The 56,828-nt window shown below is 32.3% G+C and carries 63 protein-coding genes (2 of these 63 running past the window's edge); 36 read left to right on the forward strand and 27 right to left on the reverse strand.

Annotated features, from left to right (window positions below; translation table 11 throughout):
- The 21 genes from ACE01P_RS07970 to ACE01P_RS08070 all read left to right on the forward strand — a co-directional run.
- Positions 1-103 carry the final stretch of a hypothetical protein gene (locus ACE01P_RS07970; RefSeq protein WP_379696014.1) on the forward strand. The gene continues 878 nt to the left of window position 1, outside the view, so 103 of the gene's 981 nt are visible here — the last part of the coding sequence; its start codon lies beyond the left edge, outside the window; it ends in the stop codon at positions 101-103.
- Positions 104-244: 141 nt separating this feature from the next.
- Entirely contained in the window at positions 245-1,132 is an 888-nt protein-coding gene (locus tag ACE01P_RS07975) for a hypothetical protein (protein WP_379696016.1), read from the forward strand.
- A 121-nt stretch (positions 1,133-1,253) separates the two neighbouring features.
- Positions 1,254-2,054, forward strand: a complete 801-nt coding sequence (locus tag ACE01P_RS07980; protein ID WP_379696018.1) for a hypothetical protein — start codon at positions 1,254-1,256, stop codon at positions 2,052-2,054.
- A gap of 235 nt (positions 2,055-2,289) precedes the next feature.
- Entirely contained in the window at positions 2,290-3,459 is a 1,170-nt protein-coding gene (locus tag ACE01P_RS07985; RefSeq protein WP_379696020.1) for a hypothetical protein, read from the forward strand.
- Positions 3,460-3,482: 23 nt separating this feature from the next.
- Positions 3,483-3,995: a type VI secretion system TssO gene (tssO, locus tag ACE01P_RS07990; RefSeq protein ID WP_379696022.1), complete on the forward strand. Its 513-nt coding sequence runs from the start codon at positions 3,483-3,485 to the stop codon at positions 3,993-3,995.
- A 55-nt stretch (positions 3,996-4,050) separates the two neighbouring features.
- The gene (locus tag ACE01P_RS07995; protein WP_379696024.1) at positions 4,051-4,500 is read left to right on the forward strand and encodes a hypothetical protein; all 450 of its coding nucleotides are present in this window, start codon (positions 4,051-4,053) and stop codon (positions 4,498-4,500) included.
- A 21-nt stretch (positions 4,501-4,521) separates the two neighbouring features.
- Positions 4,522-5,892: a DUF5458 family protein gene (locus ACE01P_RS08000; RefSeq protein WP_379696026.1), complete on the forward strand. Its 1,371-nt coding sequence runs from the start codon at positions 4,522-4,524 to the stop codon at positions 5,890-5,892.
- A 98-nt stretch (positions 5,893-5,990) separates the two neighbouring features.
- Complete coding sequence (locus tag ACE01P_RS08005) at positions 5,991-6,518, forward strand: hypothetical protein (protein WP_379696028.1); 528 nt, start codon at positions 5,991-5,993, stop codon at positions 6,516-6,518.
- A 58-nt stretch (positions 6,519-6,576) separates the two neighbouring features.
- A complete protein-coding gene (locus ACE01P_RS08010; RefSeq protein WP_379696030.1) occupies positions 6,577-7,290 on the forward strand; it encodes a hypothetical protein in 714 nt (237 codons plus the stop codon).
- Between the two features lie 11 nt (positions 7,291-7,301).
- The gene (locus ACE01P_RS08015) at positions 7,302-7,733 is read left to right on the forward strand and encodes a GPW/gp25 family protein (RefSeq protein WP_379696032.1); all 432 of its coding nucleotides are present in this window, start codon (positions 7,302-7,304) and stop codon (positions 7,731-7,733) included.
- Between the two features lie 182 nt (positions 7,734-7,915).
- The gene (tssD, locus tag ACE01P_RS08020; RefSeq protein WP_379696034.1) at positions 7,916-8,302 is read left to right on the forward strand and encodes a type VI secretion system tube protein TssD; all 387 of its coding nucleotides are present in this window, start codon (positions 7,916-7,918) and stop codon (positions 8,300-8,302) included.
- Between the two features lie 146 nt (positions 8,303-8,448).
- Positions 8,449-8,844 carry a type VI secretion system tube protein TssD gene (gene tssD, locus ACE01P_RS08025; protein ID WP_379696036.1) on the forward strand — a complete coding sequence of 132 codons (396 nt, stop codon included), beginning with the start codon at positions 8,449-8,451 and terminating at the stop codon, positions 8,842-8,844.
- A gap of 38 nt (positions 8,845-8,882) precedes the next feature.
- Positions 8,883-10,685 (forward strand): type VI secretion system Vgr family protein, encoded by a 1,803-nt coding sequence (locus ACE01P_RS08030; protein ID WP_379696038.1) that lies wholly within the window; start codon positions 8,883-8,885, stop codon positions 10,683-10,685.
- A 3-nt stretch (positions 10,686-10,688) separates the two neighbouring features.
- On the forward strand, positions 10,689-11,960 hold the full coding sequence (locus ACE01P_RS08035) for a hypothetical protein (protein ID WP_379696040.1): 1,272 nt from the start codon (positions 10,689-10,691) through the stop codon (positions 11,958-11,960).
- A 6-nt stretch (positions 11,961-11,966) separates the two neighbouring features.
- Positions 11,967-12,422, forward strand: a complete 456-nt coding sequence (locus tag ACE01P_RS08040; protein ID WP_379696042.1) for a hypothetical protein — start codon at positions 11,967-11,969, stop codon at positions 12,420-12,422.
- Between the two features lie 247 nt (positions 12,423-12,669).
- Complete coding sequence (locus ACE01P_RS08045) at positions 12,670-12,840, forward strand: hypothetical protein (protein WP_379696044.1); 171 nt, start codon at positions 12,670-12,672, stop codon at positions 12,838-12,840.
- Positions 12,841-12,928: 88 nt separating this feature from the next.
- Positions 12,929-13,351 (forward strand): hypothetical protein, encoded by a 423-nt coding sequence (locus ACE01P_RS08050; RefSeq protein WP_379696046.1) that lies wholly within the window; start codon positions 12,929-12,931, stop codon positions 13,349-13,351.
- 159 nt (positions 13,352-13,510) lie between these two features.
- Positions 13,511-15,007, forward strand: a complete 1,497-nt coding sequence (locus tag ACE01P_RS08055; protein WP_379696048.1) for a hypothetical protein — start codon at positions 13,511-13,513, stop codon at positions 15,005-15,007.
- A 2-nt stretch (positions 15,008-15,009) separates the two neighbouring features.
- Complete coding sequence (locus tag ACE01P_RS08060) at positions 15,010-15,585, forward strand: hypothetical protein (RefSeq protein ID WP_379696050.1); 576 nt, start codon at positions 15,010-15,012, stop codon at positions 15,583-15,585.
- A gap of 15 nt (positions 15,586-15,600) precedes the next feature.
- Positions 15,601-16,191 carry a CHAP domain-containing protein gene (locus tag ACE01P_RS08065; protein WP_379696052.1) on the forward strand — a complete coding sequence of 197 codons (591 nt, stop codon included), beginning with the start codon at positions 15,601-15,603 and terminating at the stop codon, positions 16,189-16,191.
- A gap of 93 nt (positions 16,192-16,284) precedes the next feature.
- Positions 16,285-18,123: a hypothetical protein gene (locus ACE01P_RS08070; RefSeq protein ID WP_379696054.1), complete on the forward strand. Its 1,839-nt coding sequence runs from the start codon at positions 16,285-16,287 to the stop codon at positions 18,121-18,123.
- A 66-nt stretch (positions 18,124-18,189) separates the two neighbouring features.
- Here ACE01P_RS08070 and ACE01P_RS08075 read toward each other — a convergent pair whose 3' ends face one another.
- The 11 genes from ACE01P_RS08075 to murQ form a co-directional block, all read right to left on the reverse strand.
- Entirely contained in the window at positions 18,190-19,980 is a 1,791-nt protein-coding gene (locus tag ACE01P_RS08075) for a cytochrome-c peroxidase (protein ID WP_379696056.1), read from the reverse strand.
- Positions 19,981-20,044: 64 nt separating this feature from the next.
- Positions 20,045-21,529 carry a hypothetical protein gene (locus ACE01P_RS08080; protein WP_379696058.1) on the reverse strand — a complete coding sequence of 495 codons (1,485 nt, stop codon included), beginning with the start codon at positions 21,527-21,529 and terminating at the stop codon, positions 20,045-20,047.
- Positions 21,530-21,686: 157 nt separating this feature from the next.
- Positions 21,687-22,319 carry a PolC-type DNA polymerase III gene (locus ACE01P_RS08085; protein ID WP_379696060.1) on the reverse strand — a complete coding sequence of 211 codons (633 nt, stop codon included), beginning with the start codon at positions 22,317-22,319 and terminating at the stop codon, positions 21,687-21,689.
- Positions 22,319-24,241, reverse strand: coding sequence for a DUF294 nucleotidyltransferase-like domain-containing protein (locus ACE01P_RS08090; protein WP_379696062.1), 1,923 nt, complete (start codon positions 24,239-24,241; stop codon positions 22,319-22,321). Before ACE01P_RS08090 ends, ACE01P_RS08085 begins: the two co-directional genes overlap by 1 nt.
- A gap of 237 nt (positions 24,242-24,478) precedes the next feature.
- Positions 24,479-24,850, reverse strand: coding sequence for a DNA topoisomerase IV (locus ACE01P_RS08095; RefSeq protein WP_379696064.1), 372 nt, complete (start codon positions 24,848-24,850; stop codon positions 24,479-24,481).
- A 281-nt stretch (positions 24,851-25,131) separates the two neighbouring features.
- Positions 25,132-25,707 carry a DUF1572 family protein gene (locus tag ACE01P_RS08100; RefSeq protein ID WP_379696066.1) on the reverse strand — a complete coding sequence of 192 codons (576 nt, stop codon included), beginning with the start codon at positions 25,705-25,707 and terminating at the stop codon, positions 25,132-25,134.
- Positions 25,708-25,709: 2 nt separating this feature from the next.
- Positions 25,710-26,282 (reverse strand): pentapeptide repeat-containing protein, encoded by a 573-nt coding sequence (locus ACE01P_RS08105; RefSeq protein WP_379696068.1) that lies wholly within the window; start codon positions 26,280-26,282, stop codon positions 25,710-25,712.
- Complete coding sequence (locus tag ACE01P_RS08110; protein ID WP_379696070.1) at positions 26,270-26,584, reverse strand: type II toxin-antitoxin system RelE/ParE family toxin; 315 nt, start codon at positions 26,582-26,584, stop codon at positions 26,270-26,272. Before ACE01P_RS08110 ends, ACE01P_RS08105 begins: the two co-directional genes overlap by 13 nt.
- A complete protein-coding gene (locus ACE01P_RS08115; protein WP_035648636.1) occupies positions 26,569-26,799 on the reverse strand; it encodes a hypothetical protein in 231 nt (76 codons plus the stop codon). The genes ACE01P_RS08110 and ACE01P_RS08115 overlap by 16 nt, the downstream gene beginning before the upstream one ends.
- Before the next feature lie 27 nt (positions 26,800-26,826).
- Positions 26,827-27,048, reverse strand: a complete 222-nt coding sequence (locus ACE01P_RS08120) for a DUF6095 family protein (RefSeq protein WP_379696073.1) — start codon at positions 27,046-27,048, stop codon at positions 26,827-26,829.
- Positions 27,049-27,237: 189 nt separating this feature from the next.
- Positions 27,238-28,050, reverse strand: a complete 813-nt coding sequence (murQ, locus tag ACE01P_RS08125) for an N-acetylmuramic acid 6-phosphate etherase (RefSeq protein ID WP_379696075.1) — start codon at positions 28,048-28,050, stop codon at positions 27,238-27,240.
- Between the two features lie 168 nt (positions 28,051-28,218).
- Here murQ and ACE01P_RS08130 point away from each other — a divergent pair, with 168 nt between their 5' ends.
- Both ACE01P_RS08130 and ACE01P_RS08135 read left to right on the forward strand, forming a co-directional pair.
- Positions 28,219-29,352: a helix-turn-helix domain-containing protein gene (locus tag ACE01P_RS08130; protein ID WP_379696077.1), complete on the forward strand. Its 1,134-nt coding sequence runs from the start codon at positions 28,219-28,221 to the stop codon at positions 29,350-29,352.
- Positions 29,353-29,508: 156 nt separating this feature from the next.
- Positions 29,509-31,887, forward strand: coding sequence for a TonB-dependent receptor domain-containing protein (locus tag ACE01P_RS08135; protein WP_379696079.1), 2,379 nt, complete (start codon positions 29,509-29,511; stop codon positions 31,885-31,887).
- Between the two features lie 60 nt (positions 31,888-31,947).
- On the opposite strand, the gene ACE01P_RS08140 is transcribed toward ACE01P_RS08135, so the two are convergent.
- Both ACE01P_RS08140 and ACE01P_RS08145 read right to left on the reverse strand, forming a co-directional pair.
- Positions 31,948-32,616, reverse strand: a complete 669-nt coding sequence (locus ACE01P_RS08140; protein WP_379696081.1) for a ZIP family metal transporter — start codon at positions 32,614-32,616, stop codon at positions 31,948-31,950.
- Positions 32,617-32,708: 92 nt separating this feature from the next.
- Complete coding sequence (locus tag ACE01P_RS08145; protein WP_286967661.1) at positions 32,709-33,473, reverse strand: bifunctional 2-polyprenyl-6-hydroxyphenol methylase/3-demethylubiquinol 3-O-methyltransferase UbiG; 765 nt, start codon at positions 33,471-33,473, stop codon at positions 32,709-32,711.
- A 137-nt stretch (positions 33,474-33,610) separates the two neighbouring features.
- Here ACE01P_RS08145 and ACE01P_RS08150 point away from each other — a divergent pair, with 137 nt between their 5' ends.
- From ACE01P_RS08150 to ACE01P_RS08160, 3 genes are all read left to right on the forward strand, one after another.
- Positions 33,611-34,768 (forward strand): class I SAM-dependent RNA methyltransferase, encoded by a 1,158-nt coding sequence (locus tag ACE01P_RS08150; RefSeq protein ID WP_379696084.1) that lies wholly within the window; start codon positions 33,611-33,613, stop codon positions 34,766-34,768.
- 167 nt (positions 34,769-34,935) lie between these two features.
- Positions 34,936-35,172 carry a hypothetical protein gene (locus ACE01P_RS08155; protein ID WP_379696086.1) on the forward strand — a complete coding sequence of 79 codons (237 nt, stop codon included), beginning with the start codon at positions 34,936-34,938 and terminating at the stop codon, positions 35,170-35,172.
- Between the two features lie 14 nt (positions 35,173-35,186).
- Positions 35,187-35,891 (forward strand): aspartate/glutamate racemase family protein, encoded by a 705-nt coding sequence (locus tag ACE01P_RS08160; RefSeq protein WP_379696088.1) that lies wholly within the window; start codon positions 35,187-35,189, stop codon positions 35,889-35,891.
- Between the two features lie 134 nt (positions 35,892-36,025).
- Here the strand turns inward: ACE01P_RS08160 and ACE01P_RS08165 are convergent, their stop codons facing one another.
- The 3 genes from ACE01P_RS08165 to rlmD are packed head-to-tail and all read right to left on the reverse strand — an operon-like array spanning position 36,026 to position 38,796.
- Positions 36,026-36,868, reverse strand: coding sequence for a DUF6048 family protein (locus ACE01P_RS08165; RefSeq protein ID WP_379696090.1), 843 nt, complete (start codon positions 36,866-36,868; stop codon positions 36,026-36,028).
- Complete coding sequence (locus ACE01P_RS08170) at positions 36,840-37,376, reverse strand: DUF6452 family protein (RefSeq protein WP_379696092.1); 537 nt, start codon at positions 37,374-37,376, stop codon at positions 36,840-36,842. Before ACE01P_RS08170 ends, ACE01P_RS08165 begins: the two co-directional genes overlap by 29 nt.
- A gap of 7 nt (positions 37,377-37,383) precedes the next feature.
- The gene (rlmD, locus tag ACE01P_RS08175; RefSeq protein ID WP_379696094.1) at positions 37,384-38,796 is read right to left on the reverse strand and encodes a 23S rRNA (uracil(1939)-C(5))-methyltransferase RlmD; all 1,413 of its coding nucleotides are present in this window, start codon (positions 38,794-38,796) and stop codon (positions 37,384-37,386) included.
- Positions 38,797-38,952: 156 nt separating this feature from the next.
- Between rlmD and ACE01P_RS08180 the strand changes: the two genes are divergently transcribed.
- Positions 38,953-39,999 (forward strand): sensor histidine kinase, encoded by a 1,047-nt coding sequence (locus ACE01P_RS08180; RefSeq protein ID WP_379696096.1) that lies wholly within the window; start codon positions 38,953-38,955, stop codon positions 39,997-39,999.
- 52 nt (positions 40,000-40,051) lie between these two features.
- On the opposite strand, the gene ACE01P_RS08185 is transcribed toward ACE01P_RS08180, so the two are convergent.
- The 4 genes from ACE01P_RS08185 to epsC form a co-directional block, all read right to left on the reverse strand.
- Positions 40,052-40,456 (reverse strand): hypothetical protein, encoded by a 405-nt coding sequence (locus ACE01P_RS08185; protein ID WP_379696098.1) that lies wholly within the window; start codon positions 40,454-40,456, stop codon positions 40,052-40,054.
- Positions 40,457-40,609: 153 nt separating this feature from the next.
- On the reverse strand, positions 40,610-41,596 hold the full coding sequence (locus tag ACE01P_RS08190) for an aldo/keto reductase (protein WP_379696100.1): 987 nt from the start codon (positions 41,594-41,596) through the stop codon (positions 40,610-40,612).
- Positions 41,597-41,702: 106 nt separating this feature from the next.
- The gene (gene cysM / locus ACE01P_RS08195) at positions 41,703-42,590 is read right to left on the reverse strand and encodes a cysteine synthase CysM (protein ID WP_379696102.1); all 888 of its coding nucleotides are present in this window, start codon (positions 42,588-42,590) and stop codon (positions 41,703-41,705) included.
- 1 nt (position 42,591) lies between these two features.
- Positions 42,592-43,383 carry a serine O-acetyltransferase EpsC gene (gene epsC, locus ACE01P_RS08200; protein ID WP_379696159.1) on the reverse strand — a complete coding sequence of 264 codons (792 nt, stop codon included), beginning with the start codon at positions 43,381-43,383 and terminating at the stop codon, positions 42,592-42,594.
- A 190-nt stretch (positions 43,384-43,573) separates the two neighbouring features.
- Here epsC and ACE01P_RS08205 point away from each other — a divergent pair, with 190 nt between their 5' ends.
- Positions 43,574-44,275 (forward strand): DUF1003 domain-containing protein, encoded by a 702-nt coding sequence (locus tag ACE01P_RS08205; protein ID WP_379696104.1) that lies wholly within the window; start codon positions 43,574-43,576, stop codon positions 44,273-44,275.
- A 51-nt stretch (positions 44,276-44,326) separates the two neighbouring features.
- Here ACE01P_RS08205 and ACE01P_RS08210 read toward each other — a convergent pair whose 3' ends face one another.
- A complete protein-coding gene (locus ACE01P_RS08210) occupies positions 44,327-44,611 on the reverse strand; it encodes a DUF2752 domain-containing protein (RefSeq protein ID WP_379696105.1) in 285 nt (94 codons plus the stop codon).
- Between the two features lie 107 nt (positions 44,612-44,718).
- Between ACE01P_RS08210 and ACE01P_RS08215 the strand changes: the two genes are divergently transcribed.
- Positions 44,719-44,892 carry a hypothetical protein gene (locus ACE01P_RS08215; protein WP_198857127.1) on the forward strand — a complete coding sequence of 58 codons (174 nt, stop codon included), beginning with the start codon at positions 44,719-44,721 and terminating at the stop codon, positions 44,890-44,892.
- A 1-nt stretch (position 44,893) separates the two neighbouring features.
- Entirely contained in the window at positions 44,894-45,445 is a 552-nt protein-coding gene (locus ACE01P_RS08220; protein ID WP_379696107.1) for a Smr/MutS family protein, read from the forward strand.
- Positions 45,446-45,581: 136 nt separating this feature from the next.
- Here ACE01P_RS08220 and ACE01P_RS08225 read toward each other — a convergent pair whose 3' ends face one another.
- A complete protein-coding gene (locus ACE01P_RS08225) occupies positions 45,582-46,592 on the reverse strand; it encodes a hypothetical protein (protein ID WP_379696109.1) in 1,011 nt (336 codons plus the stop codon).
- A gap of 87 nt (positions 46,593-46,679) precedes the next feature.
- Between ACE01P_RS08225 and ACE01P_RS08230 the strand changes: the two genes are divergently transcribed.
- The gene (locus ACE01P_RS08230; RefSeq protein ID WP_379696111.1) at positions 46,680-47,804 is read left to right on the forward strand and encodes a cysteine desulfurase family protein; all 1,125 of its coding nucleotides are present in this window, start codon (positions 46,680-46,682) and stop codon (positions 47,802-47,804) included.
- Positions 47,805-47,859: 55 nt separating this feature from the next.
- On the opposite strand, the gene ACE01P_RS08235 is transcribed toward ACE01P_RS08230, so the two are convergent.
- A complete protein-coding gene (locus ACE01P_RS08235; RefSeq protein ID WP_379696113.1) occupies positions 47,860-48,420 on the reverse strand; it encodes an L-threonylcarbamoyladenylate synthase in 561 nt (186 codons plus the stop codon).
- 98 nt (positions 48,421-48,518) lie between these two features.
- On the reverse strand, positions 48,519-49,478 hold the full coding sequence (locus tag ACE01P_RS08240) for a hypothetical protein (RefSeq protein ID WP_379696115.1): 960 nt from the start codon (positions 49,476-49,478) through the stop codon (positions 48,519-48,521).
- A gap of 60 nt (positions 49,479-49,538) precedes the next feature.
- Here ACE01P_RS08240 and ACE01P_RS08245 point away from each other — a divergent pair, with 60 nt between their 5' ends.
- Positions 49,539-50,303 (forward strand): lipopolysaccharide kinase InaA family protein, encoded by a 765-nt coding sequence (locus tag ACE01P_RS08245; protein WP_379696117.1) that lies wholly within the window; start codon positions 49,539-49,541, stop codon positions 50,301-50,303.
- Here ACE01P_RS08245 and ACE01P_RS08250 read toward each other — a convergent pair.
- Both ACE01P_RS08250 and ACE01P_RS08255 read right to left on the reverse strand, forming a co-directional pair.
- A complete protein-coding gene (locus tag ACE01P_RS08250; RefSeq protein ID WP_379696119.1) occupies positions 50,284-51,054 on the reverse strand; it encodes a glycosyltransferase family 2 protein in 771 nt (256 codons plus the stop codon). The genes ACE01P_RS08245 and ACE01P_RS08250 overlap by 20 nt on opposite strands.
- A 19-nt stretch (positions 51,055-51,073) precedes the next feature.
- Positions 51,074-52,138 carry a glycosyltransferase family 9 protein gene (locus tag ACE01P_RS08255; protein WP_379696121.1) on the reverse strand — a complete coding sequence of 355 codons (1,065 nt, stop codon included), beginning with the start codon at positions 52,136-52,138 and terminating at the stop codon, positions 51,074-51,076.
- A 126-nt stretch (positions 52,139-52,264) separates the two neighbouring features.
- Here ACE01P_RS08255 and ACE01P_RS08260 point away from each other — a divergent pair, with 126 nt between their 5' ends.
- Positions 52,265-53,014, forward strand: coding sequence for a glycosyltransferase family 2 protein (locus ACE01P_RS08260; protein WP_379696161.1), 750 nt, complete (start codon positions 52,265-52,267; stop codon positions 53,012-53,014).
- An 83-nt stretch (positions 53,015-53,097) separates the two neighbouring features.
- Here ACE01P_RS08260 and ACE01P_RS08265 read toward each other — a convergent pair whose 3' ends face one another.
- The gene (locus tag ACE01P_RS08265) at positions 53,098-53,913 is read right to left on the reverse strand and encodes a 2,3,4,5-tetrahydropyridine-2,6-dicarboxylate N-succinyltransferase (RefSeq protein WP_379696123.1); all 816 of its coding nucleotides are present in this window, start codon (positions 53,911-53,913) and stop codon (positions 53,098-53,100) included.
- Positions 53,914-54,176: 263 nt separating this feature from the next.
- Here ACE01P_RS08265 and ACE01P_RS08270 point away from each other — a divergent pair, with 263 nt between their 5' ends.
- The 3 genes from ACE01P_RS08270 to ACE01P_RS08280 all read left to right on the forward strand — a co-directional run.
- Positions 54,177-54,809, forward strand: a complete 633-nt coding sequence (locus tag ACE01P_RS08270) for a PAS domain-containing protein (protein WP_379696125.1) — start codon at positions 54,177-54,179, stop codon at positions 54,807-54,809.
- Between the two features lie 148 nt (positions 54,810-54,957).
- Positions 54,958-55,371, forward strand: coding sequence for a Holliday junction resolvase RuvX (gene ruvX / locus ACE01P_RS08275; protein WP_379696127.1), 414 nt, complete (start codon positions 54,958-54,960; stop codon positions 55,369-55,371).
- 126 nt (positions 55,372-55,497) lie between these two features.
- Positions 55,498-56,828 carry the 5' portion of a malate:quinone oxidoreductase gene (locus ACE01P_RS08280; protein WP_379696129.1) on the forward strand. 163 nt of this gene lie beyond the right edge of the window, so only the first 1,331 of its 1,494 coding nucleotides appear in the window; it begins with the start codon at positions 55,498-55,500; the stop codon falls past the right edge of the window.

The raw sequence follows: 56,828 nt of genomic DNA on the forward strand, positions 1-56,828 counted from the left end.
TGACGAGAATATTCCAAGTAAAAAATGGTTTAAAAAAGATTTTGGTATTGTAAAACTAGAAAATGTTAGCCCAACATTTTTAGAAAATCTACAAAGTAAGTAATCTTGAAAGAGATTATAGGCTAAAAGTTTAAATCAAATATTGATATATAACAAGGTTTCTTGACATATTGAAAAGAAAAGCCACAGCTAGCAAAAGCACAATTTTTTTGTTAGCTGAGGGAATTTATAATACACAAACACAATGAAAAAAATATTTATAATAATATCGCTGATTTTAATAAGCTGTAAAGATTCCAAATTAGAAAAGTCAAATAACTCGTTCGGGAATACATCAACTGAGAATGTGAAAAACACATGTGAGGTTATTATTTACCAAATTGTTAAATCAAGTAAATTAGATTTAAGAGGACAAAAAGACTTCTTAACTAAAATAGATAGGATTGAAGGCGATAATATAACTATTCAGGTGTACATCGAAAATAATGTATCTGAAAAACCAAAGGTTAAGCAAATAGTTGAAAGCACAATCGCTAGGTTGGTATTAAATGTTAATGATAGTAAATTATACAATACAAGTGCAGACCCAGATAATCCAATCAAAGTAGAGTTCGATATAAATATCTTATCAAAAAATGATATTTTTAGTTTATGCCAAATAGAAAAAAAAGAAGTTAAAAAAGATCTTTCTAATGAAAAAATTAAATATTCAAATTTGCCTATAGAATTTGATGAATATTATAAGGCATGTGTAAATCCCTATGATAGTATAAAATGCAATAATAATTATCCAAAATATTTTTTTAGAGAAGAAGATGCAATTGCTAAGATCTTTGGTAATAATTTTCACCCAAGTGATTATATGTATCTCCCAAAAATTAAAGATTACCAACCTATGATTTTATGTAACACTGATTCAGATATAGAATCGTATGATTTAGTAGTTCTTAGTGGTAATAAAGTAATTTCTTCTTTAGAAATTGGATTAATGGATGGAGAATCTATTACCCAGTTTAATATTTCAAAAGATTATATAATCAGTTTATACAAAAGGAAAAACACAACTGAAAAGAAAGTGTTTTTTAAGTCTTATGTTATTGATGATAAAGGTTCAATAATCGATAAGAAATAATTATACAATAAAAGGTTATGAGTTTTTAAATGAAGCATAGATTCCTTGACTTATTGAAAAAGCCCAATTAGCAAAAAAACGGAATGTTTTTGTTAGAGGAGATATAATAAAATAGAATAATATGAAAAAAATAGTTTTTGGTCTATCACTATTAAGTGTATTGTTATCGTGTAACTCTCAGGATAGTAAAGAAGATTATAAAGGTACATGGGTGGAGGTACAAAAAAGAGGTAATGAATTTTTGATAATTGATTGCGGATATAAAGGAGAAGATATAAAAATCATCAATGATTCAATCTTTGAAAATGGTATAATGGAAAGTACGAAAGAAAAGATTGATCACACAAAAGAAGATGAAACTGGAGTATCATTGTTTATAGACAAAACGGAAAAATCATATTATAAATTTTTATTTGTAGATAAAGAAAAAGGTCTCGCCAAATGCGAAATTAAATATAATGATTTGCCAATTATTGTTCGATATTATGTGAATGAGCTTAGTGCTGACAAAATAAAAAAAATAAAAGACACAAATGATGATTGTATCTCTAGCGATGACGTAGGTGATTCTGTCAATGATTCAATTACTCTTACCGATGGAAATGTCCTGTTAGTAGAGGATGATAATTGCATATCATTACAAGACAAAAAAGAGAATTTAATCTTTGAAAGATGTTTTGATAATTGTAATGTGAAAATTAATCATATCAAAACCAAAGGTTTGCCATTAACGATCATAAGTGGACAGAATTCAATTGATGTAGAATTTTATAAAAAGGGGGAAGATTGGGTCTCTAACTCAGTTACATATTTTAAAAGTCTACCGACTGGAGAAGAAAAAAACACTAAACAAATTGAAGTATCTCTTAAAGAGTTCAATTTTGATAGCGTTATTGAACAGTTTGGAGATAATGAAAAATAGATGATTTAAGTAACTTTTAATTAAGTATCCGATACAACTTTATACTTTTTTAAAACTAAAATATAAATCCAAGAGCAAAGTTTAAAATTAGAATCAGTGCGCGCAATTGGATCTATTTAACCCGAAAAGCCTTGTTATTATTGATCGTGATAAGATTTTATGATAGCAAAAACTAACTAGAAACTAAAGACAGAGAAAACAAAACATTCTCATTTCAAATAAAAAACATAGAATTATGATAGAAAAATTAAGTCATTTTCCCGTAAACTGGATTGATGGGATGAAGATAAATAAGAGTCATTTTTTATCTATTCAGGATAACGTTTCTGAACTGGTAAATGATGCGATTGGTATTCATACCACACCTATAAGTTATGGATTGTTGGATTCAGGAAACCAAAATAAAGAAACTACAAAAATTACTTTAGGTATCGATAATCACAAACTGCTTCGCGTTCGTGTAGAGGAGTGCCACGCTATCACGCCAAACGGTTCAAGAATCGAAATCAGTAAAAGCAATACCGATACATTAGATCTTCAGGTTCCATATCCGGAAGATACTTATGAAATTAAAGACGGAGAACAATTGGTTTTATTAGCCTGTATATCGGTTAATTCTAAGAAGAGGATTCCTTTTGGAGAACCGGATCCAGATGAGGTTCCGCCAAGATATCCGTACACACAACCAGAATACAAATTGCATTTAATTAAAGCTGAAGAATTCCGCTCAGGAATTGGTTATGGAGGTTTTTATCTGGCAATTGGTAAAGTGCTTATTGGAGACACAACAGTTTTGGATGAAGATTATATTCCGCCATCCGTAACAGTGGCTTGTCATCCTAAGTTGGTTGACATGCAGGCACAGATTGCCCGTTCGTTTGGTCAGATTGAAATTTATGCCGTTCAGATTTCTCAAAAAATTAATCGAGCACAGCAAACAGGAGTTTTGTCGCAAACCGTAATGCAGTTAGCAGACAATACAGGATATTTTTTAGGAAACACACTAACACAATTTCGCTGGTTTTCGCTGCACCAACATCCAGCTTCAATGTTAGGGACAGTAGTGTCGTTTGCTAGAGTGATGAAGAATTTCATCGATTCAAAATCGGGAGCAGGAAAAGAAGAGTTGTTGAATTATTTTGCCGAGTGGTGTGATATTTCGCAAGGAGATTTGGAGATCATGTTTACCACGCTTATTAATGCAGGTTACGATCACGTACACATCGATAAAACAGCTTCATTGGTAATGAATGCTTTGGCAAGAATAGAGAAATTATTCGAAACATTAAACAAACTGGATTACATCGGTAAGAAGAAAGAAAACATCGAATTGTTTGTGGCTGAAACAGATAAAAAAGATATTGTTCATAACCCAAAACGTCACGGTTTCTTTATCAAAGATTAAAAAGTAAAATAGTAATATAAATTATGGAAGTATTAAATAAACAAGAACGCCAGAAAGCTTTTATCGCTTTTTTAATTGCCTTTATCCTAACTTTTTGCGTTATGCTGCTTGCAGTTTCGTTCAACTTTTACATGCCGGTAGCAGAAAATAAAATGCTGAAAGCAGAGAATGAAATGATGAAAAGAGAATATGATTATCAAACTAATTTTTCTGTTAAAATTGACAGTATTAGAATGACAGTCGATTCGATCAATTCGCCAAAAGTAGACAATGATTTTCAGCAGCGTCTGGCAAATGTTATGATTGCAAATATTTATCAGAAAGTGCCAAAAGATACTACTGAGAATAAAAAATTATATAACAATGTTATTCTGGCCTACAAGAATATTATTGATTACAAGAAACAAATCAGAAGTCTTACGCATAACTCTCATTTAATAGACAGTTTGAACCAATCGGCTAAAACTTATAAGGAAGAATTAGAAAAAGTAAGCAGGGATTTAGATGTATGCCGTCAGGTTTATCAAAATCAATAATTAAGAACAAGAATAAAGAAATTAAATAAACTAATCATTTAAAAAATTTGAAATTATGTTGTCAAACTATGGAATTGGAGGTAATGAAGTAAAAATAGATGCAGATGAAGCGATCACTGCAATCCCTCAAAACAGAACACTTGTTGCTCAAAAATTAACAGTAGATGCTCCTGTAAAACCAGAATTGGTTGAAGGAATTACAAGTATCGAAAAGGCATTTGAACACTTCAAACCAGAAGTAAAAGTAAATTTTGAAACTGCTGACGGTGCAACTAAAGTTGAAGCTTTAAACTTTAAAAATTTAGGAGATTTTGGTATAAAAGGAATCACTACACAAAGCAATTTTTTATCTGATCTTGAGACAGAAAAGGATCAATATCAAAAAATTATCCGTCAGTTAAAATCAAATAAGATTTTGAAAGCGGCTTTAGAAGACGGAGAGGCAAAACAAGCTTTGTTAGAAAGTCTTGGAGCATTGATCAATGAGTTAAAAGAGAACAAATAAGAATCGTAAAATATTTTAGATATGTCAAATAAAGAAGCATATAAAGGAGATCTTGATACAGCGGTATTAGAACCTAAAGCAATTAAAGGAATTTCAATTGAAAAAAATGTTGAAAAACTAGCTAAATACGGTGGTTTTGATTTGCTAGAAATGGCAATTGAAGGAGTTCAAAATCTTAATCCAGAAAGAAAAGCTAGAAGAAAAATCTTTTTAGGAGAAGTAAACAAAGCAAAAGAAAGAGAAACACTTTTAAAAACATTAGAGCTTTGGACTTCAGTTTTAAGCGGTAACGAAGCTTTGACTGACATGGTGGCACAAAGTGAGGACAAATGCAAAGAATCTGAAATTTTATTGCAAAAAAACCTTGCGAAAGCTGTTGAAGATACAAGAGAAATTGAAGCTGCTTACAGAACTTTAGCTTTATTCTACAAGAACACAGAATCTGATAAAGTAAAAAATGTTACGATTGTAAATGCTGAACTTGATCAGTTAAAAGATCTTGATAATACACGTTTCATTGATGCAATTCACTCAGAATTAGTTGATAACTACGATCGTTTAGACCTTAAAAATAACTACGGTATTTTGGTAATTCCAGGATATTTAGGTTCTAATAAAGTAATTGAAAAATGGGCAAAAATCGCGCATGAAAATAAAGTTATGTTGGTTACAGATTTCGAACATTTAGATGAACCGGATGATGTAATGGAAATGTTTGACGCTGCTTCTTTAACAGGAGGGGATGTTTACCGTTCTAACGTAATCATGACTTGCAACTGGCTTGTTGGACGTGGTAGATTTGATCAAATCGGAGAAAACGAAGATTTACACGTTGCGCCTTCTGCTGCATTAGCAGGAAAAATTTACAAAACATTAATGTCTCAAGTTACTGCAGGTAAGAAATTTGGAGGAATTAATGAAGTAGACGGAGTGAAATTTGATCTTAAGAAAAGCGAAATCGCAAATCTTGAGAACTTAGGTTTAGTTCCAATGGTTAATGAGTACGGAAAAGTTATGGCTTTTTCTGCTAAAACATTATTCAGCGGAGATAACTTAGGTTTACAGACTTACTCTGTGGTTCGTGTTTTTGATTATGTGACTAAAGTATTAATGGATTTCCTTAATCGTCGTGCTTTCGAAAATTTTACAGCTAAAACGCGTAAAGAGATTATGAATCAGATTGTTGCTTTCCTTGACGGAATCACTGGTCCAGATAAATTAATCGAGAATTTTGAAATCCGCAGATTCGAACAAGATCCAATTCAAAAAGACAGAATCTATATGGATATCCACATGAAACCATATTTCCCAGCTAAAAACTTCCTTATCAAAATGGATGGACACAAAGGAGATGATGGAACAGAATGGGATACAGATTACGAGCAAAAATAATTGTACAGTAAATAAAAAAAAGGAAACACATAAAATTGTGTTTCCTTTTTCAACAAATCATTGATCTTTTGAATGATCAAACCAAATAATTCAAATTCATGAACGTACTTAAAATTTTACTTTTAGTCGGTTTGTTTTCAATAACAAATTCGATTAAAGCACAAAAAGTAAAACAAATTGATACTTTAAGTTGCCCTATTACGCAAAACGATTTATTGCTTTCAGGAAAGTTATTTGCAAGTGCGACACCAATTTTACTTCGTGTTTACAACGAAGATTATGAATACGCTGTTTTTCAATTAGGAAAAAGAAGAGGAAGTATTTATTTATATTTTAAAATATTCACAGATAATGTCTGTGTAAAACAAGAACAGCCGTTGGAACTCTATTTTAAAAATGGAGAAATGTATATTCTTAAAAATACCTTCAAGGTAAACTGTGACGGAACGGCAGCGCTTGAACTCTCACGAAGAGACATTAAAAAATTAATGTCAAACAGTATCAATACAATAAAATTTTTCACGCTTAAAAGAGACTATGAATTTAGTCCTACAGAAACTGATAATCAAAACATAAGGTTTTATCTGCACTGTTTAAAACTCTATAAAGTGAGAAAGAAAAAATAAAATTGGATTGAAAGAACCTGAAATAAAAAACAAATATAATCTCTAAAAAAATCAAGATATGCCATTTCCGGAATTGAACCTTTCATTGGGACTTACAGATAACGACGGTTCTGTTTTCTATGCAGGAAGCGGAGAAGGAAAAGTGATTGTTAGAACAGATTCTGCTTTAAAAAAGCATAGTATCAATATTACAATTTCAGAACAAGAGGTTGGTTCAGTTTATTTGAATACAAATTTAAAGGGGACTGAAATTCCTGCTGAAATTGAAGTTCCTGTTTATCAAATGATCGTTACAGATGATAAAACAAACGAAAGAGAAATATACAAAGTTACTCGTGATACTTTTTTCTATAAACAGCAGGCAAAGAAAAAAGGATTATGGAGTTTTTTGGGTTTGAAATTCTTAGCGCCAAATAATTTTCTTTTTGAAAATATTCCTTTCGAGCCTTTAAAAGAAGAAATGGAAACGTATGATATTTCTAGATATAGAAAATTAAATGAAGATAAACTTACTTATACTTTTCAAAAAGGAGAACAAAATATTCAGCTTTTTGCAGGTGATATTAATGAATTAAAAGTAGAGAAGGGAATAAGCTACTTTGTGATTGTTGATGAGAAAAAAGGGCAGAGGTTTATTGGTGATATATTATACAGAGAAAAATTTCTAAAACTGACCCCTTCGGTTAAACTGCATATTATTAAGCGTAAGCAGGTTTCTAAAGAAATGGAAACAGATAAAAAAGGCCGAGCTAATAAGTTGATTTATATTTAAGAAACAAAAATATGAAAGGAGCATTTTACAAACTTCCAATAGATTTTAATAGTGTAATGCAAAAAAAGGAGTTAGAAAAAACTTCGATTGAGCATTCTATTGCGCAGCAGATCATTTTACTGGCAACCACCACATTTGGCGAGTGTAAGTTTGACGAAACTTTTGGATCAAAAATCTGGGAAATCGATTTTGATTTGCTGATGAATGAAAATACATTAAAAGAGATCATTTCAAAAACAATGAAACAGTCTCTAACTTTTCATGAAAAGAGAATAAAAGTAAACGAGCTTAAGGTGGAATTATCGGAGACGATGTATTTTGTTGATGATGTGAGCAGGGCAAAAAAGAAAGTTGATATCATAATTGAAGCAACAATTAAAAGTACTAATCGAGATTTTGACTTTAGAGGATACTTTTTTGTTGGACCGCTCTCTTATAAATAGCTTTTTTTAGTAATATTTTTATTTCAATAAGCTAAAAATTCATGTTTTTACATTTTTAAATACTTGATAATTTGATATTTATATATTGTAAATAAAGTTTTATTAAAAAAGTTATTATAATAGGATTTTATTTATATATTTACAGCATAAATAAATAAATTAATAATTAAAAATTTTTCATTATGTCGTTTTTAACATCATTAACAGTAGCAGGAAAAGATTACAAAGTATTAAACGTTAGTTATGATCTAGCTCAAGAAACAGATGCTTCTGGGCGTCCATCTACGGTAACTCGTGGAGGAAGAATCATGATTGAGGTTGAATCAACTGGAAGTACTGAATTATTCGAGTGGATGACCAATAATTTCGAAAGAAAAGACGGGACAGTAAAATTCATCAAACGTGATTCAAATGCTACTTTAAAAGAGCTAAAGTTTACAGAAGCTTACATGGTTAAGTACAAAGAAAACTTTGATCATAACAGTGAAAATCCATTAACTGAAACTTTTATGATTTCTGCTCGTAAAATTTCGATGGGTGGAGGAGAATTTGATAATGCTTGGGTATAATCCTTTGGACTTTATCAATCTTAATTAACAAAGGGAAGTCCGTTAACAGGACTTCCTTTTTTGTTTTCTATTTTGAAATATCTGGTTTTTATTCGGAAAACTGGAGTTTCACACTTCCTAAATTAATCATCTAAACAAATCTACAAATGAGTTTTTTATCTAAATTACATATAGACGGCGAAGAATATAATGTTCTTGAATTTAATATTGGTTTTAAACAAGAAATTGACACAACAAGCAAACCTACAGGAAACGCTAAAGGCGGAGTTATAAAAATGGTAATTGAAGCAAGTCAGAACAGTCATTTTTTGGCTTGGATGTTAAATGGCGATTTAACCAAAGACGGCAAAATTGTTTTTTATAGAAGAGATGCATTAAGTAAAATGAAAGAACTTTCGTTTACTAAAGCATTTTGTGTTGGTTACGATGAGCAATTTACAAGCACTACCGAAATCCCAATGAGAATTACTATGGAATTAGTGGCAAAAGAACTGACTTTTGGAGATGCTAAATTTTCAAATAATTGGATTGCTTTAGATTAATTGTTTACAACCCAAATTAAAAACAAGGACGCATAATTATGGCACATTTTTCAGAACAAGTACATATAAGTATAGGAGGTTTTACCCAAAACGTTGTTTATTATGATTTAAAGCTATCTCAAAAAATGGCCGATCATCATCATTTTTCGTTTGTTTGGCAATATACAGGTAAAGCAGTAATTAATCCAGCAGATCAGGCAAAAGCACTTAGAACCTATCTTGGTGATGAGGTGATTTTTACTTTTAAAAGTCTTACTGGAATTAGATTAATGAGTAAAGGAATCATTACTGAACTTTCTTCTATTGATCTTGATGGAAGCCCGGCTGGACTGCACGTTTCTGGTGTAAGCCACAGTATTGTAATTGATGATATGAAAAAGTCAAGGACATTTAAAGATCGCAGTATGGATGATGTTGTATTGGGAATTCTTGCTGAAGGGCCAGGTGAATTTTATCAAAGAGATTCTATAAAATCGACTTATTTAAAAGAATTTAGTAATCTTTTGCAATACAACGAAACTAGCTTTGAATTTTTAAAGAGAATTGCTACCCGTTATGGGCAATGGTTTTATTTTGACGGAATGCGTATGCAGTTCGGACAAACAAAAAATAGCCAAACCAAGCTTATTAATGGAGCTTCACTGCATAGCTTTAAGATACAAGCTAATATGAGCTCGCATAAAATTTCGCTGAATGGTTATGATTATAAAAACGTAGCGACGTTTCGCGATTCTGCTGCTAAAACTTCATCTGGAAGTAAAGACAGTTTTGCTGCTATTGTAGGTTACAATCAGGGAACTGTAGCAAATTCTGATTTGAATAATGGAACTTATACTGCAAATGCGACAAGTAAAGAAGAATTAGAGGAGATGATAAAATTGGAAACTGCGGGTAGTGATGCCAACAGTGTGTATTACAGCGGTATTTCTTATTTTCCTATTGGTCTTGGACAGGTATTTACAATAGTAAACCAAACCGTAGCGCATGAATTAATTGCTATCGAAGTTGTACACCAATCTCAGGTTCACGGAAATTATTCTTGTGAGTTTAAAGCAATTCCTGCAGATGTAGCGGCTCCGCATTATACAGATGTATTTGTTTACGGAAAAGCAGAAACACAACCTGCACAGGTAAAAGACAATAACGACCCTGAAGGATTAGGACGTGTAAGAGTAGAGTTTTACGGTGCAAGCGGTACAGCAGTTACAGATTGGATAAGAATGGTACAGCCATATTCTGGTTCAGGAAAAGGATTTTATTTTGTTCCTGAAATCGGAGAAGAAGTTTTAATTGGCTTTGAAGGTAATAATGTTCAAAATCCGTACGTAATTGGTGCGCAATATAACGGACAAGATTCAAGCGGTTATGCAGATGCACAGAATAATGTAAAAGCTATTCATACTAGAAGCGGACACGTTATAAAATTTACTGAGGAAGAAAGCATAATAATTGCTGATAAAAACGGTAACGAAATAAGAATGGACACTGTTGGCGGTAATATTAGTATTACTGCAAACAATACGATAGATCTTAATGCACAAAACATCAATTTTAATGCTTCTCAAAATATTAGTGTGAGTGCTGGAATGAATATTTCTGAAAGTGCTGGGGCAGATATATCGCAAAATGCGATTGGAATGATTTCTAATAATGCAGGAGAAGATTATCTATTGATGGCTAAAAATATTACTAAAGTAGCCAGTGAAAATTATTCTGCAGATGCAAAAGATATTTTAAGAAACGCCTCAGGAAAGATTGAAGCGATTTCAGTAGAAGAGCACGTTCAGAATAGTAAAGGAAAAGTAGAAAATCTTTCAGGTGAAAAATCTCTGAATGCATAGCATATGGGAAAAATTAATATAATAGCTAAGAATTTTTCCGAAAATGCAACTGGGAGTATTAGAGAAGATGCGGCTCAAATCAGAAATTATTCTGAAAAACAAATAGTTCAAAACGGTGAAAATGGGGTTAACTATGATAAAAGTAAAGATAGAAAACCGCCAACGGATATTCGTATCACAAAAGTTGAAGGGCCTTTTGATGCAAATGGAAAATTGGTAGAGAAAATCGCTTTAGGAACTTCTTATGTTTTCAAAGCGACACCTACCAGAAAACCTACTGTTACAGAACTTAAATTGCTAAAATGGGCTATAAAATTAGATAATAATGAAAAAGAGGTTATCCTTGGTACAGCAAATTATAACAAATTAGAAGGAAATAAAATTATCCTACCTCTTAAATTAAATCGTGATTTTGATAAGGCGAAAATTTATGCTTTTTATCAGAAATCTGATGATGCAGTTAGTGTGGGATTAAGGTTCAAAAATAATATGAATCATGGAGGTGCTTTTGTTTTTATAATTGCTGATGAGTTACTTCCTTCTGGAAAAATAGTTAGAAAAGTCGTTGTTCCAAGGCCTGATAAAATCATTGAGTTTGTTAATGGTAATATGTATGAGAAATTTGGTATGACTCCACCAAATATGAAATCAAATATTACTATAGGAGAGCATGCTGCAGGATTAAATCAAAGTAGATTTTTATCAGGAAGTACATTGCCAAAGGGAGCACCTAATATTAACGGAACTCCTCAATATATTGATATTAAAAAAGCTATAGAAGCAGGGTGTGAAATTCATTCTACCGAAGATATAGTTGCTGACTTAAAAAGATTACAAAATGAAGCACCTACTCCTCAAGCAAAAGCTAGGTTGGAAAAGGTGATTAATGCTGTACAAAATGTTGAGGGAGAAACTTTAATAGAAGGACATGTCCCAGCTAATGCCATTAAGTCTCCAGTTTCGATGAAAATAACAAAGGGATTGAGGATAGTTAATATAATTGGCATTGTTATAACGGCATATGAGTTGGAAAAAGCAAGTGAGAAATCATTCAAACAAAATTCTATTAAACCTATTGCTGCGGAAACTATTCGCCAAGTTGGTGGATGGGGAGGAGCTATTGCTGGGGCTAAAATCGGAGCAGCTACAGGTGTGGCAATAGGAATTGAGACAGGGCCAGGAGCTCTAATTAGTGGAGCCATTGGTAGTATTTTCTTTGGGACAGCAGGATATTTTGGAGCAGATTGGATTGCAGATTATATTGATGAAAATTAAAATAGAATGTTTAAATTATTTTATAAATACAATAAGGGATTTTATCTAAATGCAGAGACGTATGATGATTTTTTAAAATCAAATCATGCTATTAATATTGAGAATTTGAAGCTTTATTTTATTGACAAGATAAAGATGTCTAATAAATTTAAATTGAAGCTCAATAGAATAAATGAAAAGTTATATTATATAGAGTTTTTTATAGACGATAAAATGACAAAAGATCTCTTGACAGATTTTTTTAGTCCCAAAAAAGAGTTATTGCCTCCTTGGGTTGTTTTTCCAGATATTTTTGATGGTAGTCCTAGATGGAATCAAGGTATTGAGGAAGATTACTCAATAAAATATTGGATTCCTTATTGGAAAACATTGGACACGTTGTCTAAAGATAAATATTTAGAAAAATACAACTGTAATATTGAATGGAAAGAGTGGCTTTCAAGTAATGAAAATCATTTTTAAATAATCTATTTGAGGTATATCCCTCATTGGCGCGAGCATCTCGCTCGTGATATTTGTTAAGAATAGTTTAAATTGAGCGCAACGAGCGAGATGCTTGGACAACTATTCCAAGTTATCAACTACAATACATTTTTTTAGTTCAATATACCACCCTCTTATGTCAGATCTGAAATATTTTAAATTTAAGAGATAGGGAAAATATTATGCTGTAGTAGATTGGGTAACTAATGAGCATACCATAAAAGGCGTGAAAAAATCTGGTATTTCAATCGAACAAAATGCAGGATGGTCAGGAGTGAATGGCTGGACAAATAGTACAGATGTTTTTAAAAGAATAGCGGATTTGAAAAATGTAAAAACTTTTGAAGCAATAGGTGAATATGACAAAAAAGTATATTCAGGCAAACAACAAATTTAAGCTGCTAATAAAACCTTGTTTTATAAAATAGGCAATGAATATCTTACTTTTAACTGTTCTCCAATTATTAAAATAAAATAAATTCAGAATGAGGAATAAACTTAAAATATTACTTGTTTTTTTATCTCTACTTGTAATAGGATTTCTTTTTTATGCTAATCTGATGACTTATGGGAATCAAAGAGAACCAAAACAAGAACTATCTAAAGAATTAAAAAAAATTGAAGATATTTTAATTAAAGAGACCGAAGGAGGAAGTTATACCTATATAGAATTAATTTCAAGTCATAAACTTGAAAATTGTCAAAATTTAAAAATTTCGCAGAGAGTCAAATTGAATATTTGTAGCGAAAGCATTGAAACACAAGAAAAAATTCTAAATTATTCTCATACAGTTTATACTCGATTAGAAAAAATATTACCATATAAAGAATGTATAGATAGTATCATTATTAATGCATACAGTCTAAAATATGATAAAATATTTAAATTTTCTTACAAAACAAAATAAAGCACCACGTGTTATGTATGCAAACATTGTCAATATTTGGTGATCTCCTGCTGACGTTAGCGTCCCGCTTGTGATATTTTGTTAAGAATAATTCAAATTGAGCGTATGAGCGAGATGCTCACATCAGTGCAATAGAAAAATCTTTTAAATGTATAATTTATGGGGAAAATAACGATATTGGCCAACAATTTTTCAGATAATGCATCGGGGAGTATTAGAGACGATGCAGCTGAAATAGTAAATCAGTCTTCAAATAAAATCGTTCAAAACGGAGAAAAGGGAGTGAACTACGATAAAAATACTGATAGGAAACCTCCAACAGACATTCGTATAAAAAAACTTGAAGGCCCATTTGATGATAAAGGTAAATTAGTTGAGAAAATTAATTTAGGAACATCTTACGTTTTTAAAGCTACACCTAGTAGAAAACCAACAAAAACAGAGCTTACACTATTAAAGTGGGCTGTAAAATTAGATGAAAATTCGAAGGAGATTATTCTTGGTACGGCATCTCTTCATAAACTGGAAGGAGAAAAAATAATAATTTCCTTTAAATTCAATCAAAGTTTTAAAAAAGCAAAAATGTATGCTTTTTACCAAAAAGCAGATGATTCAGCAAGTGTTGATCTACAATTAGCAGCGAAACCATTGCAACATATTATTGTAATTGGAACTCAAAATCACAGAAGTGATGGTATGCCGGTATTGTTTAAGGATGTTGGGCCAGGTAGTAAAATGATGTTTGCTCTTCAGGCTATTAGAAGAATAAAAATGAACAAGGATATTCGATTTTCTGTATTAATGTGTAAAGACGGTTATAAGCCAAAACAATTAAAAGCAGTTAAAGATGCCGTTATAAATTTATATAGAGGAGAGTTTTTTGAAGTCGAGAGCGCTCAGGAAATAATCAATTATATCAATACTGGAGACAAAACTAAAAAGGATAAAATTTCGACAGAAAGAAAAAATTACAAAGTAAGACAACTTTTATTTTACGGTCATGGATTAGTTGGTCAAATTGCTTTAGGAATGGGACTATATAATGATACTTCAGACTATTCTTTTGGAGAAGAAGAAGTTTTAAAATTAAACAAAGATGCTTTTGATAGGGATTCACATATTTATAGTTTCGCATGTAGGACAGGATTAGGAAATCCAGATATAGATGAATCAGTTTATAAAAAACAACTCAGTAAATCAACCCCATTAGGAGTATCTACAACAGGAATTCCTATATCTCATGATGAGTTTGAAACTGTTCAAATGCCATTGTATTCTGCGCAAAGTATTGCACAAAAAATTTCTAATCAGACAAAAGCAATTGTTTATGCTTATTTGAGAAGAAGCGATTATGAAGAAACCCTCTTTACAAAAGATGAATTATGTTTTTCTGACTATATGAAAATACGTGAAGGGGATAAAAACATAAAACCTAACAAAGTAAGATGTGGTGATATATATGCTCATTTGTTGAATGCTAAGTATAAATTAACAGCAGAAGAAATAAAAAGATGGAATGATTGGAAAGACATAGAATCGAATATGGAAAAAGTTGATGGCGCACTTTTTGATCCAGACGGGGCAAGACACAATGTTAAAGCTGCACCATCGCCAGACGGAGTACCACCTGAAATGCAAACTTTTAAGCCAATGTAAACATGAAAAAAGCAATTGTTTTAATTATTATTATCATTTTTGGGTACTTTTTGCTCAACGAGTACTATCTTAAAAATATGTCATGCAGAACAGAAAATGGTACTTATGAAATTTGGGGAAATACACCTGTTCAAATAAATGATAAAATTAAAAATGAGGATTGTGAGTGTATCAGCGAAACATTGATAAAGGAAAAGTTACCACTTGCATTAACTAATAATCAAATAGAAAGTATAAAAAAAGAACTTCCTGAATGGGCAGTTAAAAATGTAAAAGGTTTTACAGAAAACGAAAGGGTAAATCTGTCAGATCAATTTAAGAAACTTACAAATGAAGAGTTTCTGGAAAAATTAGAGTATGAATATACCTTTGTAGATTCTAGTTATCTGACTTGCTTTGTGCCTGTTTATACTTTTACATTTGGATCAACTAAAGCGTATATGCCAAACTATCAGTGTGTGTATGATAATTACAAAAAAGCTAAAAAGAATAACAATTCATTGAAAATAAAAACACCAAATTATCCAGTTATAGAATCTAAATCTTGGGCAGCAAATCTTGGTGATAAGGCCATTTAATTATTGATCTAGAACATGAAGAAAATAATTATAATCTCCATTAGTGTATTAATTTTAATATATGCTGTTGTAGTCATTATAAAAAAAGTCAACTGGAATTCGAATCATTTTATTGGTGAAAAAATTGATAGTCTAAACGGTGTAAATGTATATTACAATGGAGGTGTAGGTAACTCGACAGGTAGAAATCTGACTGATGATGGCTATAATTTGGGAATGAAATACCAATGCGTGGAGTTTATTAAAAGATATTATTATCAATATCTAAAACATAAAATGCCTGATTCGTATGGAAATGCTGTCGATTTTTATGATAAAATGGTTGAGGATGGAAAAGTGAATGAAAAAAGAAACTTAATTCAATTTTCAAATCCAAGTAAAGAAAAACCAAAAGAAAATGACATTATAATTTATAATAAATCATTGTTTAATCCTTATGGTCACGTTGCAATTATTTCTAAGGTTGAAGAAAATTCCATCGAAATAATTCAACAAAATCCAGGACCATTTGCGAGTTCGAGAGAGCACATAAAACTTCAGAATTTAAATAACCAATGGTTCTTAGACAATAATCGGATTCTTGGAAGATTAGCAAAGAAAAATTAGTAAAGAGTATTTATATTGAAAACTAAATTTAAACTTTTCAAATAATATCTTATTTAGTTTAAACAGATTTCTTAGTCAATAATATAATAAACAATGAGACAAGATCGAATAAAAGACAGAGTGCTAAAAAGAGCAGCTAGATCATGGGGCTTTTCAGATGTTGAGATGGAAACATCTTTTGATCCTGTGGTATCAATGATGCTTAATGCATTATCTTATGAGTTAGAAAAAGTAGCCCATGAACTTGAAGATTCGAAAACCCGTGTAGTAGAAAGGGTTTTAGATATCATGTTTCCAGAAGTTACAGCGGGAGTAAAGCCGGCAAGAGCCATTTTGCATGCTTTGCCGATAGATAATAATATGAAAGTTTCATTGCAGAATCAAATGTCGGCAAGTCGAAGAATTCATAATATTTATAATCCTTTAGCTCCAATAACCAAAGAAATTGCGCTTTCTCCAACATTAGAAGTGAAATTATCTTCTGCTGAGGTAAAGTATATAGCGTACGAGAGAAACTTATTCGAAATTTCGAATCTCTTTTATAAAGATTCGATTCGTGATTATAAACATTCTCTTCCGTCTGGTATCGTGTTTATGGGAATTGAATTAAAAAATCCAAAAGCATTGGATTTGGAAGATTTAATGCTGTACATAGACATTAAAAATACGCATCAAAAAGAAATGTTTCATTATTACCTGAAACAAATGAAGTGTTTTCAGGATGATGTGCAAATCACGGTAGAAGAAGGATATAATGTTCCTATACATAATATTGATATAGAAAGTATTATAAATCGTAATTACACGCACTTGAGCGAGATAATGCAGGAGGTAAATGAGTATTATTTTGATAATTTTTATACACTAAAAGGAGCATTAAAACATAAACCTATTAATCAATATGGTGAAGAATATAAATGTTTTGAAGCGATAACAAATAGGAACGATAATCCTATTATTTGGGTAAAAATGGTTTTTCCAGAATCTTTAATTCCTCAAATATTAGATAATGTTTCTTTTACGGCAAATTGCTTTCCTGTTATAAACAAAAAGAAGCATATCATAAATAAAACGCTTGGTAATTTCTTGTCGTACATCGCATTAGAAACAGATAATAATATCTATTTGGATGTTGATACGGTTATCGATGGGTTTAATAATCACTACGAAATAAAGGAATTTAAAGACGGTGTTATTGAAGAAGGAAATGCAGTATTACGAACAGGTGGGGTTTCCAGATTCGATTCTAGAAGTGCATCAGAATTGCTTCAAAATGTATTAGACTTGTTAAAAGATGAAAGTTCTTCTTTTGCAGGTTTAGGAAAAGATTTTATGAACAGTTCTTTGGTTGAAATCAATCAGCTTTTAGCTTCTGTAGAACAGCAGGCCAAAGAAAGTAGCTTTTCTAAGAATAATGATCCTTATTTAATGATTAAGCCTAAGTTTGATGAGTCATTAGGAAAATCATTTTCAATACATTATTGGTCTACTTGTGCAGAAGAAGGGAATGACATAAAAGCTGGAACTGTTTTAGAAACCAAAGAAGATATGCAGTTTGTAAGTAAAGAAGCCATATTGATTACCAATACTGTTGGCGGAATGAACAAGCAAAATAATAAAGACAGAATTTTAGCCTATCGTAACGCTTTGCTGACTCGTGGAAGAATTGTAACGTTTGCAGATATAAAAGCGTTTGGATTTAATCATTTTAAAAGCTGTATTTTAGATATTAAGATAGAAAAAGGAACACGAAAAGAAATCTCGGTAAAGGCAGGTTTTAGCCGAACTGTAGATATTCATTTAAAAGTGAATCCGATTGAAAAAGAGTATTTATCGGCAACAGAATGGGATTACTTGTGTGAGAGTTTTATGAAGAACTTAAAAAACAGATCTTCAAACGTATTTCCGTATCGTCTTTTTATAGAAAACTAAATAAAACAGAAACGCCAGAAACTTAAAGTTCTGGCGTTTTTGATTTGCTGAAATCTATTTTGGTTTTTACTGGTATTTTTTATCCGTAAGTGTTTTCATAAAAGCTACTAAAGCTTTTTCTTCATTTTTAGTCAGCTTAAGTTCATCAAAAGGCAATGTTTGATTTTCGACTTCGTAACCTAAACCTTGTCCGCCACCTTTGTTGTAAAAATCAACGACTTCTTCTAACGTTTTAAAAACGCCATTATGCATGTAAGGAGCTGTTACGGCTGCGTTTCTGACTGTTGGAGTTTTAAAAGCACCAACCAATTGAGGCATTTTATTGTATATGTAACGTCCTTGATCTGGACTTAATTTTTTGCCAGAAGCATCTTGAGGAGTTCCAATAACTTCATGTTCACTTTTAGAATAGCTTGGAGGAACAGTTCCGTTAAACAAAGGCGTAAAGTGGCAGGTGGCGCATTTTGCTTTCCCCATAAAAAGGTTCATTCCTTCAATTTCCTCATTATTCAGAGCATTTTTATTTCCTCTCATATATTCGTCAAATCTCGAATCGAAAGCGTTTAAAGAACGTACATAACTTGCAATTGCATTTTGAATTTGCCAAGCTTCTGGTTTTGCAGTTTTTGGATAGGCTTTTTTGAAAAGAGCGAGATATTCTTTGTTCAATAGAATCTTAGCATGAATATCATCCATCGAACCGTGCATTTCATCTTTGTTCTGAATAACATCAACACTCTGTTTTTCCAAATCTAACTGACGCATATCCCAAAATTGAGCATTTTGAAGAGAAGCGTAGGTTAAAGTAGGAGTGTTTCTAGCAAGATTTGATCCCGTTAACGAAACATTTGTCTTTAAACCATCAGTAAATGCTTTTTCTGGATTATGACAGCTTGCACAACTTCTATTGTTGTTTTTTGAAAGATTGGTGTCATAAAATAATTTTTCGCCCAATTTTGATTTGTCTGCTGTAAAATTATATTCTTGAGAAAGTACAAACGCATTTACATCAAAAGCATCTTTATCAAACAAAGTTTCAATTTCTGGTTTTAACGGACTTGTTTTATTTACGTTTTTAATATTTTCTTCTTTTTGGAAAGTTTTGATTTTCTTCGAAATCGGATTCAAATATTCCGTAATAAAAATAGCTCTGTTAAACGTGTTGAAATTGTTGTTTTCTTCACAATACTTTTGTGCTGAACGTGTTAGTTTTTTCAATTCTTCCAATGTTTTACTATTGGAATTAATTGATTCCATCGGTTTTAAGACCGAAATTAAACTTTCTCCAGTTTCAGAAATAGAAGATTGTAATATCGGACTATCAAAACCCGTAATTCCTAATGTTATAACACGGTAAACGGTTTGGCGAACAGCATCTAAAATGTGATTATCGCTAATCGTGATAACTTCAAAAATGTTTTGAACCTGTTTTATATTCGATTGAAAAATTTTTGATTCCTTGATTACGTTATCTTTATCTGCAATATTATATTCCGGATAGATTATTTCTTCAATTACTTGGAAGCCATGTGGTTCAAAAGACTTGTTTTCTTCCAATTCCATTTCATCCAAAGCTGGGCCATTCATAAATCGGGCAATATCGGGCATAAAATATTCAATTGCCCATTCTACTTTCTTATAAGCTAAACGGGATTTTTTAAACTGTTCTACAATTTCTTTCTGTGATTTATTATTACTGACTAATTTTTGAAAATGTACAATTTCGTTGTTTAATTTATTTAAATCAATAATTAAATCTTGCTTTACAGAACTGGTTGTAGAGACTTCATTTTTTTTGCATGAAAAGAGGAAACATGCGGCTAAGAAAAGTAAAATATAGTATTTAGATTTCATCATATTTTTAAATGAAAACAACCCTTATTTAAAAAATAAGGGTCGTAAGTTGTTAAGGTTGTAAATACTATCTTTCTACATTTCTAATAATAACAGTTTGCCCGCCTTCTTTATTTGAAGTTGTTCCTGAACCATCAGCATTTTTGAATTTATCCAATTGCCAAGTGTGCGGGTGTATATTTAATGCAAAAGTATTTGGAACACCAATTACATCTGAAATGTCCTGCATAGCACCATATTCCCAGCTTCCAAGTTTTGTTTCTCCAGTCTGATTGTATAAAGTATTCCAAGCAGTATCTGTTCTTTTGTGGTTCATATTTAACCAAGGCTTATTTTGTTTTGTTGCAATATTATACTGCCATACATAAGAATCGTGTTTTGCTTCTGTATAGTAGCTATCACCATCTTCTTGAATATAAACGTAGTTTTCTGTAACACAAAGGTTGTCAGGGTTGATCATTCCAGTTCCTGGAGTACTGTCACCTTCAACAGCTAGTTCTAAAGTTCCTTTTAAAGGATCTGTAGCATCCATTTTCAATTTATAAACTCTTCCCCACATTGTATAACCATCAACAGGAGTACTACCTCCAACAGCTTGACCTGTTGCAGTAAAATAGATTTCTCTGTTGTTGCTTGCGCTTCCTTTTCTATAATCTACGTCTTCTACTCTTGAAAAACGAATAGCACCTGCAGCATTTACTGTAGTATTGATTTCAGCACCAGTAAGGTTTTTTGCATTTGGAATTTCAACAAAAGTTACTGGATACGAATTGTTTAGTGTGATTGAAGTTTCTACCTGATTTCCATCATTTCTTTTCAAGGCATATAATTTTCCATTAGAAAGATCTCCAACAGTAGAACTCATATACATGATCAATTGTCCCGCACTTGCATGAGCAGTAGTGTACGATTGATCTTCTCCAATCATGATGATAGTTTTACCAGGATAAGCTTCTTTCGTTAACGGAACAGCATTTTCCATACTTGCTTTACCTAGAGCAGGCAAAATTCTGTCTTTTCTGCTTTTTTCTGTTGTTAATCCAAGCGGATTAATTCCGTGAACCATACTTTCCTGATTTGTTTCTCCCGCTGTCAAGAAAAGAGGCCCGAAACCGTGAATTTCTGGAGTAGCTAAAGTTGCAGAACACAAACGCGTCATACCGCCGACTGCATCTACAATGTAATCTCCTTTTACAGGTTTAAAAGTTTTATCAAGATAAACTCTAGAAACTGATTGTATAATTTCGTGGTTAGTAATCATGATATAGCCATCTCCATTTGGATCTTTCATTAATCCAGCACCGTCTGGCTGTGCTCCGTAAATAAATGTTGGAGATTCTGGCAATACATCTTCACTACTAATTAAAGTGCTGATTTTAAGGTTTTCAAATCCTGACATGGCATACACAAAAGCAGGAGTTTTTGATTGTGATGTAAAATCGATAGCCGTATTGACTGGATTCGAATTTTTGTTGTCGTCATCATTACAGCTCATTACAGAAAGACCTGCAATTCCAAGCAAGGTAATTGATTTTAAAAAGTTAGCTTTCATAATTGTTTTTGTGTTTTTTTGATTAGAACAAAGCTATCTTTCAAAAACAAAATACATGTTATGGCTATTTTTCTTTTTCGCTAATTTTTATAAGTCTTATATTACTAAATAGTAAATTATCAACATGAAATGTAAATTTAAGATTCATAAAAAAATCTTAAAATTTAAAAAGTTGGTTTAAACTAACTGCTTTTTTCTCTCTCAATTTCTTTACAATCTTAAGAAATGCAATAGCTGTGATGTAGGCATCGCCCAATGCAGTGTGACGATCTTTCTTGGAAATATCAAATTTGTCTGCAAGATCGTCTAAAGTGTAATGATCCTTTCGTTCAAATAAATGAGATTGAATTAAAGTCTTTTTATATAAAAAAGCTGTGTCTAAGCTTTTATTGGTTAAATGCGGAAGTCCATTTCTTTCTAAAGCCTTATTAATCATCGTAACATCAAAAATAGTATGATGTGCAATGATAATCGAGTCTCCTAGAAAATCTAGAAACTGCTGTAAAGCTTCCATTTCTGTCGGACGTTTAATAAGAAGATCTCTCAGGATTCCGTGAATTTGAGCTGTCGATTTATCGTAATGATCTTGTTCTAAATACACTTCGAAGCTGTCTTGAACAGAAATAATTCCGTTTTGAAGTACTAATGCTCCAATACATAACATACGATCATTTTCATAATCAAAACCAGTTGTTTCAGTATCTAAAACCACAAAACGAGTTTCTTCAATCGTGATGTTTTCATCAAATAGATTGTTTTCCTCTTTTTTCCAAAAATTGAATAAACTCATTAGACTAGATTTGAGATATTAAAACGTACAGAAATAAGTTCTTGAAGTTCTTTAATGGTTTTAAAAGTACGTTTCAGTTTAATTTTTTCCATTTTGGTTAAAGATTCCAATTCGATAAACTGGCCAGAATCGTGATGCAGAAGACCTTGTTTCGTTCTGAATTTCAACAAAGCTTTAAACGAATACGAACAGGATAAATACAACTCACTATTGTTAGGCTCCAGTTCCGCCAATTTCTCAAAACGTTCCGCTGTATTGCTAATTCCTTTAACAGAATGGGATAAAATCAAAACGCGCGCGGCGTCTGTTAAAGGCATTAAAGCTCTTCGTTTAATATCAAAATTATCTTTGTTGGCTCCGTCTTGTTCAACCAAAAACTGTCTAAAGAATCCAGTAGGAGAAGGGCTTTGCAAAGCACCGCTCACCAAATGCATATAAAAAATCGGATTTGCTTTTAAATCTTCAAAAATATAATCAGACAATTGATTAGCTACCTCGGTATCTCCGTAAGTTAAACTATAATCAAAGAAAATAAACGACAATAAAACCTCATTTTTACCAGGATTTGTAATCCAATGATGCACATGGCTTTTCCATTCGTCCAAACTCATACACCATTTTGGATTCGAAGCCATCATTTCAGCAGGACAATAATCGTATCCAATTTCGAAAAGTCCTTTATTGACAAGACCGGCAAATTTGTGAAAATACACTTTGGTTTCATCTCTAAAAACTTCATTTACATTTTCATAAATAATCGCATTATCTTGATCGGTGTGCAACATTTGTTCTCCTCGACCTTGACTGCCAAGAGCAAGCCAAGCGAATTTCACAGGTGGCGGACTGCTCATTTTTTCTAAACAAATTTCGATCACACGATTAGTACAGGCTTCGTTAAGTTCCGTGATGATTTTCGTAATTAAAGTCATCGGAATATTTTGATCCAAATAACCTTGCAACAATTGCATAATTTGATTACGAATTGGCTTTATTTCCTTAATTTTTTTAGTTCGTTTTAAGGCTTTTATCAATACCGCTGGATTATTTCCAAGCGCAACCATTACGTCATGTTTAGACAAAATTCCAACAGCTTTTGTGTTTACCGTTCCATCTTTCGTCAAACATAAATGGCTGATGTTGCTTTTCATCATGGCCATTTGCGCCTCTGTAACCGTCATTTTTTTAGAATACGTAATAACAGGTTTTGTCATTATCGTTTCGGCAGTTGTTTCGATAGGAAAATCTCCAGTAACAATTTTATTTCGAAGATCTTTGTCTGTCAAAATACCAATTGGAAGCATTTCGTCAACAATCAAAATCGCACCGACTTTCTTCTTACTCATGATTTTTGCAATCTCTTTTACCGTAGTTGACGGACTGCAAGTCACAATTTTTTTTGAATATTTTATAGGAGCTAAGTCAAAAGAATGATTGCTAGAATGCAGATTTTCATTCAGTTGATCATCATCACCATACAGTTTATCTTTATGAATATCCGAATACGGATTTCGCGTATTCGATGCGTAACTTTCAATCAAGAAATTACCAACATTTCTATTCTCAAGCGCGTAAGGTTTAAAAACAGCAATCGGAATAGCGTACAAAATACTTTCTTCGTGAGCCACCGCTTCCATGATATAATTTTCTTGCGCCAATAACGGACGCAATCCAAAAATATCACCTTCATCGCACATATCTAAAACAGTATTTTTAGTGCTTTTTTTAAGCGCAACAGCTCCTTTATGAACCACATAAAAAGAATCGTGGGTTTTGTCATTTTCAGCAAAAATAACTGAATCTTTTTCTTTGTAAATAATAGAAATCTGCTCAGAAAGCTTTTCTAAGTCTCTCTGATGAAGAAAATTAAACGGCGGATAATTCTTTAAAAAATCGGCAACTCTCTGCGAAATGGTATTTTTCATTGGGTTAGATTAGATTTTAAAAATACTATTTAAAAACATAAACGTGAAATAAACACTAAAGTTTATTTTTTAGCTAAAACTTGTAATTTTTAATCTCGCAAAGACGCGAAGACGCAAAGAGTTTTAAACTTTGCGATTTTGCGTCTTTGCGAGAGTTTATAAGAGAATGCTTGAAGCTTAAAAAAATTGCCATAAAAAAAGCCCCATAATTGGAGCTTTCAATATTATATATTAAGTTTATTCTACTTTATAAACCGTACCTCGTTGTTTTTCTTCAGAACCAACCAAACCAAATTCAAAAGTATAAGAATCTTTAGAAGTCGTTAAAATTTTCATACTGATTGCCTTTTCTTCAGCCATATTTTTAGGATGTTTCTTTTGCAAAACATATTCGCAATCACTTACCCAACGAATTGTCGCAGTATCGGTTTTTCCTTCGTAGGTTTCAATTTCGATATCGTCTTTACGCTCAAAATAAGTTGTTTTTTTTACGCCATTGACATCTGTTTCAAATTTGAATTTTCCAGTTTTAAAATCCTTGCAATTGTGTTCTGCATTATAGCACGATGCTAAAACCAAAATAGGAAATAAGAATAGTATTTTTTTCATTTTAAATAAGTTGTTTTTTAAGGAGCTAATCCTGCTGTCCGCTGTATCTTTTGTGGTGAACCCCACCACAAAAGGATGCCGCTTCCATCAGGGCTGGGGCTTTGGTTTTCAGAAGAACTTTTTTTAATTAAAGAATAAAAAGAAAATTACAAGAGTTAGAAAAGTTACAAAAAGTAAATTTCGTTTTTTGTTTTTAGGACTCTGCTCTTCGGTTAAATTTGTTCTACAGAATTTGACTAAAATCCACCAACATGTCCCACCAAAATTTGCATAATATTCTATCATTTCAATCTTTTTAATTCGTCGTCTGTAAAGTTCTTGATTTCTTTTTCCTTGGCAAACTTTTCAGCGTTATAATTTCCCGATTTGTTTTTTGGAATCGATAAACTATTCCATTCACTGTTTTTCAATTGTTTGGCATAAAAAACAATCTGCCCAACATGATAAGGATAATGTGCCAATTGACGATTTATGGCTTCTATAACCGTATGGCCTTCGTTTCTGATATAAATAATATCCGAAAGTTGTTCTGGTTTTAAGTTTTCAAGAGCATTTTCCAAACAATTCCAACCTTTATTCCAAAGCTCCAAAACTTCATCTTTAGATTGTAAATCATTTTCAAATTCAGCATCTCGGTTTCGCCATTCTTTTTCTCCATCAGAAGTTAGAAAATCAGTCCAACGCGAAAGCATATTGCCAGAAATGTGTTTTACTATTGTAGCAATGCTGTTTGTATCTTCATTTACAGAAATAAAAAGCTGTTCAGGTTCAAGCTGATCCATGGCTTTTTCGCCAAGCATTTTATAATATAAAAACTGTTTTTTAACGCTTTCAAGATAAGATTGATCAGCACTCATAACTATACAATTTTAATGTCATATTTATCTAATAATCCGACAATTCCATCAGTAGAAAATTGTGCTTTTTTCATCGGATTAAACTCAGGGTCTATTTTGTAATTGTAAGCACTTCTAAAATCAACAGAAGCCAATTGAGTTTCATTAAAAATAGCTCCGTCAAGATCGCAATTATCAAAAACAGAACTCGTTAAATTGGTTCCAATGAAAGTTACTTCGCGAACAGAAGAATTGATGAATTTGGTTTTTGGCATTTTTTTATTCGAAAACAAAGCGTAATCCAAAACACATTCATCAAAATAAACTTGAAAAAGGAAATCGTCACATTCATTAAATGCAATTCCTAAAAGTTTACAGTTTTTAAAAGTAACATTTTTTAAACTCGTTCCTGCTAAACTCGTCATTGAGAGATTGCAGTCGATAAATTCGCAATCTAAGAAAGTATTAGAATTGAAATTGCTATTAGAGAAATCACAGTTTTTAAAAACACAATCTTCAAACTCGCGATTGTTTATTTTTTTATCGATATAAACAACTTTCTCAAATGTTTTCTGAATGTGAATTAAAGCTTCCATGAGTGTTTTTTGGGTTTTTGAGCATTGTGGCGTACTCGAAGAATATAGATAACTTCTTCCGTTACTTGATAAGAGATTCCATAATCATAAACAGAATAAACTCTAAAAGAACCATCATTGTTGGTTTTTTGTTTATCGAGTTTATAAATTTCAGGTTTTGTTTTTAAAATCTCAGTGCTATCAAAGATTGTATTAACTACTTTGTCAGCGATTTTAAGTGATTTGCTTTCAAAGAAAATGTAAAAATGAATGTCTTCTAATTGATCTAAAGCGTTTTTCGACCAGATTATTTTCTTCCCCATTTTTTTGCTATTTCTTTCGCTTCATCTTCAGTATAGAAATTGCCTTTTTTTATGTTTTCTAAAGCATTTTCGATATCTAAATTATAAGCTGCATCCGAATCAATAGCGGTATTATTGATAGATTGTAAAAGATGTTTTAGCTTTTCTACAAAAGAAGGATCTTTTACTTTATCAATTTCTTGATGAATCCAATTAATTTCTGCTTGTATATCCATGACAAAGAGTTTTAGTAAAGATACAAATTAGTCATTAAATATACCTTTTACAATAGTTTTCAAGCCTAAAAAACTCAGCAACATCGAACTAAGGCAAGCTATAATTCCAATTGCTAAAACTAAATAATGCCAATTATTGCCTTGATTCTGAAATGCGTTATAGATCAATGTTGGTCCAATAAACATTAAAGGTAGAGCACCTGTTAAATATTTAATTCCTTTTCCTAATAATTGTCTGTTTGTTGCCATTAGTTTGTTTTAAGTTTCAAGTTTCTTTTGTTTCAAGTTGTTTGACTTGTATTTAAACGCAAAGGTCGCAAAGTTTTTTTACATTATAAATTTTAAATAAAGCAGAAAGGTCGCAAAGCTTTGTCAAAAAAACTTGCGAACCTTGCGTAAATCTTAGCGTGCTTTGCGGTTAAATCACCAGAAAACCTTTTACTTTTTATAATTGTCGACAGCATTTCTTACGCTGCCATATTTTTTTAATAATCCAGAAGCTTCATCGTAAGAAACGGGAATTTCATCCATAATCATCTTTACGCCACGATCAACCAGTTTCACATTGCTTAACTGCATGTCGACCATTTTGTTTCCTCTTACTTTTCCTAGCTGAATCATTGCTGCAGTCGAAATCATGTTTAAAACTAGTTTCTGTGCAGTTCCAGCTTTCATTCTTGAACTTCCTGTTACAAATTCTGGACCTACAACAACTTCAATAGGAAATTGTGCCGTCAATGCCAACGGACTTCCAGCATTACAAGTAATACAACCCGTAATGATATTGTTTTGGTTGCAAGTTTCTAATCCGCCGATAACATAAGGAGTTGTTCCCGAAGCGGCAATTCCGATTACAACGTCATTAGAATCGATTTTATGATTTTGAAGATCAATCCAAGCTTGTGTTGGGTTATCTTCTGCGTTTTCTACAGCACGTCTAATTGCTGTGTCGCCACCAGCAATAATGCCATTTACTAAATCAAAAGGAACACCAAAAGTCGGCGGACATTCTGAAGCATCAACAACACCAAGTCGGCCAGAAGTTCCTGCTCCAATATAAAACAATCTTCCGCCTAACTTCAACTTTGCAACTATTTGCGGAATCAAAGCTTCTATTTGTGGCAAAGCTTTCTCGACTGCATAAGGCACAGTTTTGTCTTCTTGGTTTATATTTGATAACAATTCATGAACAGACATCTTCTCTAAATGTTCATATTTTGAGGCTTGTTCAGTAGTTTTCGTAAATGTCATTTTATCGTTATTTAGACTCGTCAAAATTAATATATTTTATCTCAATCTTGCAAAGTCTCAAAGATTTATAATCAATTTTTTTCTTCTATTTTTTCTCTACAAAGACGATTCCGATGAGGCTTTGTTACAAAAACGAAAATATTATATTTGTTTAATATAAAAAGATAGATGGATCAATTAGTTTTATTAGAGGGAATTGCCCGAATTTCTGTTTTCGTTTCTTTGCTGATGGCATTTTTTCTGCTAACCGTTAAAACCGAAAATAAACTGGCAAACCGTTTATTTGCTTTCTTCTTTATTTTTTCGGCGATCGATCTCAGCGGATTTTTCATGTATTTGTATACGGAAGATCATCGAAACCTAGAGATTTTCAGATCAACATTCTGTTTATTAGGAATGCCTTCTTTCTACCTTTATGTGTTATCTGTTTGTTATTCTGACTTTCGACTAAAGTGGAAACACTTGGTTCACGTGCTTCCTTTTCTAATTGTCAATTTAATTTTCATTCCTAGAATATATTCAGATATAAATGAAGGAAGTTTTATTGGTCCATTAAATGAAATGTCTGAGATTTACTTTATTCAGATTTTAATTGAATTTCAATACATTTTTTATATAGTAAGTGTACTTTTAATTCTGAAAAAATACAAAGAAATCTATCTAGAAAATTACGCCAACCCAAGTATTTCGGCTTATAAATTTCTTTTTCAAATGACTTGTGTATTTCTAATAGCACATTCGATTGTAGCTCTAAAAAATGTACTACGATACAGCGGTTTTAGAGAAGTTTTTCTTTGGGCAAACGTATTAGTCGGAACAATAGCATTATTTATAACTTGCTGGTTTATAATGAAAGCATTGAAATACCCTGAACTTTTTAGAGGTGTAAATTCTAAATTAGTTTTAACGAAAGATATTCTGCCAGAAATTGAAGAAAAGCCACAAGCGGTCAATGAACAAAATGATTTGATTAATACTCAAATAACAGCTTTAAAGCAATATATGACAGAGAAAGAACCATTTCTCGATCCGTCGCTTACCATTCAGGAATTGGCCAATCAAATTACTATTCCGGTTCGAGACTTGTCTATTTTAATCAACCATCATATCGATCAGCATTTTTTTGATTTTGTGAATGAATATCGCATTCAAAAAGCGATGCATATTTTGAAAGATCAATCAAAAAGTCAGCTTACGGTTTTAGAAATATTGTACGAAGTTGGTTTTAACTCAAAATCTTCTTTTAATACTTCATTTAAAAAATATACCAATTTAACGCCGACAGCCTACAGAAACAGTTGAAAATAAAGGTTTTGTAAAAAGTCGAACGCCTAGCCTAATAAAGTCGAACCATTTTCTCAAATAGAAATTGGTTCGACTTTTTTTTGTCGGTCGCGTAGGGAAGTTTTCTAAGGCAACTTTGCTTCAAATTAATCGAACAAGTTAAAATTAGAAATCATGAAAAAACTAAATCTCCTAATCTTTTTACTATTGCCTTTATTTTGTTTAGCACAATCAACATTAAAAGGAAAAGTAGCTAGCGAAACCAAATCTTTAGAATGGGCAGAAATTTCAATACTAAATAAAGAAGGAAAAATTGTGGACGGAACTACAACTAAAGAAGATGGTTCTTTCGAAATAAATCTTAAAAATGGTTCTTATAAAATTGAAATAAGTCTTTTAGGTTTTACCGATTATGAAAAGGAAATTTCGCTAGAAAAAAATACGGATTTAGGAATTATTGTTCTTAAAGAAAACGAAACCAAATTGGTTGAAGTTGTGGTTCAGTCTAAAAAGAAAACGATCGAACAGAAAACAGATCGTTTGGTTTACAATCTTGAAAATAATGTGACAACAACGGGAGGCGATGCTTTAAGCGCCATTAATACAGCGCCTGGAGTCGTAGTGAAAAACGATGTGATTACGATTTTAGGAAAAGGAACTTCGCGCGTTATGATCGACGGACGCTTGATTGAATTGACTGGCGAAGAATTGAACAATTTCTTGAAATCAATTTCAGCTGCAGATATTAAGAATATTGAAGTGATAAGCAATCCGCCAGCTAAATATGAAGCTGATGGAACAGGAGGTTTGATTAATATTATTATGAAAAAAGGAGTTCGCGATTCTTGGAAAAATTCGACAACAGTTTCTTACGACCAGAATAAATACGGAATTTACACTTTGAGAGATAATTTCTTCTATAGTAAAAATAAGTTTAGATTTTCGGCAAGTGTGAATGGTAAAACAGGCTATAAAAATGCTACTGAAAATTTAGACATGTATTTTCCTGACGGACTTTCAAAAATGAACGCTGATACAAAAGTTAAAAACGAGAATTTTTCAGGAAAATTGGCTTTAGACTATGATTTATCAGACCGTACAACGATTGGTTTTCAGTTTATGAATGACAGAAATAATCCTGATTTTGGATCGGATATTAAAATCGAAAAGTACAATACGCAAAACGAATTGCAGAATGTAACTCTAAATAAAAGTTTTACAGATAAAGGATCTAAAAATCAAACTTATAATGCGCATTTGATTACCAAAATAGATTCTTTAAATCGAAAATTGTCTTTTGATGTGGATTACTTCAATTACAATTCAAAATTTGACAGAGGTTTTATTGCGAACAATTATAATCCAGATATGGAATTTATAGATATCAATCAGGCGGGAAGAAACATTTCAAATCAAGATATTGATAACTGGAGTTTTAAGGCAGATATGGAGCATCCGTTTCAGACTTTTAATTTGTCTTACGGAGCAAAAATGAGTTTTACAAACAGTTTAAGTGATGTCGTTTTTTACAATACAATTACAGGAACTCCAGAATTAGATCCTAGTCAGTCCAATCGATTTAAATACACTGAAAATAATCAGGCAGTTTACATTAACGGAGACAAGAAAATAAATGAAAAGTGGAATCTGCAAGCGGGCCTACGACTTGAAAATACGCAAACTACGGGGTTTTCAGAAACCATTAATCAGGAAAATGTAAATGATTATTTGAAGTTGTTTCCAACATTTTATGCTTCGTACAAGAAAAATGACAACAATACTTTTAGTCTGAATTATGGAAAGAGAATCAACAGACCTCGTTTTGATTTGCTGAATCCGTTTAGAGTTTATATTAATAGTAATAGTTATTCTGAAGGAAATCCGTTTTTAAAACCTTCATTTAGTGATAATTTTGAATTGGCGCATTCATATAAAGAAGTTTTAAGAACAAGTGTTTTTGTAAATGCGATTACAAACGGATATGGAGTTGTTTTTACTTCAAACCCTGAAACGAACACTCAGATTGTAACGCGCGAGAATTATTATAAAGGTTTGAATTATGGTTTGGGCGAAACTTATTCGGCGAGTTTTGCAGATTGGTGGCAGAGTGAAAATACGTTGTACTTTTTAGGTTCAGAAACGAAATTTATAAAAGATATAAATGCAACGCCATCAAATAGTTTACAGATTGATTTTACGACAAATAATACTTTTGTTTTAGGGAAAAACACGAAACTACAAATTGATTTTAATTACAGTTCGCCTTTTAAAAATGGCTTGTATGAAATAGGTTATGCTTCAAGTTTTGATATCGGTTTCAAACAGGATTTGTTGAATAAAACGCTTCAAATTGCATTTTTAGCCAATGATATTTTTAATACTTCTTATTTAAAAGATTTCACTTCGGTTGTAAATGGCGTGAAACAGGTTTATAGTCAAAATGAAAGTAATCGTTTTGTTCGTTTGTCTGTGATTTACAATTTTGGAAATAAAAAAATTAACGTAAAGGAACGTAATTTTGGAAATCAAGAGGAGAGAAAGCGTGTTAATTAGATAATTAGAAAATGTGCCAATTAGAAAATTATCTCATTGTCTAATTGGCACATTGTTTCATTATAAAAAGAATGCTAATAGAATTCCTAGAACAATCATAGAAACTTTGGCAACGTTGAATTTATGTCCTTCGCTGCTTTCAAAAATGATTGTTGAGGAGATGTGGAATAAAATTCCGATTACGATTGCTGTTATTTCGGTGTAATATTTACTTAAAAAAGGCAAATATTCTGAAGCTACAGTTCCAAGTGGCGTCATGATGGCAAAAGTCAACATAAAGGCAAAAATGGCTTTTTTGTTTAAATCGGCATTAATGAAAAATGTCGTTAAAATAACCGCAATTGGTAAATGGTGAATGGCAATTCCGACTGCTAAACCGTGATGATGACTTACAGGAAAGCCTTCTAAAAAGGCATGGATGCAAAGGCTGATAAACAAAAGCCAAGGAATCTGAGACATTTTTGCATGTCCGTGAACGTGTCCGTGTTCGGCGCCTTTTGAGAAAAACTCAAGTACGATCTGGAATAAAATTCCGATCATTATAAAGATTCCGATACTGTGATTGTGCGATTCGTAAACCTCAGGAAGAAGGTGCATTACGGTCAACGACAATAAAAAAGAACCGCTAAAAGCGAGTAGTAATTTTAAATTATTTTTGTTTTCTGGTTTTATAAATAAAGCCACGCCATATCCTAAAAGTACAGAAAATAAGGGTAGTAGATAATTCATCTTTTTGTTTAATCGTTTTTTGTTTAATCGTTTAATCGAATTTCTGTTAGTTTGTTTAGCGATTAAACAAATTAACGGTTTAACGATTAAACCTATTTAAAAATCATGATTAATCTTTCGCTTTCGGTTTTATGGAATTTTTTGAGTTTGTAGTCTCCAAAAATGTCTAGAAGAAAAATTCCAGCTTCGTCCATTAAATCCTGAAAGTCTTTCAAAGTTAGTGCTTTTACTTTTTCTGTAAAATGATATTTTCTGCCTTGGTCTTCAAAATCAATTTCTTTGAAAATATGTCCGTCTTCAAGGTATCTTTTGATGTGAAAATCTATTTCGTCGACCGTTTTTACTTCTTCTGGGACAAGATTTTCAATTACGTTTGGAACGTTCATGAAATCGATAACGGCAAAACCGTATTCAGATAAACTTTCTTTAATTGCTTTTAAAGTAGTTAGATTGTCATCGTCGCTTTCGAAATAGCCAAAACTCGTAAAAAGATTGAAAATAGCATCAAATTTTTCTTCAAAAGGTTCGCGCATGTCGTGCACTTTGAAATGAAGTGTTTCGTTGCTGTTTTTACTGGCTTCTGCAATGCTGTTTTCAGATAAATCTGCACCTAAAACATCGTAGCCCAATTGATTTAAATAAATAGAATGGCGGCCTTTTCCGCATGCTAAATCCAATACTTTAGCTTTCTCAGGCAAGTTCAGATAATGCGTTAAATTGTCCATGAAAACCTGAGCTTCACGATAATTACGATCCTTATAAAGAATGTGATAATACGGCGTGTCAAACCATGAAGAATACCAGTTTTGATTGTCGTCTTCTTGATTCTGGATTGGTGCGTTATGTTTTTCAGACATTTATTCTATTTCAATTAATTCAAAAGTCCGGCAAATTTAGTGTATTTTTGCCGAAAAATAACTATTTCGCTTCGATACGTATTTATACCAGTATAATAAAATAATATAGCGATTGGCTTTTTTTAATTGAAAAAGAAATGGAAGAAAATTTTAAAATGATTGCCAAATGTTTTTTTGGCTTTGAAGAAATATTAGAAAAAGAACTACGCACACTTGGCGCTCAGGATGTTGAAAAAGGTGTGAGAATGGTAAGCTTTAAAGGAGACAAAGGTTTTATGTATAAAGCCAATTTGTCTTTGCGTACGGCGCTAAAAGTTTTAAAACCAATTTATTCTTTTAGAGCTAATAATGAGCAGGCTTTGTACAAAGGTATTTCGGGCTTAAACTGGTCTAAATATTTAAATGCAAATCAGACTTTTGTAATCGATACAACGGTACATTCTACTTATTTCAATCATTCTGAATTTGTTTCTCAGAAATGTAAAGATGCGATCGTAGATCAGTTTAGAGAAAGAACGGGACAACGCCCAAGTATTGATAAACAGTATCCAGATTTGCGTATAAATATTCATATTGACAGAGATCAGGTTTCTGTAGCTTTAGATACTTCTGGAGCTTCGCTTCATCAGCGTGGTTATAGAACGGCTACGAATATTGCTCCGATCAATGAGGTTTTGGCGGCTGGAATTCTTTTATTATCTGGTTGGGACGGGCAAAGTCATTTTCTAGATCCAATGTGTGGGTCAGGAACTTTATTGGCAGAAGCAGCTATGATTGCCTGCAATATTCCAGCAAATATCAACAGAAAAGAATTTGCTTTCGAAAAATGGAAAGATTGGGACAACGATCTTTTTGATAAGATTGTAGATAGTTTGATGAAAAAGACTAGAGAGTTTCATTATACTATTAAAGGTTTTGATAAAGCGCCAAGTGCTGTCAGTAAAGCAAAAGATAATATTAGAAATGCTAATCTTGAAGATTATGTAACGATTCATGAAGATAACTTTTTTGATACTGAAAAAGAAGTTGAAGGAAAGCTTCACATGGTTTTCAATCCGCCTTATGATGAGCGTTTAGATATTCATATGGAAAGATTCTACGCAAATATTGGCGATACTTTAAAGAAAAACTATCCAGGAACAAACGCTTGGTTTATTACAGCCAATCTAGAAGCCTTAAAATTCGTAGGACTAAAACCTTCAAGAAAAATCAAACTTTTCAACGGAAGCCTTGAAGCACGTTTGGTAAAATACGAAATGTACGAAGGAAGTAAGAGAACGAAATTTCAAGTTTAAGATACTAAGTTGCTAAGATTCTAAGGTTCTAAGTTTTTAATTTAGGATGAAAAAATAGCATCTTAGCGACTCAAAAAATAATAATTTTTAAGATTTTAAATTTCAAAATGTTAAGAGAAAAACTTAGCATCTTAGAACCTTAGAATCTTAGCAACTCATAAAAAAACATGTCAAAACTACAACTACGAGCTTTTTTATACCAATTAGCAGCTTTTGCAATCCTTTTTCTTTTATTTAGATATTTGATTGCTGCTTACACAGGATTAACTGGAATTTGGATTCCGATGACAGCATTTGTAATTGGAACTATTATTGGACCTAAATTTCAAGCTGTAAGAACCAAAGACGGAGAAAAGCTTTTTATGAAATGGCTTTTTATAAAAGGAATCAAAGAAATTCAATAATGTAAAAATTAGATATGAGGAAAATTGGACTTATTGGGGGAATCAGCTGGGTTTCTACTTCAGATTATTATACTTTAATTAATAAAGGAATTAATGAAAAACTCGGCGGACTTAATTTCTCTGAGTGTTTGATTTACTCTTTTAACTATGCTGATATTAAAAAGAATAACGATGCTAACGATTGGGATTCTACTTTTAATATGCTTTTAAAAGCAGCAGAAGTTTTACAATCGGGTGGGGCAGAAGCGATTCTTTTATGCGCCAATACCATGCATTTAATTGCTGATAGATTACAACAAGCTATTGATATTCCTCTAATTCATATTGCAGAAGAAACAGCAATTGAAATTCAAAAAAAGGAAATTAGAAAAGTAGGTTTGCTAGGAACAAAATTCACAATGGAATTAGATTTCTTCAAAGACAAACTTGCAGAAAAAGGAATTGAAGCCATAATTCCTGCGAGTGAAGAAGTGAAAGATTTTATTCATTATACCATTTTCGAAGAATTGGGAAGAGGAATTGCATCGGAAGAAACCAAAAAGCGTTATCTGGAAATTGCAAATGAATTAATCAACAATGGAGCAGAAGGAATTATTTTAGGATGTACTGAAATTCCGTTAGTAATAAAAGAAGGAGATTTAAGTGTTCCTATTTTTGATACGACTTTAATACATACGCAAGCGGCAATTAATTTTCAATTGTCGAAAAAAAGATACTAAGTTGCTAAGATACTAAGGTTCTAAGTTTTTCTCAGTAGCGTAAAAATAAAAAAGCCTCAAATTCAAGAATGAATTTGAGGCTTTTTTTTTACTTAGTATCTTAGAACCTTAGCATCTTAGCAACTAAAAAAGAACTATTTTTTCTTCTTAGGTTCTTCTTTTTTTGCTGTTTCAGACGCCATTGTCTTTTTCTTGTAAATAGGAATAAAATAAGAAACCGTATAATTGAAACCGATTCCAAAACTTCCATCATAAGTTCTGTTAAAACCTGGAATATAGAGGTTTTCGAAATTAGTAGGCTCTTTATTAGTTGTCAGAAGTTTAAGCTGAACGCCAAATCCAACAAATACATTTTTAACCACTTGTGCTTTCAATCCTAGCGCAACTTCAATCCAAGTAGCTGTAAGTCCGCTGTATTTTTCGTTCGTTGCTATTGCAGGCAATTCTCCCCAATACGGATTCGGATTGTAGATTTTATAACTATGCAATTCTTGAGCAAAATTACTAAATCCACCACGCAATCCTATTGTGATAAGGTTTTCCATATCAAGCCAGTTTTGATAAAAGTTATAATCAAAACCTGCTTTTATGTACGTTCCATTAGCTGTAGAGGTTAAACGGTCGTCTTCTGTAGTTTTATCTTCGTAGCCTAATTCTGCTGCTAAATAATATTTTTTAGTTAATCGCCAGTCTCCAACAAATTCAACTCCTTTGTAATCTTTATCATAAAGTCCGCGAGTAAGTTTGTATAAATCAACACCAACGCGAAGTCCGTAGCGATCTGTTTTTACAACGCTGTCTTTTAGCGTTTCTTGAATTTCTGGTTTTGCAGTTGCTGGTTTAACTTTTTCTGTTTTTGGCTTTTTAGGCACTATTGTGTCCTTATTTTTAGAAATCTCCGGCACATCCTGAGCATGACCTAAAAACATTGAAAACAATAATAAAAGACTAGAAAAATACGTCAATGTGTGTTTCATCTTCAGATTCAATGTTATAGATTTTTATATTTATATCAGCCATCCAAGGAGTATCTCCGTCTGGATCTGTTTGTACAAGTGGAAGAGTGTTTCTTAGCTGAAAAATGGTTTTAAAGCCACAAGCTCTAGAAACATACACATTTTGAGTAGTGTAGTTAAATTTAATAACATCAGTATTGATTGATGTAGGATTTAACGAATTATTGATAAATTTGAAAGTAGATGTACTGTCAGTTATCTTTAATGGAATTGATATCTTACTACCACTAGTTACATATCTTAATGAATCGTCTTCTGCAAGACTTTCGTTAAAAACAATTCCCTCTTTCATATCATCACCAATAACTTTTAAATTGGTCACATTTTTTGTTTTTGTCGGATTAGAAATATCATAAAATGTCATAACCAATCTAGGTGTAGTTGGAGTATTGGCATCGCAAATATCATCTTTCTCGCAGCTGGATAAGCCAAAAGTAAAGAGTAGTAAAAGAGAGATTATTTTTTTCATTTATTTTTTATCGAAGTTCTAAAAGTACAACATTTTCAACATGATGAGTCTGCGGAAACATATCTACAGGTCTCACTCGTGTCACTTTGTATTTTTCATCCATTAAAGCCAAATCACGTGCTTGAGTTGCAGAATTACAACTTACATAAACCACTCTTTTAGGAGCGATTTTTAAGATTTGCTCTACAACATCTTTATGCATTCCGTCGCGAGGTGGGTCTGTAATAATAACGTCTGGTTTTCCGTGCTGTGCAATAAAAGCTTCATTGAAGACTACTTTCATATCACCAACAAAAAACTCACAATTTGTAATATTATTGCGTTCTGCATTGGCTTTAGCATCAAGAATAGCTTCTGGAACACTTTCTACTCCAATTACTTTTTTTGCTTTTTTAGAAACAAACTGAGCAATTGTTCCCGTTCCTGTATATAAATCGTAAACAGTTTCATTTCCTGTAAGTCCAGCAAAATCTCTTGTGATTTTATATAACTCGTAAGCTTGGTCAGAGTTGGTTTGGTAGAAAGATTTAGCGTTGATACTAAATTTTAAACCTTCCATTTCTTCCAAAATGTAGTTTCTTCCTTTGTAAAGAATTACATCCTGATCGTAGATTGTATCGTTTGGTTTTCCGTTTACAACATATTGTAATGAAGTAATTTCTGGGAATTTCTCGTATAAATGGTCAAGAATTAATTCTCTGTTTTCTTTATCTTCTTCAAAAAACTGAATTAAAACCATGATTTCGCCAGTAGAAACCGTACGAACCATAACAGTTCTTAATAATCCTGAATGTTCTCTCGGATTGAAAAAAGCTAAATTATGTTCGTTAGCAAAAGCTCTGATTTCGTTACGAATGGCATTTGAAGGATCTTCTTGCAAATGACATTTATTGATGTCAAGAATTTTATCCCACATTTTAGGAATATGGAATCCTAAGGCATTTCTATTTCCTAAATCTTCAGTGCTTCCAATTTCTTTTTCTGTAAGCCATCTGCTGTTAGAAAAAGAAAATTCCATTTTATTTCTATAGAAAAACTGTTTTTCAGAACCTAAAATATCTTCAAATTCTGGAAGTTCGATTTTTCCTATTCTTTGTAAGTGATTTTTAACTTCATTTTGTTTAAATGCAAGCTGCTGGCTGTATTTCATATTTTGCCATTTGCAACCTCCGCATACTCCAAAATGTTCGCAGATTGGCTCTACTCTATATTCAGATAATTCGTGAAATTTTACAGCTTTACCTTCGTAATAAGCTTTTCTTTTCTTTAATGTCTGCACGTCTACAACATCTCCAGGTACCACATTCGGAATAAAGATTACTTTTCCGTCAGGTGCTTTGGCTACTGAAACTCCTTTTGCACCAGCATCAAGAACTTGAATTTGATGAAAGACAATTTTGTCTGTATTTTTTCTTCCCATAGCGCAAAAATAAGCCTTTGAAAACTTTTACAAATTTAATTTTAGAAAAAATTTAGAAATTCTTCAAAATATTAGTTTAATTGAGTATAAAAGTTAATTTTGTTTATGTAATAAACCCAATAAAATTACATATTAACCTACTATTTTTTTCTTTTTATGAAGTTGTATCATAAGCTCTCACAAATCAGCTTTCTTAAAAAAAGTTATGCTTTTAAATTTCTATTTGTTGCTTTTATCGGAATTCATATTCCCTTAATCGGAATCTTGTTTTTCGTTTTATTTTTCGAACATAAGATATCATCTGCTTCAATTCTTGTTTTTTCTTTAATTATGACATTGCTGGCAACGGCGATAACACTTTTGGTTTTAAATAGATTGATAAAGCCAATTGCCACAGCCTCAAAAGCTTTGGATGACTACAGAGCTTCTAGGAAACTCTCTGCTTTACCAACAGAATATACAGATGAAGCAGGATTGCTTTTGTGTAACATTCAGGAATCTATTAATGAAGCCGAAAATTTTATTAATGAAAAACAGGATCTTATCTATATGCTTTCGCATGATTTGAAGAATTTTGCTGGAAATCCGCAAGGTTTAGCGAAATTGATTATAAGTGAAAATCCATCGGAATCTGTTACAAATTTGGCTGAATTGATTTGCGAATCGGATCTGCAATTTAGATATATCGAAAATTTCATCAAATTGCTAAAAGAACAAGATGAAATAGCAAAAGTAAACCAAGAGATTAAGTTGGTTTCATTTTCTAAGATTCTTCCTTTTATCAACGAACAAGTAGAACAGCGATTGTTGGATAAAAACATAAGAATGGATTTGGTTCTGGAATGTGCCGAAGCTAACTTGAAAATAGACGAAGGGCTTTTGGTTCAGGTTTTGGTAAATTTAATCAGCAATGCAGTTAAGTTTTCTTATTTTGATAATGAAATTAAAGTTAAAATCTTTTCTGAAGATTCAAAATTGGTTTTAACCGTAAAAGATAACGGAATGGGATTCGATAAAAACCAAATTGAAGAACTATTTAAAAAATTCACTAAAATGAGCCGACTAGGGACTGCAAGTGAAGGTTCTACCGGAATTGGATTGTATTTGTGCAAAAAAATAATTGAAAGAAACAAAGGACGACTGACCGCATCGAGCGAAGGAAAAAATAAAGGTGCGGAGTTTAAAATTGAATTTGATGTTTAAAAATTTAAGGTTACTAAAATTTTGCTGCAAACCTTAGTAACCTTAAATGATGTTAATTTTCAGGAAGACCGTATTTTATAACTGGTTTTCCGTCTTTACATTCTATTTGAGATGGAATTAAAGCTGGTACTTGCATTGGCATGCAATCAGATAAAACACCCCATTTTACATTAAATTTTCCTTTTGCAACAATGTATTCGTCAACTTTCTTTTGAAAAACAGCGGCATCTATTTGTTTATTGTACAAAATGTATGAAGAGCAATTGGAATTGCCGAATTTCGTAAACGCCCATTCTTCTGGATTGGTGCAAGTTTTTGAATTGATTTGAGAATACGCTACAATTTCGTTATACATTTTCTCAAGTTTTGCAGATTCTTCTTCTCGAGTGGTTTCATCACTGCTACAAGAAAAGCATAGTAGCGACACAACAAATAATATAAAACTTAGGTTTTTCATGGTTAATGATTTTTTGATTAGTTTTATTATTAGATGTGCTAATATAGAAAAGGTTGCGTAAAAGTTGTAAGAAATTTTTTCCTAGAAGTTTTAGTCTTTTAAGATGCTGAAGCCGTAAAAAATTTCAACATCTTAAGAGATATTATATATGATTTACCAAACCTGATGAACAGAAGGCTTAATAAGATCGCTGTAGATTTTGTTCATTGCAGCAATTTGTTCTGAAGTTAATTTTGGAGTATCATAAACTGATAAATTCGATAAAACGTGTTCTGTTTTTGATGCGCCCGGAATAATACAGCTTACTTCATTAAAACTCAAAATCCATTGAAGTGCAATTGCTGCTAGATTTTTTGATTCTGGAAATAAAGCTTTTAATTCTTCAACGGCTTTTAATCCTAATTCGTAATCAATTCCAGAGAAAGTTTCTCCTTTATCGAAAGCTTCTCCATTGCGATTAAAATTTCGGTGGTCTTGAGTTTCAAAAGTTGTTTTTGAATCAAATTTACCCGTTAAAAGTCCACTTGCTAAAGGAACTCTCGCAATGATTCCGATATCTTTCTTTTTGGCTTCCGAGAAAAATAACTCAGAAGGACGCTGACGAAACAAATTGAAGATAATTTGAACCGTAGTTACATTCGAATATTCAATTGCTTTTAAAGCTTCTTCGACTTTTTCAACGCTTACACCAAGATTAAGAATTTTTCCTTGTTCTTTTAATCGGTCAAAAAGTTCAAATATTTCTGGGCGATAATAAACTTCTGTAGGCGGACAATGCAACTGAATTAAATCCAATGTTTCTAAACCAGTTCTTTTTAAGCTGTCTTCAACAAATTTCTGAAGTACTTTTGGTGTATATCCTTCATTAACATGCGGATTGATTTGGCGTCCGCATTTTGTAGCAACAAAAATACGTTCAGAACGAGAGCGAACGACTCTTCCAACAGCAGTTTCGCTTAATCCGTTTTCATAAACATCAGCAGTATCAATAAAGTTTACGCCATTATCGATAGCAGTATTCAAAAGTTCATCGGCTGTTTTATCATCAAAACCCGATCCCCATTTACCGCCAACCTGCCAAGTTCCAAGCGAAATTTCAGATATATTAAAGTTTGTTTTTCCTAGTTTTCTGTAGTTCATTTTTTTAAGTTGCTAAGGTTCTGAGTTTCTAAGATGCTAAGTCTCTAGGTTTTTAAGGCTTTTCAAAACTTAGAATCTTAGAACCTTAGCATCTTAGTGTCTTTTTTTAATCAAACAAATCCGAAGATAAATATCTATCGCCTCTATCGCAGATAACGGCAACGACAACTCCAGATTCTAATTTTTCTGCGATTTTTAAGGCAACAGCAACAGAACCTCCGCTACTCATTCCTGCAAAAACGCCTTCTTCTAGTGCAAGTCTTTTGGTCATGGCACGCGCTTCTTCTTCGCTCACATCGACAACCGTATCCACTTTAGAAGCATCGAAAATTTTAGGAAGATATTCCTGTGGCCATTTACGAATTCCAGGTATCTGAGAACCGTCACTTGGCTGTGCGCCAACAATCTGAACGTTTGGATTTTTTTCTTTCAAATAAGTAGAAGTCCCGATAATAGTTCCCGTTGTACCCATTGCAGAAACGAAATGCGTTACCGTTCCGTCAGTATCGTTCCAAATTTCAGGTCCTGTTGTTTTGTAATGTGCTTTCCAGTTATCATCATTAGCAAACTGATTTAACATCAAATAACCGCCTTGAGCTACTTTTTTATCAGCATAATCTCTAGAACCGATAATTCCTTCGCTTGCAGGCGTAAGAATCACCGTCGCGCCATAAGCACGCATAGTTTGAGTACGCTCTTTTGTAGAATCTTCTGGTAAAACCAATTCGATTTCGATCCCAAATAATTGAGCAATCATAGCAAGAGCGATACCAGTGTTTCCGCTGGTTGCTTCAATTAATTTATCTCCTTTTTTGATGTCTCCTCTTTCTAATGCTGCGGCAATCATGTTATAAGCAGCTCTGTCTTTTACACTTCCTCCAGGATTATTTCCTTCCAGTTTCAGTAAAAGTTTTACATTTTTATTTTGAACTAGATTGACTGTTTCCATTAATGGAGTGTTGCCAATTAGGTTTAATAATTTATGTGAATTCATGTTATTTTTTTTCTTTGATTTTAACTTTAGTAGTAGTGGTGTTTAAAACGATAGAATCTGCTGGAATCGATTTGGTAACCCATGCATTTCCTCCAACAACACTGTTTTTTCCAATTACAGTTTCTCCGCCAAGAATTGTTGCATTTGCATAAATGCAAACATTTGCCTCGACAGTTGGGTGTCTTTTCGCATTTTTCATTTCCTTGCTTACGCTTAATGCACCAAGCGTAACACCTTGATAAATTTTTACATGTTTTTTGATAATGGTAGTCTCACCAATTACGATACCTGTTGCGTGATCGATAAAAAACGGCGATGCAATATCAGCTCCTGCATGAATATCTGTACCTGTGATTCTGTGTGCGTATTCGCTCATTAATCGAGAAAAAAGCAGTAAGTCAAGATGATACAATTCGTGGCTCAATCTGTAAATTGCGATGGCGTAAAACCCAGGATAACCCAAATAGACTTCATCAATACTGTTTGAAGCGGGGTCATTTTCAAGAATATATTCGGCATCTTGATTTAGCTTTTCTAAAACCCCAGGAAGTTTTTCTAAAAAGCGATCCCAAATAGATTCGCATAAATTTTGAGGCTTTTTGCAGGCCAAAACAGCAATTTCTTTGAAACGAAACTCCAATTCGTCAATGCTTTCGTCTAATGCCGCGTTTGAATCAAACAGAGTGTAAAAAAGCTTTTCTGTAAAATCTTCTGTTTTGGTTTTAATGCCGTAATTTATGTGTGAGTGGCTTTTTAAAGCTCTTATATTTTGTATGATATTTTCTTTTGTCACAATGGTAAAAATGAATGAATAATTTTGGAACGTTAAAAGTAAGGCGTTTTTTGGAAATAAAATCACGATTTAACTAAAGAAATTTTCTTTGCAAAGTGAGATTTGTGATAAAAAATGAATTGCAAACTCTTCTTTTTTATAGAATTCTTAAGAAGTTAATTGCGTAAATTAGCTCCTAAAACATATTGAAATGAAAAACAATCAAACATTTAAAAGTGCAATTTCTGGACTTTCTTTTGATGAAAAGGAGAAAGTTTGCGGTAGATCAATACACGATCCAATTTTAGGATTAATTAAGAAAGAATATCCTGATTTTTGTGCCGATGACTGTATTGCTATTAAAGAATTAAATGTTTATCGTCAAAAATATATTTCAAATTATCTTTCAACAGAAATCGGAGCGCTTTCGGCAATGGAAGAGAATGTTATTTCTTCATTAAAAGAGGATAAATCGATTGTGAGTATTGTTGAAGATGAAGAAGAAGTTAGAAATTTAGGACAAAGAGTTGCCGATAAAGTGGCTGATTTTGGCGGAAGCTGGACTTTTATTATTTCGTTCGTCGTTTTTATTTCAGTATGGATTGGTGCAAATGTTTTTATTTTTTTAAATAAAGGTTTTGATCCGTATCCATTTATTTTACTGAATTTAATTCTTTCTTGCGTTGCAGCTCTGCAGGCGCCAGTAATTATGATGAGTCAAAATCGTCAAGAAGAAAAAGATCGTAATCGTGCTAAAAAAGATTATATGATCAATCTGAAATCGGAATTAGAGATTCGATTGATTCATGATAAAATCGATCATTTAATTATGCATCAACAGCAAGAATTAATCGAAATTCAAAAAGTGCAAATCGAGATGATGAATGATATTTTGAATCAGATTAAAAAATAAATGTTGTTTGAAATTACAAATTCTAAAAAAGACCGAAGCGATTTTTAAAATCTAAAAATAAAAGTGTTTGAAATAATAGCCGACAAGCATAAAAACGAAATTAACTACGGCAACGTTCCAGATGATTTTTTTGTAATTTCTAGACTTATCCAATAAATGAAGTGCTATAAAAATGAAGAGTATAAGGAAGGTATAAATGGCAGGATACATTTTAAAAGCAGCTGAAAAATCGCCCTGAAAAAGTAAGAATAAAGACCGCTGAAATCCGCACCCTAAACAGTCATAACCAAAGAAGGTTTTGAACAGGCAAGGAATCATATATTTCTCTAAACTCATGACAGATCTTTTTGCAATTTTACTAAAAAAATATGACAAACCTTTGGAGTAGTATAGAAGTAGTACTTGAAAGTTTTATACTTTTGAAATCTTAAAACAGAGAATAGATGAAAACTTTTAAAATTATAATAATGATTCTTGCGATATCAGTTGCGTTTTACGAGCAGGTTTCAGAAGAAAAAAACATCTATATCATGATTGCTGCAATTGTAGTTTTCATGTTCGGAATGATGCAATTGAGTGCTAAAACACCAAGTAAAAATAACGATAAAGAAGAGTAGAATGCTTGCAAAAGGAGATAAGGTTTCTGTACTCGATGAAGCCATAAATGGAACGGTGGTTTCGGTTAAAAACAACGAAGTTTTGATTGAAACTGAGGATGGATTTATGATGACATTTTCAGTCAATGAATTGGTTAAGATTCAAGATTCCAGTAATTTAATGAATTCTATTAAAAGAATTAATTTAGATGAAGTCGTAAAAGAGAAAACGGAACCAAAACCAAGAAGTTTTGTTAAAGAAAAGAAAGACAAACGTGAGGTTGGTGTACCAGAATTTGATTTGCACATCGAAAAATTGGTTCCAAATAAACGCGGAATGTCCAATTATGATATTTTGACTTTACAGACAGAAACTGCAAAAAGACACATCGAATTTGCGATACGAAACCGCATTCCGAAAATTGTTTTTATTCATGGTGTTGGTGAAGGGATTTTAAAAGCCGAACTTGATTTTTTATTGGGCCGTTATGATGGAATTGATTTCCACGATGCCAATTATCAAAAGTATGGCCTCGGAGCAACCGAAGTTTATATAAGACAAAACAATAAATAATAAGTCTTATTTCAAGTAAATAAGACTTCATTATAAAGCATAAAAAACGTCTGCTTTTTGTTCTGATTTATTCTTAAAATCATTTCAAAAAGCAGACGTTTTTTGTAAGAATTATTTCTTTTAAAGAATCATGTTTTTAGTTGGTTGTTTGTCGGTCAATTTTTCCTAGAACGAAACTGCTTCCAAGTTTAAAACTACTATTTCCTTTTGCTAAAATTACATTTTTAAGTACAATTGTGTGCGTGTAAACTTGTCCTATTGCATTAGTTGATACAGTAGTGGTTACTTCTATAATCCCACTTGTATTGGCTATACCCAGTTGCCCTGTCCATGTTTCGTCAATTGCAGGAGAACTCGGTTGTACTTTAGCACAAATAAAAGCAGGTGTAATAGATCCAGTTTCTGCTAATGCAGTTCTGTAAAATACTTTGTTTTGTGTTGCTGTTATTAAACTTGTACGTGGCTGGTTACTAGCTGTTACTTCATTGACAAGTAATGCAGGATCGATATCATCAATTGATAAATAGAAGGTGTTATTGTAATTGTATACTCTACCGATTTCATCACACTCATAAGCCGAGCCGTTTGGATTAGTTTTAAACGTTAAATTGGCAGGTGTTACGGTAGTATTATATGTTCCAAATTTAAATTCTGCTTCTGTTTGGTTTCCTGCTGGTTTTGCAAATGTTATGTTTCTAAAAACAATGGTATGCTCATAACCAGTAATTCTAGTTCCTCCATCATCAGGATTATTTTTTGGAGCTATTTGTTTAGTCGTAATTTCTATTACTCCATCAATTCCAAGCCATTCTTCAGTTACTTTTGGTGTGCTTGGCGGAATAAGACCGCAGATGTTTTCTTTGGAAACAGTTCCATCATAAGCTCTGTAAACCACTCGGTATGATCCGTTGCCTTTTGCATCTATTGTATAAGTGTACGTCCCCTCATCATTAATAATTGCTCCTTCAGGCATTTGCAATAAAAGAGCTTCTTGAGATTTTATTTTATAAATCAAGGCGTTTGTTAAAGGATCACAGGCTGTTGACTCTTGGACATCTGCAAAATCTATTTTATCTACAGTTAAATCTCCATCGTCGCATCCATTCAAAAAAAGAGCAAACAATAGGAGGGCAGCATATTTTTTCATCGTAAAATTTATTTGGGTCAAAAATAGTGAAAAAATTGCCAGATTATATTTAAGTTTTCACAATTGATATTTCTTAACTTTGCAGCGATGAAAAAAGTATATCTAGATAATGCCTCAACAACTGCAATGCGTCCTGAAGTGATTCAGGAAATGACGAAAATCATGCTTGAGGATTACGGAAATCCTTCGTCTACACATAGTTTTGGACGAAACGGTAAAACAATATTAGAACTTTCAAGAAAGAGCATTGCTAAACATTTAAATTGTACTGCTCAAGAAATTATTTTTACTTCTGGCGGAACTGAAGCTGACAATTGGATCCTTCGCTCTGCTGTTGAAGATTTAAAAGTAGAAAGAATCATTACTTCAAAAATTGAACACCATGCAGTTTTACATTCTGTTTGGGCACTTCAAGAAGAATATAATATCCAAGTTGATTATGTTAAAGTAAATCCAGATGGGAGTTTAGATTTAACGCATTTGTCTAATTTATTGTCTGACGAAAAAAAGACAATTGTGAGTTTAATGCATGTTAACAACGAAACAGGAACTATTTTAGATTTGGATCGTGTGAGCTTGATTTGTAAGCAATACAATGCTTTGTTTCATTCTGATACAGTTCAGTCTATCGGAAAAACTGAAATCGATCTGCAAAAGACTCCTATTGATTTTATTTTGGCAAGTGCGCATAAATTTCACGGACCAAAAGGAATCGGATTTGCTTTTATTCGAAAAAACTCTGGTTTACAGCCACTGCTTTTTGGAGGTGAACAGGAAAAAGGTCTTCGAGCAGGAACCGAAGCAGTGCATCAAATCGCTGGAATGGCAAAAGCTTTGTCTATTTCTTATGAAAAATTAGAGGAAGAAAGAGCTTATATTTTAGGTTTGAAAAACTATGTGATAGAGCAGTTAGAAATCCATTTTCCAGATTTTAGAATTAATGGAAAAAAAGATGATTTCTATAATATCATCAATATCATTCTGCCTTTTTCATCAGACAAAACTTCGATGCTACTTTTTAGTTTAGATATGAAAGGAATTGCGGTTTCTAGAGGGAGCGCTTGCCAATCTGGAAGTATTAAGCCTTCTCATGTTTTAAATGAAATGCTTTCGGAGACCGATTTAAAATTACCAAATCTCCGAATTTCATTTAGTCATTACAACACCAAAGAAGATATCGATTGGCTGGTTGAAAGCCTTAAGGTTGTTTAAAGTTTAAAGTTTCAGGTTTCAAGTTTAAAACGGAACATGAAACCCGAAATAAAAACTATTTTCTAATAACTTTTACCTGCGAATCATTGGTTAATTTGATTATTGTAGACGATTTTCCGTTTATTTTATCTTGGTTTAATTTTACTACATAATCAACTCCATTAATAATCTCTGGACTAATATCTTTGAAAGCAATTGGTGTAGGCTGTCCTGAAATATTTGCAGAAGTAGAAACCAAAGGTTTTTTCATTCTCTCCATCAATTTGTAGCAGAAAGGTTCTTTTACCAATCTAACTCCTAGAGATTTGTCGGCAGCGATAATATTGGGAGCAACGTTTCTTGCGTTATCAAGAATTAAAGTGGTTGGTTTGTCTGATAGGTCCCAGATTTGCCAAGCAACTTCAGGAATGTCTTTAAATACGTTGTAGATCATCTTTTCACCATTCACTAAAACAATCATACTTTGTGTTTCGGCGCGCTGTTTTAATTTGTAGATTTTAGCAACAGCTTCAGCATTGGTAGCGTCACAGCCAATTCCCCAAACCGTATCTGTCGGATATAAAATTATACCTCCGTTTTTAATTACCTCGTATGCGTTGATGATTTCCTCGTTCATTTTACAAATTATATTTTAAGATTACAAAGTTATAAATTTTACTTGTAATTGTTTTTTATAGTGTTTGTAAAAGCGAAGTGCTTATGATTCCGAATTTACTATTGATTGTCTTTTAGAATAACATGATTGGTCCAGCCTTTCAAAGTATATTTCTCTAGAATTGAATCTGGTATTTTTTGATATTCATTTTCGAAAAAAGCCATCGGTATGATTGGATCTTTTTCGTCAATAATTAAAATGTTATTGGGATTATAAAAATCGTAATTTTTAATGTCCGAATTTGTGGTAATAAGTTTCTTTTCTAAGCCTAAACTTTCAAAAACTCTAAATGTTAGTCCGCTTTGGCCAAGTCGATTGATGTCTAAAAGTACTTTTGAACGGTTAATGTAATCGTTAACTTCGCTTAAAGGCATGTGACTTCTTATGTATGTAATATTTTCATCATTGTCTTTCTGTTTTTTATCATAAACAATGAATTTGAATTTTGAATTCTGCGAAGCTAAATTGGCTGCGATTCTTTTTAATATCGGAAGCCTTTTATCAATTGAACTGATATTAAAAACGTCATATTCGAATTCCGTTGAAGTAGTTGCGTTTTCTGAATTGTAGATCCAATTTGAAGCGAATTTTAAATTGAAATTTGCACAATCTTCTTTTTCGAACGAAAAAACTTCATCAAAGCAATGAAGAACTCGTTTGATTTTTGGACAGCGATAAATATTATCATTAAAGAATCCGATTGATTTTTTAGTGTAATTTTTAAATTCTAAAATGCTTTCAGGAGTTATAAAGTCTCCTTTTATTGTCAAAATCACATCTTGAATCTGATCGTTCTTTTTTAATTCATTGATGATTTCTTTTCCGTAATGCTGATGCTTCAAATTAGTTTTAAAGAACGCTTTTAAAATAACATTATAGGCTTTATGAAATACCGACGGATATTTGTATTTGAAAGTATTAAAATCAATATGACGAACAGTATGTCCCTGTTTTTCTAAGTCTACAGCTATGTGTTTGTTGAGTCCCCAGTTGTCTAAACTTATAAGAGTAATATGCATTATCTTCGAAATAGTTTTTATTAGTTGGTAAAACTAGCTAAATTTGCTGAAACAATTTTTATGATTTTAAGATTAAATCGCGGATATGAAAAATTTGAAAATATTCTTCTTGAATATATTCGTTTTTTCAATACAAAAGGAGAGGACTTTGTAATTGGCCAGCGCAATCAGATAAAACTTTTTGATTTAGACGACAAGAAAATAAATATAAAATCGTTTAAAGTTCCGCACTTTATCAATAAAATCGCTTATAAATACTTCAGAAAATCGAAAGCAAAACGCTCTTTTGAGTTTGCAAATAGATTGCTAGAATTAGGTGTTGGAACTCCAAAACCTATTGCATTTGCTGAATTTTCATCAATAATAGGTTTAGAAAAAAGCTTTTATGTAAGTGAACAGTTAGAATGTGATCTTACGTATAGAGAATTGGTAGAAGTACCCGATTTTCCAGACCGCGAAAATATCTTAAGACAGTTTACTAAATTTAGTTTTGACCTTCACGAAAAAGGAATTGAATTTTTAGACCATTCCCCTGGAAATACTTTAATTAAGAAAAACGCAAGCGGAAATTATGATTTCTTTCTGGTAGATTTGAATAGAATGGAATTTCATGATTCTATGCCTTTTGAAATGCGTATGAAAAACTTGTGCCGTTTAACGCCTTTAAAAGAAATGGTAGCGGTAATGAGTAATGAATATGCTAAATATTATAGCGAACCTGAAGAAAAGATTTTTGATACTTTATGGAAATTTACTTCAGATTTTCAAGAGAAATTCTATCGAAAAAAACGTTTGAAAAAGAAGCTTAAATTCTGGAAGAAGTAAGCCTTCTTAGCTCTTTATAGCGAATAAAAACGCTGTAAGCATTCAGATAACATATCGTAACGCCTTTTCCTCCGTCAAGAAAACCAAAACGGATTATAAATTGGTACAGGAAAGTGTATAAAGGATGAAGCAATTGCAGTAAAAAATAAGGTTTTATTGCTTTTGCTAATTTTTCATTGGCTTTGAGAATTCCATAATTATACATTTTCGATTTGTAATCCTCATAAGAAGAGTACGAAAAATGTATTATTTTGTTTTTTAAAGTAGAAATTGGCCCCTCTACAATTAGTTTTTCATGAACGGTTCTTTCTTCGTTATATCTGCATTTTGATTTATTAAAAAGTCTGAAAATTTTATCTGTTTGCCAACCGCTGAAATTCAGTCTACTGTTTTTAAACATAAAAATGCGATAGATAAAATAAGCGCTTGCTGTATTTTCAGCATTAATCGTTGTAACGATTTCAGATTTTAATTCAGATGTTAATCTTTCATCAGCATCAATAAATAGAACCCATTGATTTTTAGCCTGATCTAAGGCAAAATTTCTTTGGGAAGTATAATCGGTAAAAGAGTTTTGAATTAATTTTGCGTTTTTGAAAGACTCAACAATATTTACCGTTTTGTCGGTGCTAAAAGAATCAACAACGATTATTTCGTCAGCAAAATCGATGTCTTCAAGAAGCGATTTTATATGCTGTTCTTCATTAAGCGTAATAATCAATACTGATAATTTTTGCTTTTCACTATTCATTGGTGATGCTTTTACTTTTTCAATTTTTATATTCTTGAAAGTAAGTCTCTAACTTTTTGAGCATAAGTTCCAATGGATATTCAGCGTAATATTCAAAAGTATGTTCTTTGATGTATTGTTCTGTGTGTTTTTCGTAGATTTCTGGTTTTAAGTCTTTTAAATGAACAGAAACGTTTTTCGCTTCATTTTCAAACAGCTGCCATGTTTCTTTTCTAACAGAAGGAGTGAAAATAGAGAAAGTCGGAATTTCTAAAGCTTTTGCCATATTTACAGCACCGCCTTCATTTCCAATTAGCATTTCGCATTGAGAAAGTATTGCTAAAAACTGACGTAGATCTGTAGCGTATAAATCAAAAATAATATGTTTTTTTGTTTCCTCTGAACAATTATTATAAACCTCCAAAGCTTGCTCTTTCTGGTTCGGAATATAATTAAAGAGAATAGTCGCGTTTGTTTTTGCTACTGTAAAATCAATAATTTTTGCCATTCCGTCAAGCGGATAAGTTTTGTAATGCTCGCTTCCTAAAATTCCAAACATAATAAGCGGTTTTTCAGGATCGATATTGTGGCTTTTTAAAAGGTTTTTTGCTTCAGCAATCTCAGATTCTTTCAAAAAGATTTTCGGTTTTACATTCGTTATCTTTTCAGTAAAAAAAGGTTTAAGAAGCAATAATCTATTTTCAATTGCCAAACCATATTCTGATTTTATGGCATCAAAACGCTCGTAGCTATAATTGTAAAATATGTTAGAATACCATTTATGGTACGAAACTTTATATTTTGCTCCAGAAAAAAACGTAATTAAGTTCGTTCCTAATTTGCTGTAAACATCGATTACTGCATCATATTTTTTTCTTCGAATCTCAAAAATGAATTTAAAAAATCCAAAAGTCGATTTTCTAATTTTATTTGTCACCGGAATAATGTTATCAATATTCGGATTTTCTAAAAGAACATCAACTGAATTTGGATAACACATATAGTCAATTGTAGAATCTGGAAACTTGCTCTTCAAGTTGTTACAAATAATTGTGCTCGTTAAAACATCTCCGATTCTTTTTTGCTGAATGACTAGTATTCTCATCTGATTTTTTATTCAATTTGGAAGCTAAAATACGAACTATTTTATGAAGTCTACAAGTGATGGCGGTAATAAGATTAAACTAAATTAAAAAGTTATATTTTTGTGCTCAACAAATTAAAATTTACAATGGGAATTAGCGGTTTGGTAATTACTTTCAATGAAGAAAAAAACATTGGAAAATGTATTGATGCCTTATTTAAAGTTTGCGATGAAGTTATAATTGTAGATTCTTTTAGTAAAGATCGTACAGTAGAAATAGCTAAAGAAAAAGGAGCGCAGGTTGTTCAGCAGGTATTTCTAGGAGATGGCCCGCAGCGCACGCATGGATTGCCTTTTTGCAAAAACGACTGGATTTTAAATCTTGATGCAGATGAATTTCTGGATAAAGATGCTGAGGAATTTATTCTAAAGAAAAAATATTTAGAAGGAAACTACGATGCTATGAGCTTTAGAGTTAAAAACTTTTTAGCTGATAAATTGATTGATTTCTCAGGCTGGTATCCAGATCATAAAGTTCGTTTCTTTAATAAACAAACAGCGCATCCTTCAGATTCTAAAGTGCATCAGAAAATTATTGCTCAAAACGAGAAAAAGGTTGCCGTACACATTTTGCATTACGGATGGGATTCTTTCGATCAGATTATTGCGAAAAAAAATCAATATTCTGGATGGCACGCCCAACAATTGTTCGATCAAGGAAAAAGAATCAATGCGTTTAAACCTGTTCTTAACGGAACTGTAGCGTTTATTCGTTGCTATTTCTTTAAAAAAGGAATTTTCAATGGTCTTGACGGATTGACAATCGCAATGATTCAGGCATTTTTCTCTTATATGAAATATGCGAAGCTTATAAAACTTCAAAAAAAGAATAGATAAAAATAAACTTCAAATAAAAAATTCCAAATCCCAATTACAAGAATTGGAGTTTGGAATTTTTTTTATAATTGATTTTTTAAAACCTATACAGCAACGTCGTACTCACGAAGTGCATTGTTTAAAGAAGTTTTTAAATCTGTAGATGGTTTACGAGTTCCAATAATTAATGCACAAGGAACTTGGTATTCTCCAGCAGCAAATTTCTTAGTGTAGCTTCCTGGGATAACTACAGAACGAGCAGGAACATAACCTTTCATTTCAACTGGCTCATCACCTGTAACATCGATAATTTTTGTAGACGCTGTCAAACATACGTTAGCTCCAAGAACAGCTTCTTTACCAACGTGAACACCTTCAACAACGATACAACGAGAACCGATAAAAGCACCGTCTTCGATAATAACAGGAGCAGCTTGCAATGGCTCAAGAACACCACCAATACCAACACCACCGCTTAAGTGTACGTTTTTGCCAATTTGAGCACAGCTTCCTACAGTAGCCCAAGTATCAACCATTGTCCCTTCGTCAACATAAGCACCAATGTTTACGTAACTTGGCATTAAGATTACACCGCTTGAAATGTAAGCACCATAACGAGCAACAGCGTTTGGCACCACACGGATTCCTTTTTCAGCATAATTTCTTTTTAGCAACATTTTATCGTGGTATTCAAAAATACCAGATTCCCATGTTTCCATTTTTTGAATCGGGAAATACATCACAACCGCTTTCTTAACCCATTCGTTTACTTGCCATTTGTCACCAACTGGTTCAGCACAACGTAATTTTCCTGAGTCTACCAATTCGATTACTTCTCTAATGGCATCTGTAGTTGTAGTTTCTTGCAATAAAGCTCTGTTTTCCCAAGCTTGTTCAATTATAGTCTGTAAAGAATTCATACGTTTAATTTTTTGGCAAAGATAACGTATTTGTAGAAATGCGAAAAAGCAAAACGACTCGAAAATGTTACAGATTTAACTTTTTGTTTCTTATTTGTAAAACTTAAAAAATCTATAGTGATTTAAATTTTATTTTGCTGTCCCTAAAAGTTTTTTTTATGTCAAAATATGACAAAAGTCAGGCTTTCTCTTTTTTCTTCACTTTAATTTCGCAGTGTTGATCAACATTCCATTCCATAAAATAATCATATAAGCAGTAAAATATGAATCAAGAAAATCACCTTCAAAACAGAGTAATCATTGACAAAGAAGTAAGCTGGGATAAAACTCAGGTCATTATGAGTAAAACAAATGCTTATGGCATTATAGAATATGCAAACGAAGTGTTTGTAGATGTTTGTGGTTACGAAGACTATGAATTAATGGGGCAGCCTCATAACATCATACGTCACCCAGATATGCCAAAAGTAATTTTTAAAGTGCTTTGGGAAAATCTTAAAAACGGGAAAAACTTTCACGCTATTGTAAAAAATCTTGCAAAGTCTGGAAGATACTATTGGGTAATTACAGATTTTGAAATCGCCCGCGACGAAAACGACGTTATCGTCAATTATTTCGGAAGGAGACAAGCTGTGCCGCAAGAAGTAATTGCGATGCATATTGAGCCTTTATATAAAAAATTGTTGCAAATTGAAGCAGCAAGCGGCGTTGAATTTAGCGAAAAGTACTTAATCGGTTTCTTAGAAGAAAAGAAAAGAACTTACGTTGAATATATTAAGGAGTTGATTTACGAACATGAAAAATCTCAAGCAAAGTTCGCTAACTACTCAGAAGAAGAGGATGCAGGAGAAGAGGAAGAACATAGAGGTTTTTTCGGCAGATTGTTCGGAAGATAAATTGAGTTATTTTTTAGGTTTGAATATTTGGATAAAGTCCGTCTTGAGTTTTTTCAGGGCGGATTTTTTATGAAACTTAAAATGGAATTTTTCAAGCAATTAAATCGATAAACAATATTTTGAAGTAAATTTGCTGAAAAAATAAATCATGCCAAGAATCCTCTCAATAGATTACGGACAAAAACGCACAGGAATTGCAGTTACAGACGAAATGCAAATCATAGCTTCGGGTTTAACAACGATTCCGACACATACTTTGATTGACTTTTTAAAAGATTATTTTGCTAAAGAAAAAGTCGAAGCGGTTTTAATTGGCGAACCAAAGCAAATGAACGGAATGCCGTCTGAAAGCGCTTCTGTTATTAATGGCTTTGCAACACACTTTTCGAATATTTTTCCAGATATGAAAGTAATTCGTGTTGATGAACGTTTTACTTCAAAAATGGCATTTCAAACGATGATCGACAGTGGTTTAAACAAAAAGCAACGTCAGAATAAAGGATTAATAGACGAAATTTCTGCTACAATTCTCCTTCAAGATTATCTTTCCGCAAAAAAATAACGCTGTTCGTCGTATTTTTTATTTATAATTTAATGGTTTTTAGAAAATCCTAACTTTTATCATCTAAAAATTAGTTTTTTTTTGCAATTAAAAAAGTACCTTTGCATTTTAAATAAAAATACTGTTATGCCTGACGAAACCATACGTTCAAATAGTGATGTAGTACTCATTGGCGCTGGAATAATGAGTGCCACTCTTGGAGTAATTTTGAAAGAATTACAACCAGATATTAAAATTGAAATTTACGAAAGATTAGATGTTGCTGCAGCTGAAAGCTCTGATGCTTGGAATAATGCTGGAACGGGACACTCTGCTTTTTGTGAATTAAATTATACTCCAGAAAAGGCTGACGGAAGCATAGATCCTAAAAAAGCGATAAGCATTGCAGAGTCGTTTGAGATTTCTCGCCAGTTTTGGTCTTACTTAGTGCAGCAAAATAAAGTGCCGTCTCCGGATAATTTTATTAAAAGCGTACCTCATATGAGTTTTGTGTGGGGAGATAAAAACGTAGATTATTTAAAAAAGAGATTCGAGGCGCTTCAAAGCAATCCGATTTTCTCTGAAATGACTTTCAGTACCGATTTCGAACAGCTCCAAAAATGGATGCCGTTGGTAATGGAAGGAAGAAACCCTGATGAAAAATTAGCGGCAACACATATGGAAATTGGTACCGATGTTAATTTTGGTGCTTTAACAAGAAGTATGTTCAATTACTTAGAAAAACTAGACGGCGTTTCTTTGTTCTTTAACCACGAAGTTAAAAAACTAAGACAGCGTGAAGATAAATCTTGGAGAATTAAAATTAAAGATTTGTCTACAGGAAATACTCGTAAGGCGTATACTAAATTTGTATTTATCGGTGCCGGAGGAGGTTCTCTTCCTTTATTGGAAAAAGCAAATGTACCAGAAGGAAATGGTTACGGAGGTTTTCCAGTAAGCGGACAATGGTTAAAATGTACAAATCCTGAAGTAATTGCTAAACACCAAGCAAAAGTATACGGAAAAGCAAGTGTTGGAGCTCCTCCAATGTCTGTTCCTCATATTGATACTCGTGTAATTGATGGCGAAAAAGCACTTCTTTTTGGCCCATTTGCAGGATTCTCAACTCGTTTCTTGAAAAATGGTTCTTATTTAGATTTACCATTGTCAATTAAGGCGAATAATTTAATTCCGATGTTGGCAGCTGGATATCACAATATTCCTTTAACGAAATATTTGATCGAACAAGTGCGTCAATCGCCAAAAGACAGAATGAAAGCATTACGCGAATACCTTCCAACAGCACGTTCAAAAGACTGGAAATTAGAAAAAGCTGGACAACGTGTTCAAGTCATCAAAAAAGATGAAAAAGAGGGCGGAGTTTTAGAATTTGGTACAGAAGTAATCAATACGCACGACGGAAGTTTAGCGGTTTTATTAGGTGCTTCTCCAGGTGCTTCTACAGCTGTGGCAATTAT

Origin of the sequence: Flavobacterium sp. HJSW_4, assembly GCF_042436695.1 — a bacterium.
In the GTDB taxonomy this organism is placed as follows: Bacteria; Bacteroidota; Bacteroidia; order Flavobacteriales; family Flavobacteriaceae; genus Flavobacterium.

Excerpts from the sequence above, each read along its gene's own strand:
- ACE01P_RS07975 (WP_379696016.1), top strand. The coding sequence starts at position 245 with ATGAAAAAAATATTTATAATAATATCGCTGATTTTAATAAGCTGTAAA.
- ACE01P_RS07980 (WP_379696018.1), top strand. The coding sequence starts at position 1,254 with ATGAAAAAAATAGTTTTTGGTCTATCACTATTAAGTGTATTGTTATCG.
- ACE01P_RS07985 (WP_379696020.1), top strand. The coding sequence starts at position 2,290 with ATGATAGAAAAATTAAGTCATTTTCCCGTAAACTGGATTGATGGGATG.
- tssO (WP_379696022.1), top strand. The coding sequence starts at position 3,483 with ATGGAAGTATTAAATAAACAAGAACGCCAGAAAGCTTTTATCGCTTTT.
- ACE01P_RS07995 (WP_379696024.1), top strand. The coding sequence starts at position 4,051 with ATGTTGTCAAACTATGGAATTGGAGGTAATGAAGTAAAAATAGATGCA.
- ACE01P_RS08000 (WP_379696026.1), top strand. The coding sequence starts at position 4,522 with ATGTCAAATAAAGAAGCATATAAAGGAGATCTTGATACAGCGGTATTA.
- ACE01P_RS08005 (WP_379696028.1), top strand. The coding sequence starts at position 5,991 with ATGAACGTACTTAAAATTTTACTTTTAGTCGGTTTGTTTTCAATAACA.
- ACE01P_RS08010 (WP_379696030.1), top strand. The coding sequence starts at position 6,577 with ATGCCATTTCCGGAATTGAACCTTTCATTGGGACTTACAGATAACGAC.
- ACE01P_RS08015 (WP_379696032.1), top strand. The coding sequence starts at position 7,302 with ATGAAAGGAGCATTTTACAAACTTCCAATAGATTTTAATAGTGTAATG.
- tssD (WP_379696034.1), top strand. The coding sequence starts at position 7,916 with ATGTCGTTTTTAACATCATTAACAGTAGCAGGAAAAGATTACAAAGTA.
- tssD (WP_379696036.1), top strand. The coding sequence starts at position 8,449 with ATGAGTTTTTTATCTAAATTACATATAGACGGCGAAGAATATAATGTT.
- ACE01P_RS08030 (WP_379696038.1), top strand. The coding sequence starts at position 8,883 with ATGGCACATTTTTCAGAACAAGTACATATAAGTATAGGAGGTTTTACC.
- ACE01P_RS08035 (WP_379696040.1), top strand. The coding sequence starts at position 10,689 with ATGGGAAAAATTAATATAATAGCTAAGAATTTTTCCGAAAATGCAACT.
- ACE01P_RS08040 (WP_379696042.1), top strand. The coding sequence starts at position 11,967 with ATGTTTAAATTATTTTATAAATACAATAAGGGATTTTATCTAAATGCA.
- ACE01P_RS08050 (WP_379696046.1), top strand. The coding sequence starts at position 12,929 with ATGAGGAATAAACTTAAAATATTACTTGTTTTTTTATCTCTACTTGTA.
- ACE01P_RS08055 (WP_379696048.1), top strand. The coding sequence starts at position 13,511 with ATGGGGAAAATAACGATATTGGCCAACAATTTTTCAGATAATGCATCG.
- ACE01P_RS08060 (WP_379696050.1), top strand. The coding sequence starts at position 15,010 with ATGAAAAAAGCAATTGTTTTAATTATTATTATCATTTTTGGGTACTTT.
- ACE01P_RS08065 (WP_379696052.1), top strand. The coding sequence starts at position 15,601 with ATGAAGAAAATAATTATAATCTCCATTAGTGTATTAATTTTAATATAT.
- ACE01P_RS08070 (WP_379696054.1), top strand. The coding sequence starts at position 16,285 with ATGAGACAAGATCGAATAAAAGACAGAGTGCTAAAAAGAGCAGCTAGA.
- ACE01P_RS08075 (WP_379696056.1), bottom strand. The coding sequence starts at position 19,980 with ATGATGAAATCTAAATACTATATTTTACTTTTCTTAGCCGCATGTTTC.
- ACE01P_RS08080 (WP_379696058.1), bottom strand. The coding sequence starts at position 21,529 with ATGAAAGCTAACTTTTTAAAATCAATTACCTTGCTTGGAATTGCAGGT.
- ACE01P_RS08085 (WP_379696060.1), bottom strand. The coding sequence starts at position 22,319 with ATGAGTTTATTCAATTTTTGGAAAAAAGAGGAAAACAATCTATTTGAT.
- ACE01P_RS08090 (WP_379696062.1), bottom strand. The coding sequence starts at position 24,241 with ATGAAAAATACCATTTCGCAGAGAGTTGCCGATTTTTTAAAGAATTAT.
- ACE01P_RS08095 (WP_379696064.1), bottom strand. The coding sequence starts at position 24,850 with ATGAAAAAAATACTATTCTTATTTCCTATTTTGGTTTTAGCATCGTGC.
- ACE01P_RS08100 (WP_379696066.1), bottom strand. The coding sequence starts at position 25,707 with ATGAGTGCTGATCAATCTTATCTTGAAAGCGTTAAAAAACAGTTTTTA.
- ACE01P_RS08105 (WP_379696068.1), bottom strand. The coding sequence starts at position 26,282 with ATGGAAGCTTTAATTCACATTCAGAAAACATTTGAGAAAGTTGTTTAT.
- ACE01P_RS08110 (WP_379696070.1), bottom strand. The coding sequence starts at position 26,584 with ATGGGGAAGAAAATAATCTGGTCGAAAAACGCTTTAGATCAATTAGAA.
- ACE01P_RS08115 (WP_035648636.1), bottom strand. The coding sequence starts at position 26,799 with ATGGATATACAAGCAGAAATTAATTGGATTCATCAAGAAATTGATAAA.
- ACE01P_RS08120 (WP_379696073.1), bottom strand. The coding sequence starts at position 27,048 with ATGGCAACAAACAGACAATTATTAGGAAAAGGAATTAAATATTTAACA.
- murQ (WP_379696075.1), bottom strand. The coding sequence starts at position 28,050 with ATGACATTTACGAAAACTACTGAACAAGCCTCAAAATATGAACATTTA.
- ACE01P_RS08130 (WP_379696077.1), top strand. The coding sequence starts at position 28,219 with ATGGATCAATTAGTTTTATTAGAGGGAATTGCCCGAATTTCTGTTTTC.
- ACE01P_RS08135 (WP_379696079.1), top strand. The coding sequence starts at position 29,509 with ATGAAAAAACTAAATCTCCTAATCTTTTTACTATTGCCTTTATTTTGT.
- ACE01P_RS08140 (WP_379696081.1), bottom strand. The coding sequence starts at position 32,616 with ATGAATTATCTACTACCCTTATTTTCTGTACTTTTAGGATATGGCGTG.
- ACE01P_RS08145 (WP_286967661.1), bottom strand. The coding sequence starts at position 33,473 with ATGTCTGAAAAACATAACGCACCAATCCAGAATCAAGAAGACGACAAT.
- ACE01P_RS08150 (WP_379696084.1), top strand. The coding sequence starts at position 33,611 with ATGGAAGAAAATTTTAAAATGATTGCCAAATGTTTTTTTGGCTTTGAA.
- ACE01P_RS08155 (WP_379696086.1), top strand. The coding sequence starts at position 34,936 with ATGTCAAAACTACAACTACGAGCTTTTTTATACCAATTAGCAGCTTTT.
- ACE01P_RS08160 (WP_379696088.1), top strand. The coding sequence starts at position 35,187 with ATGAGGAAAATTGGACTTATTGGGGGAATCAGCTGGGTTTCTACTTCA.
- ACE01P_RS08165 (WP_379696090.1), bottom strand. The coding sequence starts at position 36,868 with ATGAAACACACATTGACGTATTTTTCTAGTCTTTTATTATTGTTTTCA.
- ACE01P_RS08170 (WP_379696092.1), bottom strand. The coding sequence starts at position 37,376 with ATGAAAAAAATAATCTCTCTTTTACTACTCTTTACTTTTGGCTTATCC.
- rlmD (WP_379696094.1), bottom strand. The coding sequence starts at position 38,796 with ATGGGAAGAAAAAATACAGACAAAATTGTCTTTCATCAAATTCAAGTT.
- ACE01P_RS08180 (WP_379696096.1), top strand. The coding sequence starts at position 38,953 with ATGAAGTTGTATCATAAGCTCTCACAAATCAGCTTTCTTAAAAAAAGT.
- ACE01P_RS08185 (WP_379696098.1), bottom strand. The coding sequence starts at position 40,456 with ATGAAAAACCTAAGTTTTATATTATTTGTTGTGTCGCTACTATGCTTT.
- ACE01P_RS08190 (WP_379696100.1), bottom strand. The coding sequence starts at position 41,596 with ATGAACTACAGAAAACTAGGAAAAACAAACTTTAATATATCTGAAATT.
- cysM (WP_379696102.1), bottom strand. The coding sequence starts at position 42,590 with ATGAATTCACATAAATTATTAAACCTAATTGGCAACACTCCATTAATG.
- ACE01P_RS08205 (WP_379696104.1), top strand. The coding sequence starts at position 43,574 with ATGAAAAACAATCAAACATTTAAAAGTGCAATTTCTGGACTTTCTTTT.
- ACE01P_RS08210 (WP_379696105.1), bottom strand. The coding sequence starts at position 44,611 with ATGAGTTTAGAGAAATATATGATTCCTTGCCTGTTCAAAACCTTCTTT.
- ACE01P_RS08215 (WP_198857127.1), top strand. The coding sequence starts at position 44,719 with ATGAAAACTTTTAAAATTATAATAATGATTCTTGCGATATCAGTTGCG.
- ACE01P_RS08220 (WP_379696107.1), top strand. The coding sequence starts at position 44,894 with ATGCTTGCAAAAGGAGATAAGGTTTCTGTACTCGATGAAGCCATAAAT.
- ACE01P_RS08225 (WP_379696109.1), bottom strand. The coding sequence starts at position 46,592 with ATGAAAAAATATGCTGCCCTCCTATTGTTTGCTCTTTTTTTGAATGGA.
- ACE01P_RS08230 (WP_379696111.1), top strand. The coding sequence starts at position 46,680 with ATGAAAAAAGTATATCTAGATAATGCCTCAACAACTGCAATGCGTCCT.
- ACE01P_RS08235 (WP_379696113.1), bottom strand. The coding sequence starts at position 48,420 with ATGAACGAGGAAATCATCAACGCATACGAGGTAATTAAAAACGGAGGT.
- ACE01P_RS08240 (WP_379696115.1), bottom strand. The coding sequence starts at position 49,478 with ATGCATATTACTCTTATAAGTTTAGACAACTGGGGACTCAACAAACAC.
- ACE01P_RS08245 (WP_379696117.1), top strand. The coding sequence starts at position 49,539 with ATGATTTTAAGATTAAATCGCGGATATGAAAAATTTGAAAATATTCTT.
- ACE01P_RS08250 (WP_379696119.1), bottom strand. The coding sequence starts at position 51,054 with ATGAATAGTGAAAAGCAAAAATTATCAGTATTGATTATTACGCTTAAT.
- ACE01P_RS08255 (WP_379696121.1), bottom strand. The coding sequence starts at position 52,138 with ATGAGAATACTAGTCATTCAGCAAAAAAGAATCGGAGATGTTTTAACG.
- ACE01P_RS08260 (WP_379696161.1), top strand. The coding sequence starts at position 52,265 with ATGGGAATTAGCGGTTTGGTAATTACTTTCAATGAAGAAAAAAACATT.
- ACE01P_RS08265 (WP_379696123.1), bottom strand. The coding sequence starts at position 53,913 with ATGAATTCTTTACAGACTATAATTGAACAAGCTTGGGAAAACAGAGCT.
- ACE01P_RS08270 (WP_379696125.1), top strand. The coding sequence starts at position 54,177 with ATGAATCAAGAAAATCACCTTCAAAACAGAGTAATCATTGACAAAGAA.
- ruvX (WP_379696127.1), top strand. The coding sequence starts at position 54,958 with ATGCCAAGAATCCTCTCAATAGATTACGGACAAAAACGCACAGGAATT.